The organism is Micromonospora sp. NPDC002296 (genome assembly GCF_040296145.1).
In the GTDB taxonomy this organism is placed as follows: domain Bacteria; phylum Actinomycetota; class Actinomycetes; order Mycobacteriales; family Micromonosporaceae; genus Micromonospora.
In genome coordinates, this window is record NZ_JBEOWQ010000008.1 from 82,991 (window position 1) to 134,009 (window position 51,019).

The 51,019-nt window shown below is 71.7% G+C and carries 48 protein-coding genes, 1 tRNA gene and 2 pseudogenes; 25 read left to right on the forward strand and 26 right to left on the reverse strand.

Going from position 1 to position 51,019, the window contains the following annotated elements; translation table 11 throughout:
• Positions 1–11: 11 nt before the first annotated feature.
• Positions 12–1,349, reverse strand: coding sequence for a glutamate-1-semialdehyde 2,1-aminomutase (gene hemL, locus ABT023_RS09485; protein WP_350883489.1), 1,338 nt, complete (start codon positions 1,347–1,349; stop codon positions 12–14).
• Positions 1,350–1,491: 142 nt separating this feature from the next.
• Between hemL and ABT023_RS09490 the strand changes: the two genes are divergently transcribed.
• On the forward strand, positions 1,492–1,827 hold the full coding sequence (locus tag ABT023_RS09490; protein ID WP_350883491.1) for an STAS domain-containing protein: 336 nt from the start codon (positions 1,492–1,494) through the stop codon (positions 1,825–1,827).
• Positions 1,828–1,851: 24 nt separating this feature from the next.
• Here ABT023_RS09490 and ABT023_RS09495 read toward each other — a convergent pair whose 3' ends face one another.
• Together ABT023_RS09495 and ABT023_RS09500 are read right to left on the reverse strand one after the other, a co-directional pair.
• Complete coding sequence (locus ABT023_RS09495; protein ID WP_350883493.1) at positions 1,852–3,435, reverse strand: ABC transporter permease; 1,584 nt, start codon at positions 3,433–3,435, stop codon at positions 1,852–1,854.
• Positions 3,432–4,349 (reverse strand): ABC transporter ATP-binding protein, encoded by a 918-nt coding sequence (locus tag ABT023_RS09500; protein ID WP_350883495.1) that lies wholly within the window; start codon positions 4,347–4,349, stop codon positions 3,432–3,434. Before ABT023_RS09500 ends, ABT023_RS09495 begins: the two co-directional genes overlap by 4 nt.
• Positions 4,350–4,439: 90 nt before the next feature.
• On the opposite strand from ABT023_RS09500, the gene ABT023_RS09505 reads away from it, so the two are divergent.
• Positions 4,440–4,949: a GbsR/MarR family transcriptional regulator gene (locus tag ABT023_RS09505; RefSeq protein WP_350883497.1), complete on the forward strand. Its 510-nt coding sequence runs from the start codon at positions 4,440–4,442 to the stop codon at positions 4,947–4,949.
• Between the two features lies 1 nt (position 4,950).
• Here the strand turns inward: ABT023_RS09505 and ABT023_RS09510 are convergent, their stop codons facing one another.
• Together ABT023_RS09510 and ABT023_RS09515 are read right to left on the reverse strand one after the other, a co-directional pair.
• Entirely contained in the window at positions 4,951–5,505 is a 555-nt protein-coding gene (locus ABT023_RS09510) for a response regulator (RefSeq protein ID WP_350883499.1), read from the reverse strand.
• Positions 5,502–9,872 (reverse strand): HAMP domain-containing protein, encoded by a 4,371-nt coding sequence (locus ABT023_RS09515; protein ID WP_502890626.1) that lies wholly within the window; start codon positions 9,870–9,872, stop codon positions 5,502–5,504. The genes ABT023_RS09510 and ABT023_RS09515 overlap by 4 nt, the downstream gene beginning before the upstream one ends.
• Before the next feature lie 264 nt (positions 9,873–10,136).
• Here ABT023_RS09515 and ABT023_RS09520 point away from each other — a divergent pair, with 264 nt between their 5' ends.
• On the forward strand, positions 10,137–12,227 hold the full coding sequence (locus tag ABT023_RS09520) for a SpoIIE family protein phosphatase (protein ID WP_350883502.1): 2,091 nt from the start codon (positions 10,137–10,139) through the stop codon (positions 12,225–12,227).
• Positions 12,228–12,569: 342 nt separating this feature from the next.
• Here the strand turns inward: ABT023_RS09520 and ABT023_RS09525 are convergent, their stop codons facing one another.
• A complete protein-coding gene (locus ABT023_RS09525) occupies positions 12,570–13,928 on the reverse strand; it encodes an FAD-binding oxidoreductase (protein ID WP_350883504.1) in 1,359 nt (452 codons plus the stop codon).
• Between the two features lie 201 nt (positions 13,929–14,129).
• Here ABT023_RS09525 and ABT023_RS09530 point away from each other — a divergent pair, with 201 nt between their 5' ends.
• The gene (locus ABT023_RS09530) at positions 14,130–16,223 is read left to right on the forward strand and encodes a S9 family peptidase (RefSeq protein WP_350883506.1); all 2,094 of its coding nucleotides are present in this window, start codon (positions 14,130–14,132) and stop codon (positions 16,221–16,223) included.
• A gap of 57 nt (positions 16,224–16,280) precedes the next feature.
• Here the strand turns inward: ABT023_RS09530 and ABT023_RS09535 are convergent, their stop codons facing one another.
• Together ABT023_RS09535 and ABT023_RS09540 are read right to left on the reverse strand one after the other, a co-directional pair.
• Positions 16,281–17,228 (reverse strand): threonine ammonia-lyase, encoded by a 948-nt coding sequence (locus tag ABT023_RS09535; protein WP_350883508.1) that lies wholly within the window; start codon positions 17,226–17,228, stop codon positions 16,281–16,283.
• Positions 17,229–17,347: 119 nt separating this feature from the next.
• Positions 17,348–17,914, reverse strand: a complete 567-nt coding sequence (locus tag ABT023_RS09540) for a TIGR03086 family metal-binding protein (RefSeq protein WP_350883510.1) — start codon at positions 17,912–17,914, stop codon at positions 17,348–17,350.
• 31 nt (positions 17,915–17,945) lie between these two features.
• Between ABT023_RS09540 and ABT023_RS09545 the strand changes: the two genes are divergently transcribed.
• Entirely contained in the window at positions 17,946–18,767 is an 822-nt protein-coding gene (locus ABT023_RS09545; protein ID WP_350883512.1) for a DUF6597 domain-containing transcriptional factor, read from the forward strand.
• Here the strand turns inward: ABT023_RS09545 and ABT023_RS09550 are convergent.
• The 7 genes from ABT023_RS09550 to ABT023_RS09580 all read right to left on the reverse strand — a co-directional run bounded on the left by ABT023_RS09550 (position 18,764) and on the right by ABT023_RS09580 (position 25,433).
• On the reverse strand, positions 18,764–19,708 hold the full coding sequence (locus ABT023_RS09550; RefSeq protein ID WP_350883513.1) for an acyltransferase domain-containing protein: 945 nt from the start codon (positions 19,706–19,708) through the stop codon (positions 18,764–18,766). The genes ABT023_RS09545 and ABT023_RS09550 overlap by 4 nt on opposite strands.
• Positions 19,709–19,843: 135 nt before the next feature.
• A complete protein-coding gene (locus ABT023_RS09555) occupies positions 19,844–21,385 on the reverse strand; it encodes a SpoIIE family protein phosphatase (RefSeq protein ID WP_350883515.1) in 1,542 nt (513 codons plus the stop codon).
• 2 nt (positions 21,386–21,387) lie between these two features.
• Positions 21,388–22,710 (reverse strand): sensor histidine kinase, encoded by a 1,323-nt coding sequence (locus ABT023_RS09560; protein ID WP_350883678.1) that lies wholly within the window; start codon positions 22,708–22,710, stop codon positions 21,388–21,390.
• Between the two features lie 20 nt (positions 22,711–22,730).
• The gene (locus ABT023_RS09565; RefSeq protein WP_350883680.1) at positions 22,731–23,747 is read right to left on the reverse strand and encodes a SpoIIE family protein phosphatase; all 1,017 of its coding nucleotides are present in this window, start codon (positions 23,745–23,747) and stop codon (positions 22,731–22,733) included.
• Positions 23,744–24,163 (reverse strand): ATP-binding protein, encoded by a 420-nt coding sequence (locus ABT023_RS09570; protein WP_350883517.1) that lies wholly within the window; start codon positions 24,161–24,163, stop codon positions 23,744–23,746. Before ABT023_RS09570 ends, ABT023_RS09565 begins: the two co-directional genes overlap by 4 nt.
• Positions 24,160–24,573 (reverse strand): STAS domain-containing protein, encoded by a 414-nt coding sequence (locus tag ABT023_RS09575; protein WP_350883519.1) that lies wholly within the window; start codon positions 24,571–24,573, stop codon positions 24,160–24,162. Before ABT023_RS09575 ends, ABT023_RS09570 begins: the two co-directional genes overlap by 4 nt.
• A complete protein-coding gene (locus ABT023_RS09580; RefSeq protein ID WP_350883521.1) occupies positions 24,573–25,433 on the reverse strand; it encodes an STAS domain-containing protein in 861 nt (286 codons plus the stop codon). Before ABT023_RS09580 ends, ABT023_RS09575 begins: the two co-directional genes overlap by 1 nt.
• A 159-nt stretch (positions 25,434–25,592) precedes the next feature.
• On the opposite strand from ABT023_RS09580, the gene ABT023_RS09585 reads away from it, so the two are divergent.
• On the forward strand, positions 25,593–25,949 hold the full coding sequence (locus ABT023_RS09585; protein ID WP_350883523.1) for an STAS domain-containing protein: 357 nt from the start codon (positions 25,593–25,595) through the stop codon (positions 25,947–25,949).
• 9 nt (positions 25,950–25,958) lie between these two features.
• Here the strand turns inward: ABT023_RS09585 and ABT023_RS09590 are convergent, their stop codons facing one another.
• The gene (locus ABT023_RS09590; protein ID WP_350883525.1) at positions 25,959–27,263 is read right to left on the reverse strand and encodes an MFS transporter; all 1,305 of its coding nucleotides are present in this window, start codon (positions 27,261–27,263) and stop codon (positions 25,959–25,961) included.
• Between the two features lie 50 nt (positions 27,264–27,313).
• On the opposite strand from ABT023_RS09590, the gene ABT023_RS09595 reads away from it, so the two are divergent.
• The 5 genes from ABT023_RS09595 to ABT023_RS09615 all read left to right on the forward strand — a co-directional run bounded on the left by ABT023_RS09595 (position 27,314) and on the right by ABT023_RS09615 (position 29,593).
• Entirely contained in the window at positions 27,314–27,997 is a 684-nt protein-coding gene (locus ABT023_RS09595) for a FadR/GntR family transcriptional regulator (RefSeq protein ID WP_350883526.1), read from the forward strand.
• A 39-nt stretch (positions 27,998–28,036) separates the two neighbouring features.
• The gene (mscL, locus tag ABT023_RS09600; protein ID WP_350883528.1) at positions 28,037–28,510 is read left to right on the forward strand and encodes a large conductance mechanosensitive channel protein MscL; all 474 of its coding nucleotides are present in this window, start codon (positions 28,037–28,039) and stop codon (positions 28,508–28,510) included.
• A 108-nt stretch (positions 28,511–28,618) separates the two neighbouring features.
• Positions 28,619–28,879, forward strand: coding sequence for a hypothetical protein (locus ABT023_RS09605; protein WP_350883530.1), 261 nt, complete (start codon positions 28,619–28,621; stop codon positions 28,877–28,879).
• 45 nt (positions 28,880–28,924) lie between these two features.
• Entirely contained in the window at positions 28,925–29,299 is a 375-nt protein-coding gene (locus ABT023_RS09610) for a hypothetical protein (protein ID WP_350883532.1), read from the forward strand.
• Between the two features lie 21 nt (positions 29,300–29,320).
• Complete coding sequence (locus ABT023_RS09615) at positions 29,321–29,593, forward strand: hypothetical protein (RefSeq protein ID WP_350883534.1); 273 nt, start codon at positions 29,321–29,323, stop codon at positions 29,591–29,593.
• A 30-nt stretch (positions 29,594–29,623) separates the two neighbouring features.
• On the opposite strand, the gene ABT023_RS09620 is transcribed toward ABT023_RS09615, so the two are convergent.
• Positions 29,624–30,871, reverse strand: a complete 1,248-nt coding sequence (locus ABT023_RS09620; protein WP_350883536.1) for a benzoate/H(+) symporter BenE family transporter — start codon at positions 30,869–30,871, stop codon at positions 29,624–29,626.
• A 55-nt stretch (positions 30,872–30,926) separates the two neighbouring features.
• Here ABT023_RS09620 and ABT023_RS09625 point away from each other — a divergent pair, with 55 nt between their 5' ends.
• Complete coding sequence (locus ABT023_RS09625; RefSeq protein ID WP_502890627.1) at positions 30,927–31,487, forward strand: helix-turn-helix domain-containing protein; 561 nt, start codon at positions 30,927–30,929, stop codon at positions 31,485–31,487.
• Positions 31,488–31,523: 36 nt separating this feature from the next.
• On the opposite strand, the gene ABT023_RS09630 is transcribed toward ABT023_RS09625, so the two are convergent.
• Positions 31,524–32,600: a response regulator transcription factor gene (locus tag ABT023_RS09630; RefSeq protein WP_350883538.1), complete on the reverse strand. Its 1,077-nt coding sequence runs from the start codon at positions 32,598–32,600 to the stop codon at positions 31,524–31,526.
• Between the two features lie 63 nt (positions 32,601–32,663).
• Here ABT023_RS09630 and ABT023_RS09635 point away from each other — a divergent pair, with 63 nt between their 5' ends.
• From ABT023_RS09635 to ABT023_RS09645, 3 genes are read left to right on the forward strand one after another with little or no spacing between them, the layout of a single operon-like run.
• Positions 32,664–33,383 carry a PP2C family protein-serine/threonine phosphatase gene (locus ABT023_RS09635; RefSeq protein WP_350883540.1) on the forward strand — a complete coding sequence of 240 codons (720 nt, stop codon included), beginning with the start codon at positions 32,664–32,666 and terminating at the stop codon, positions 33,381–33,383.
• A gap of 56 nt (positions 33,384–33,439) precedes the next feature.
• On the forward strand, positions 33,440–34,633 hold the full coding sequence (locus ABT023_RS09640) for a GNAT family N-acetyltransferase (RefSeq protein WP_350883542.1): 1,194 nt from the start codon (positions 33,440–33,442) through the stop codon (positions 34,631–34,633).
• A gap of 39 nt (positions 34,634–34,672) precedes the next feature.
• Positions 34,673–35,419: a ZIP family metal transporter gene (locus ABT023_RS09645; RefSeq protein ID WP_350883544.1), complete on the forward strand. Its 747-nt coding sequence runs from the start codon at positions 34,673–34,675 to the stop codon at positions 35,417–35,419.
• 39 nt (positions 35,420–35,458) lie between these two features.
• On the opposite strand, the gene ABT023_RS09650 is transcribed toward ABT023_RS09645, so the two are convergent.
• Positions 35,459–36,541 carry an NAD-dependent epimerase/dehydratase family protein gene (locus ABT023_RS09650; RefSeq protein ID WP_350883546.1) on the reverse strand — a complete coding sequence of 361 codons (1,083 nt, stop codon included), beginning with the start codon at positions 36,539–36,541 and terminating at the stop codon, positions 35,459–35,461.
• 247 nt (positions 36,542–36,788) lie between these two features.
• On the opposite strand from ABT023_RS09650, the gene ABT023_RS09655 reads away from it, so the two are divergent.
• Positions 36,789–36,935 carry a hypothetical protein gene (locus ABT023_RS09655; RefSeq protein ID WP_350883548.1) on the forward strand — a complete coding sequence of 49 codons (147 nt, stop codon included), beginning with the start codon at positions 36,789–36,791 and terminating at the stop codon, positions 36,933–36,935.
• Positions 36,936–37,066: 131 nt separating this feature from the next.
• Here ABT023_RS09655 and ABT023_RS09660 read toward each other — a convergent pair whose 3' ends face one another.
• Positions 37,067–37,354 carry a hypothetical protein gene (locus ABT023_RS09660; RefSeq protein ID WP_350883550.1) on the reverse strand — a complete coding sequence of 96 codons (288 nt, stop codon included), beginning with the start codon at positions 37,352–37,354 and terminating at the stop codon, positions 37,067–37,069.
• Positions 37,355–37,403: 49 nt separating this feature from the next.
• Here ABT023_RS09660 and ABT023_RS09665 point away from each other — a divergent pair, with 49 nt between their 5' ends.
• Positions 37,404–37,574: a hypothetical protein gene (locus ABT023_RS09665; RefSeq protein ID WP_350883552.1), complete on the forward strand. Its 171-nt coding sequence runs from the start codon at positions 37,404–37,406 to the stop codon at positions 37,572–37,574.
• 35 nt (positions 37,575–37,609) lie between these two features.
• Here ABT023_RS09665 and ABT023_RS09670 read toward each other — a convergent pair whose 3' ends face one another.
• From ABT023_RS09670 to ABT023_RS09685, 4 genes are all read right to left on the reverse strand, one after another.
• Entirely contained in the window at positions 37,610–37,762 is a 153-nt protein-coding gene (locus tag ABT023_RS09670) for a hypothetical protein (RefSeq protein WP_350883554.1), read from the reverse strand.
• Between the two features lie 336 nt (positions 37,763–38,098).
• Entirely contained in the window at positions 38,099–38,464 is a 366-nt protein-coding gene (locus ABT023_RS09675; RefSeq protein WP_350883556.1) for a hypothetical protein, read from the reverse strand.
• Between the two features lie 35 nt (positions 38,465–38,499).
• Positions 38,500–39,465, reverse strand: a complete 966-nt coding sequence (locus ABT023_RS09680; RefSeq protein ID WP_350883558.1) for a class I SAM-dependent methyltransferase — start codon at positions 39,463–39,465, stop codon at positions 38,500–38,502.
• Positions 39,465–39,758, reverse strand: a complete 294-nt coding sequence (locus ABT023_RS09685) for a hypothetical protein (protein ID WP_350883560.1) — start codon at positions 39,756–39,758, stop codon at positions 39,465–39,467. The genes ABT023_RS09680 and ABT023_RS09685 overlap by 1 nt, the downstream gene beginning before the upstream one ends.
• A gap of 56 nt (positions 39,759–39,814) precedes the next feature.
• Here ABT023_RS09685 and ABT023_RS09690 point away from each other — a divergent pair, with 56 nt between their 5' ends.
• The 4 genes from ABT023_RS09690 to ABT023_RS09705 all read left to right on the forward strand — a co-directional run bounded on the left by ABT023_RS09690 (position 39,815) and on the right by ABT023_RS09705 (position 41,281).
• Positions 39,815–40,459, forward strand: coding sequence for a TetR/AcrR family transcriptional regulator (locus tag ABT023_RS09690; RefSeq protein WP_350883562.1), 645 nt, complete (start codon positions 39,815–39,817; stop codon positions 40,457–40,459).
• A 115-nt stretch (positions 40,460–40,574) separates the two neighbouring features.
• Positions 40,575–40,646, forward strand: a tRNA-Lys gene (locus ABT023_RS09695).
• 34 nt (positions 40,647–40,680) lie between these two features.
• Complete coding sequence (locus ABT023_RS09700; protein ID WP_350883564.1) at positions 40,681–41,097, forward strand: Scr1 family TA system antitoxin-like transcriptional regulator; 417 nt, start codon at positions 40,681–40,683, stop codon at positions 41,095–41,097.
• Positions 41,090–41,281, forward strand: coding sequence for a DUF397 domain-containing protein (locus tag ABT023_RS09705; protein ID WP_350883566.1), 192 nt, complete (start codon positions 41,090–41,092; stop codon positions 41,279–41,281). Before ABT023_RS09700 ends, ABT023_RS09705 begins: the two co-directional genes overlap by 8 nt.
• A gap of 31 nt (positions 41,282–41,312) precedes the next feature.
• On the opposite strand, the gene ABT023_RS09710 is transcribed toward ABT023_RS09705, so the two are convergent.
• Positions 41,313–41,516, reverse strand: a complete 204-nt coding sequence (locus ABT023_RS09710; RefSeq protein ID WP_350883568.1) for a ParA family protein — start codon at positions 41,514–41,516, stop codon at positions 41,313–41,315.
• 440 nt (positions 41,517–41,956) lie between these two features.
• Between ABT023_RS09710 and ABT023_RS09715 the strand changes: the two are divergent.
• Positions 41,957–42,547, forward strand: a pseudogene (locus tag ABT023_RS09715) (IS630 family transposase); the annotation flags it as partial.
• 211 nt (positions 42,548–42,758) lie between these two features.
• Here the strand turns inward: ABT023_RS09715 and ABT023_RS09720 are convergent.
• Entirely contained in the window at positions 42,759–44,621 is a 1,863-nt protein-coding gene (locus ABT023_RS09720; protein WP_350883570.1) for a hypothetical protein, read from the reverse strand.
• A 741-nt stretch (positions 44,622–45,362) separates the two neighbouring features.
• Here ABT023_RS09720 and ABT023_RS29080 point away from each other — a divergent pair.
• The 3 genes and pseudogenes from ABT023_RS29080 to ABT023_RS09735 all read left to right on the forward strand — a co-directional run.
• Positions 45,363–45,629 (forward strand): annotated as a pseudogene (locus tag ABT023_RS29080) (transposase); the annotation flags it as partial.
• Positions 45,630–45,692: 63 nt separating this feature from the next.
• Positions 45,693–46,181 carry a transposase gene (locus ABT023_RS09730; protein WP_350883684.1) on the forward strand — a complete coding sequence of 163 codons (489 nt, stop codon included), beginning with the start codon at positions 45,693–45,695 and terminating at the stop codon, positions 46,179–46,181.
• Between the two features lie 797 nt (positions 46,182–46,978).
• Positions 46,979–50,440, forward strand: a complete 3,462-nt coding sequence (locus ABT023_RS09735) for a hypothetical protein (protein WP_350883572.1) — start codon at positions 46,979–46,981, stop codon at positions 50,438–50,440.
• The last annotated feature ends 579 nt before the right edge of the window (positions 50,441–51,019 follow it).

The following is a 51,019-nucleotide window of genomic DNA, read 5'->3' on the forward strand; positions in this document are numbered from 1 at the left end:
CGCGCTCACCACTACCCCCCGTTGCCCGCCGCTGCCGCCGCGTTCGCCGCCGCGGGCAGGGCCGCGGCGATCTGCTCACACGCGGCGTCGTCGATCGCCGCCGAGACGAACCATGCCTCGAACGCGCTCGGCGGCAGGTAGACCCCGTCGGCGAGCATCGAGTGGAAGAACGCCTTGAACGCCGGGACCTGCTGGGTCCGGGCGCTGTCGTAGTCGATCACGTCGGCGTCGGTGAAGAAGATCGAGAACATGCTGCCCGCGTACGACAGCCGGTGCGGGACCCCGGCGGCGGTCAACGCGTCGGCGGCGAGCTTGCCCACCACGGCGGCCGTCTCGTCGAGCCTGCGGTAGACGGCGTCGTCGGCCAGCCGCAGCGTGGCCAGGCCGGCGGCGCAGGCGAGCGGGTTACCGGAGAGGGTGCCGGCCTGGTAGACCGGGCCGGCCGGGGCGAGTCGCGCCATGATCTCCGCGCGCCCGCCGAAGGCCGCGGCCGGCAGGCCACCGCCCATGACCTTCCCGTACGTCCACAGGTCGGCGTCGGAGGGGTCGAGGCCGTGCCACCCGGAGCGGGAGACCCGGAAACCGGTCATCACCTCGTCGACGACCAGCAGCGCGCCGTGCGCGTGGGCGATCCGGGCGAGCTGGGAGTTGAACCCGTCGCGGGGGGCGATCACGCCCATGTTGCCGGCCGCTGCCTCGGTGATCACCGCGGCGATGTGCGGCCCCTCGGCGGCGAACGCCGCCTCGACGGCGGCGACGTCGTTGTACGGCAGCACGATGGTGTCGCCGGCCGCCGCGCCGGTCACGCCGGGCGAGTCGGGCAGGCCGAGGGTGGCCACGCCGGAGCCGGCGGCGGCGAGCAGGGCGTCGACGTGCCCGTGGTAGCAGCCGGCGAACTTGATGATCTTCGAGCGGCCGGTGAAGCCCCGGGCCAGCCGGATCGCCGACATGGTGGCCTCGGTGCCCGAGTTGACCAGCCGGACCTGCTCGACCGGGGTGCGGTCGACGATCTCGGCGGCCAGCTCGACCTCGCCGGGGGTCGGCGCGCCGAAGCTGGTGCCCCGGGCGGCGGCGGCCTGGACGGCCTCGACCACCTCCGGGTGGGCGTGCCCGAGGAGCAGCGGCCCCCACGAGCAGACCAGGTCGACGTAGCGCCGGCCGTCCGCGTCGTGGAGCCAGGGACCCTCCCCCCGGACCATGAAGCGCGGGGTGCCGCCGACGGCACGGAACGCGCGCACGGGGGAGTTCACCCCGCCCGGCACGATGGCGCGGGCGCGGGCGAACAGGGCCTCGGAGGCCGGCGCGTCGGCCGGGTAACGGCCGGATCCGGCGGAAAAGGTATCGGTCACGATGCCGCCATTGTGTCAGCGCCGGACGGCGAATCGGCAGCCACCCCTGGTCGGGGTTACCGGGCTCACGCGGAGCGGCTGGCCGGGCGGGCTGCGAGCGCCTCGGCGGGCCGGAGGACCCGGTTCGCGCTAGGCTGATCGGGTGGATCGTGCCGAACTGTCCATCACGCTACACCGGACGGGCGATGAAGTGGTGCTTCGCCTCGCCGGTGAGATCGACATGCTCACGGCCGCCCAACTCTCGACCGTCGTCAACGAGGTGCTCGCCGATCCGCCCCCGCGGATCGTCCTCGATCTGGGCGGGGTCACCTTCTGCGACTCCCAGGGTCTGGGCACCCTGGTCGTGCTCAGCCGCAAGACCAGCCACGCGCAGAGCCTGCTCATCCTGACCGGCGTCGGCGACTTCCTGCTCCGGGTCCTGGACATCACCGGACTCCGCTCGGCCCTGATGATCCGCAACGGCGCCCCCACCGACTGACCGCTCCGCCCGCCCCGGCGCCGCCTAGCCGGACAGGTCGCGGCGGCGGAAGGTGAGCAGGCCCGCCGTGGCCAACGCGGCTGCCGTGCCGGCCAGGGCCAGCAGCGGCGTGGCGGGAACCGAACCGCCCAGGACCTGCGGGGTGTGGGTGAACGGGGACAGGTCCAGCAGCCATTGGCTCAGCTCCAGCACCGCGCCGAGCTGGCCGAGGAGCAGGCAGCCGGCGAGCGCCGCCCAGGCCGCGCCGACGCTGATCCGGGGCAGCAGGCCGAACAACAGCACCGCCAGGCCGACCAGCACCCAGACCGCCGGCACGTGGGCCAGCGCCGCCCCGGCCAGCCGGGGCACCTTGCCGGTCACGTCGGAGCTGCTGAGGCCGTAGGCGAGCCCGGTGACCGCGCCGGTCACCGCCAGCATCACCGCCGGGCCGAGCAGGGCGAAGGCCAGGTGGCCGAGCAGCCAGCGGGACCGGCTCGTCCCGGTGGCGAGCACCGGCTCGGCGCGCTGGCCGGTCTCCTCCGTCCGCATCCGCAGCACGGCCTGGATGCCGTAACCGGCGGCGGCGAGCGCGACGATGCTCAGGGTCGTCCCGAGGTACGCCTCGGCGATCGACGTCGAGCCGCCGAGCCGCTCCATCAGCCGGGCGACGGTCTCGTTGCCGTCCACCGCGTCCCCGGCCGCCTCGGCCGCGCCGCCGAGCACCGCGCCGAGGGCCGCCGCGCCGACCGTCCAGCCGAGCAGCGCGACCCGGTTCAGCCGCCAGGCCAGCCCCCACGGGCCGGCGAGGGCGGGGCCCGCGGCGGCCGGGCCGAGCCGCGGCGGCAGCACGCCCGCGCCGAGGTCACGCCGCGCCGAGAGCCGGAACGCCACCGCGCCGACCAGCGCGGCCAGCCCGGCGAGCAGCGCCAGCGGCCACCAGCGCTCGCCGGCGTACGGGTGGGTGCGCTGGGCCCAGCCCAGCGGGGAGAGCCAGCTCAGCCACTCGGTTCCGCCCGCGTCCCCGGCGAGCCGGACCAGGTACGCCGCCCCGAGGGCCGCGACGCCCAGCCCCCGGGCGCCGCCCGCGCTCTCGGTGAGCTGCGCGGCGAGGGCGCCCACGGTGGCGAAGACCGCCCCGGCGAGGGTGAACGAGAGCCCGAACACCAGGGAGCCGGCGGCCGGCAGGCCGGCGGCGACCAGCCCGCCGGCCACGAGCAGCCCGAGCAGCAGGTCCGCCGCGTACGTGACGAGCAGCGCGGCGGCCAGCCCGGCGTACCGGCCGAGGACGGTCGCGCCGAGCAGCTCCCGCCGGCCCGCCTCCTCCTCGGTACGGGTGTGCCGGATGACGACGAGCAGGCTGATCAGGCCGACGATCAGGTGCAGCAGCCCGGACCGCTGGGCCGCGAGCGCGCCGACGCTGTCGCCGTACGCCGGGCCGAGCAGGGCCTCGATCGACGGGTTGCCGGCGGTGCCGGCCGCGTACTCGGCGCGCTGGGCGGCGGTCGGGTAGAGCCCGGCGTACGTTTCGGCGTAGCTGGCCGGCAGCACCGCGATCAGCAGCACCCAGATCGGCAGCAGCACCCGGTCCCGGCGCAGGATCAGCCGGACCAGGTGCCGGGTGCCGGTCACCGGGCCACCCCGGCGGGTGCGCCGGCGGCCCCGGCCGCCCCGTAGTGCCGCAGGAACAGTTCCTCAAGCGTGGGCGGCCGGCTGACCAGGCTCCGTACGCCGATCTCGGTGAGCCGGCGCAGCGCGGCGTCGAGGGCCGGGGTGTCCACGTCGAAGCGGACCCGGTCGCCGTCCACCCGCAGGTCGTGCACGCCGGCCAGCTCGGCCAGCCCGTGCGGCGGCCCGGCCAGCTCGGCGTCGACGGCCGTGCGCTGGAGGTGACGCAGCTCGGCCAGGGTGCCGGTCTCCACGGCGCGGCCGTTGCGGATGATCGTCACCCGGTCGCAGAGCGCCTCGACCTCGCCGAGGATGTGGCTGGAGAGCAGGACGGTGCGGCCGTCGGCGCGGGCCCGGTCCACCCAGTGCTGGAAGACCTCCTCCATCAGCGGGTCGAGGCCGGAGGTCGGCTCGTCGAGGATCAGCAGCTCCGCGTCGGAGGCGAGGGCGGCGACCAGTCCGACCTTCTGCCGGTTGCCCTTCGAGTACGCCCGGCCCTTCTTCCGCGGGTCCAGCTCGAACGCGGCGAGCAGCTCGTCGCGGCGGGCGCGGTCGATCCCGCCGCGCATCCGGCCGAGCAGGTCGATCACCTCGCCCCCGGTGAGGTTGGGCCAGAGGGTCACGTCGCCCGGCACGTACGCCAGGCGGCGGTGCAGGGCGACGGCGTCCCGCCACGGGTCGCCGCCGAGCAGGCGGGCGGCCCCCGCGTCCGCCCGCAGCAGGCCGAGCAGCACCCGGATGGCGGTGGACTTGCCGGCGCCGTTGGGCCCCAGGAAGCCGTGCACCTCACCGGCACGGACGGTCAGGTCCAGCCCGTCGAGCGCCCGGGTCCGGCCGAAGGTCTTCACCAGGCCGGACACCGCTATCGGAGTTTCCATGCTTCAGAAGCTACAGTCGTTTCACAAAGTTGTGAAGCCCGTGGAGGCTGGGGCACGATCAGATACCCGACCTACGCCGAGGAGAGCCGGATGACCGCCGCCGACCCGCCCAGCCGCAACGACGAGGCGGTCCACCTCTTCGTCGAGCGGATGGCGATGGCCTTCGCGGAGGTGGGCTTCCCCCGGATGGCCGCCCGGGTGCTGTTCACGGTGATGAGCGCGGACGAGACGCTGACCGCCGCCGAGATCGGCGAGCGGCTCGACGTCAGCGCGGCGGCGGTCTCCGGCGCGGTCCGCTACCTGACCCAGTTCGGGATGCTGGTCCGCGAACCGGTGAAGGGATCCCGCCGGGACCGCTACGGGCTCCCGGACAACCCCTGGTACGAGGGGACGATCACGAAGACCGGCCTCTACAAGAACTTCATCGACATCGCGGACGGCGGGGTCGACGCCCTCGTCGGCCGGAGCACCCCGGCCGGCGAGCGGGTCGCCGAGATGCGCGACTTCTTCGTCTTCATTCAGGAGGAGATCGACTCGCTCGGCGAGCGCTGGCGAGCCCGCCGCGCCGCCACGGGCCACGGCGGGTCGTCACCCGGCTAGGTCAGCGGGTGTTGCCCCAGCGGGCCTGTTCCAGCAGGTCGACGGCCCGGGTCCGGGCCTGCGGGCCGTCCGCCCGGAGCAGTGCGGTGGCCTCGTCGACGGCGTCGGTGAGCGTGCGCCACTGCGTCTCGCGCTCCCGGACCAGGTCCGACTGGGCGGCGAGCTGCCGGGTCTTGACCCACAGCTCGACGAAGACCGACACCTTGGCCCGCAGCACCCACGGGTCGAAAGGCTTGGTCAGGTAGTCGACCGCGCCGACCGCGTACCCGCGCAGGGCGAGCTGGGCGTCCTTGTCGGCCGCGGTGAGAAAGATGATCGGCACGTGCCGGGTGCGTTCCCGCCGCTTGATGTGGCTGGCGGTCTCGAAACCGTCCATGTCGGGCATCTGCGCGTCCAGCAGGATCACCGCGAAGTCGTCCACCAACAACTGCTTGAGCGCCGCCTCGCCGCTCTCCACAGCGACCGACTGCACCGGCAGCCCCTGGAGAATCGCCTCCAGGGCCATCAGATTCTCCCGCCGGTCGTCGACCAACAGCGCCTTGGCCGTCTGGGTCACGCTCTCTCCTCGCCTCGGCTGCCGCCCACCCAGGACGCCATCAGCTCGATCAGGTCGTCCAGGTCAACAGGTTTGGTGATGTAGTCGCTGCCGCCCGCCGCGAGCGCGGACTCGCGGTCGCCCGGCATCGCCTTCGCGGTCAGGAAGACGATAGGCAGGTCGGCGAAGCGGTGGTTACGGCGGATCTGCCGAGTGGTCTCGTAGCCGTCCTGGTCGGGCATCATCGCGTCCATCAGCACGATGTCCACCTCCGGATGCTCGGCCAGCCGGCGGACGCCGTCCGCCCCGTTGTCCGAGTACAACACGGTCATACCGTGCAACTCCAATGCGCTGGTCAGCGCGAAGACGTTCCGCACGTCGTCGTCGATGATCAACACAGTCACGCCCTCCAGCCGGCGGGTGGCCGGCGTCTCGGCCACCCCCGACAGCTCCGGCGGGGGCATCAGCAGCGACGCGGGCAGGCCCGCGCGGGCCGGCGACGGTGGCGCCGGCGCGACCACCGCGTCCGGGGCCAGCACGTCCGGTACGTACAAGGTGAAGGTGGAGCCCTCCCCGGGCACCGAGGCCACGACGATCGAGCCGCCGAGCAGGCGAGCCAAATCCCGGCTGATCGACAGCCCCAGCCCGGTGCCGCCGTACCGCCGGCTGGTCGTGCCGTCCGCCTGCTGGAACGCCTCGAAGATCAGCGACAGCTTGTCGTCCGAGATGCCGATCCCGGTGTCGATCACCGTGAAGGCGATCACCTGTCGGGCGTTGGTCAGCGCCGGCACGTCGAAGACGACGTTCTCGGACGCCGGGGCGATCAGCAGCGTCACCGTGCCGTTGTCGGTGAACTTCACCGCGTTGGAGAGCAGGTTGCGCAGGATCTGCTGCAACCGCCCGGTGTCGGTGACCAGCGCCGGGGGCAGATCCTCGGCCACCCGGACCTGGAAGTCGAGGCCCTTGTCCTCGGCCTGCGGGGTGAACGCCTGCTCCACGAACCCGCGGAGCTCGGCGAAACGGACCTCGGTCGGCTCGACGTCCATCCGGCCCGCCTCGATCTTGGACAGGTCGAGGATGTCGTCGATCAGCCGCAGCAGGTCCGAGCCGGAGCCGTGGATGGTCCGGGCGAACTCGATCTGCTTCGGAGTGAGGTTCTGCTCCGAGTTCTCCACCAGCAGCCGGGCCAGCAGCAGCAGCGAGTTCAGCGGCGTACGCAGCTCGTGGCTCATGTTGGCCAGGAACTCCGACTTGTACGCCGAGGCCCGGGTGAGCTGCTGGGCCTTGTCCTCCAGGCCGAGGCGGGCCAGTTCGATCTCCCGGTTCTGGGTCTCGATGTTCGCCTTCTGCTCGGACAGCAGCTGGGCCTTGTCCTCCAACTCGGCGTTGGTGCGCTGCAACTCGGCCGACTGCTCCTGGAGCTCGTGGGCCAGCCGCTGCGACTGGGCCAGCAGCTCCTCCGTGCGCCGGTTGGCCTGGATCGTGTTGACCGCGACACCGATGGTCAGTACCAGCCGCTCCAGGAACGACAGGTGCAGTTCGGAGAAGGCGGCCACGCTGGCGAACTCGATCACGCCGAGCAGCTCGCCCTCGAACAGCACGGGCAGCACCACCAGATCGGCCGGCGGGGTGTCCGCCAACCCCGAGCGCAGGGTGAGCCGGCCGTCCGGGGAGGCACTCACCCGGATGGTCCGGCGGGACAGCGCGGCCTGTCCGACCAGTCCCTCGCCGGGGCCGAACGTGACGTCGTGCCCCCGGGCCACGTAGCCGTACGAGGCGGTCAGCCGCAGCCGCATGCTGCCGTCGAAGGTGTCCACCAGGAAGAACGCGCCGAGCTGCGCGTCGACCAGCGGGGTCACCTCCATCATGATCATCCGGCAGACCTCGCCGAGGTCCCGCTGCCCCTGGAGCAGGCCGCCGATGCGGGCCAGGTTGGAGTCCAGCCAGCCCTGCTCGGCGTTCTTCTTCGTCGTCTCCCGGAGGGTGACGATCATCTGGTTGATGTTGTCCTTCAGCTCGGCGACCTCGCCCTGGGCCTCGACCGCGATCCGCTGGGTCAGGTCGCCCCGGGTCACCGAGGTCGACACCTGGGCGATGGCCCGGAGCTGGGTGGTGAGCGTGGAGGCGAGCTGGTTGACGTTCTCGGTGAGGTCCCGCCAGGTGCCGGAGACGCCCTTCACCTGCGCCTGGCCGCCCAGCTTGCCCTCGATGCCGACCTCGCGGCCCACCCGGGTCACCTCGTCGGCGAACGAGGACAACTGGTCCACCATCGTGTTGACCGTGTTCTTCAGCTCCAGGATCTCGCCCTGCGCGTCCACGGTGATCTTCTGGCCCAGGTCGCCCTTCGCGACGGCCGTGGTCACCGACGCGATGTTCCGCACCTGCGACGTCAGGTTCGACGCCATCGAGTTCACGTTGTCCGTCAGGTCCCGCCACGTGCCCGACACGCCCTTCACCTGCGCCTGACCGCCCAGCTTGCCCTCCGTGCCCACCTCGCGGGCCACCCGGGTCACCTCGTCCGCGAACGACGACAACTGATCCACCATCGTGTTCACCGTCGACTTCAGCTCCAGGATCTCGCCCCGGGCGTCCACGGTGATCTTCTGCGACAGGTCACCCTTCGCCACCGCCGTGGACACCTGGGCGATGTTGCGGACCTGGGCGGTCAGGTTCGACGCCATCGAGTTCACGTTGTCGGTCAGGTCCCGCCAGGTGCCGGCGACGCCACGCACCTGCGCCTGACCGCCCAGCTTGCCCTCCGTGCCCACCTCACGGGCCACCCGGGTCACCTCGTCCGCGAACGACGACAACTGATCCACCATCGTGTTCACCGTCGACTTCAGCTCCAGGATCTCGCCCCGGGCGTCCACGGTGATCTTCTGCGACAGGTCACCCTTCGCGACGGCCGTGGTCACCGACGCGATGTTCCGCACCTGCGACGTCAGGTTCGACGCCATCGAGTTCACGTTGTCCGTCAGGTCCCGCCACGTGCCCGACACGCCCTTGACCTGCGCCTGACCGCCCAGCTTGCCCTCCGTGCCCACCTCACGGGCCACCCGGGTCACCTCGTCCGCGAACGACGACAACTGATCCACCATCGTGTTGACCGTGTTCTTCAGCTCCAGGATCTCGCCCTGCGCGTCCACGGTGATCTTCTGGCTCAGGTCGCCCTTGGCGACGGCCGTGGAGACCTGGGAGATGTTGCGGACCTGGCTGGTCAGGTTGCCGGCGAGCTGGTTGACGTTCTCGGTGAGGTCCCGCCAGGTGCCGGAGACCCCACGCACCTGGGCCTGGCCGCCGAGCTTGCCCTCGATGCCGACCTCGCGGGCCACCCGGGTCACCTCGTCGGCGAACGACGACAACTGGTCCACCATCGTGTTGACGGTGTCCTTCAGCTCCAGGATCTCGCCCTGCGCGGCGACGGTGATCTTCTGCGACAGGTCGCCCCGGGCGACGGCCGTGGACACCTGGGCGATGTTGCGCACCTGGGCCGTCAGGTTCGACGCCATCGAGTTGACGCTGTCGGTGAGGTCCTTCCAGGTGCCCGCGACGTTCGGCACCTCCGCCTGGCCGCCGAGCTTGCCCTCGGTTCCCACCTCCCGGGCCACCCGGGTCACCTGCTCGGCGAAGAGTCGCAGCGTGTCGGTGAGGTAGTTCATCGTGTCGGCCAGCTCGGCGACCTCGCCACGCGCCCCGACCGTGATCTTCTGCGACAGGTCGCCCTTGGCCACCGCCGTCGCCACCTGCGAGATCGACCGCACCTGGCCGGTCAGGTTCGACGCCATGGTGTTCACCGAGTCGGTGAGGTCCTTCCAGGTGCCGGCCACCCCGCGCACGTCGGCCTGGCCGCCGAGCTTGCCCTCGGTGCCCACCTCGCGGGCCACCCGGGTCACCTCGTTGGAGAAGGACGAGAGCTGGTCGACCATCGTGTTGACCGTCCGGCCGATCCGCAGGTACTCGCCGCGCAGCGGCCGGCCGTCGATCTCCAGCGCCATGTGCTGGGAGAGGTCGCCGTCGGCCACGGCCACGATCACCCGGGCGATCTCGGTGGTCGGGCGGCCGAGGTCGTCGATCAGCGAGTTGACCGCGCGCTGCCCCTCCGCCCAGGAGCCCTCCAGCCCCTCCTCGTCGAGACGCTCGGTGAGCCGGCCGTCCCGGCCGACGATCCGGCTGATCCGGCGCAGGTCCAGGTGTTGCCGCTCCTGGAGGGCCACCACGTCGTTGAACGCGTCCGCCACCTCGCCGGCCGCGCCCGCCCGCCGGGGCAGGCGGACCTTCAGGTCACCGCCGCGCACCCGGCGCAGCGCCTCCACCAGCTCGCTGAGCAGGGCGGCCTGGTCCGGCGCGGACGCGTCCGCGGCTACCGAGTGTTTCGCCGTGGTCATCATTCCTCGCTCAGTTCGGGACCGCCGGGGCCTGCCGGCACACCGGCCATCCCATCATTGTGCCCGGCCGAGCGTCGATGCCGCGCCGCGCCGCCCGCCGGGCCGCCCTCGCGTCGAAGCAGCTCACGGCTCGGGGGAACGCGGCCGGCCGGGACGACGGCCGCCGGAGCCCGCGCCGCCCGGGCGGTCCCCCGGGCGGGGTACGCCCCTCGTGGCGGCATCCGGGTCGGCTTGGCTTACGGCCGGGCGGCGGTGGAGGATACGAAGGTGTCAGCGGAGGCGGGACCGACGACCTCAGGCGGTCCGGACGAGCGCGTCCGCCGGGTACGGCTGCCCGCCGACCGGCGGACGCCGGCCGCCGCGCGCGCCCTGGTCCGCTCCGTGCTGGCCGCCGCGAGCCTCGACGACCTGCTCAACGAGGCCCTGCTGTTGACCACCGAGCTGACCACGAACGCCGTCGAGCACGCCCGCACGGAACTGGACATCGAGGTCGTCGCCGACGACGTCGGGCTGACCGTCACCGTCTCCGACTTCGCCGCCAGAACGGTCGACGAGCTGACCGTGGGCGTCCGCAACGACAGCTCCGAGATCAACGAGGTCTCCGAGCGGGGCCGCGGGTTGCTGCTGGTCGACCACTTCGCCAGCCGGTGGGGCACCACGTACCTGCCCACGGGCAAGGGGGTGTGGTTCCGGCTCGACCGGCGCGACGCAGCCGGGCGGCCGGTCGCCCCCGGCCCGCCGCCCGCTGGCGGGTGGGGCCTGGCGACCATCCGCTCCGTCGACGGACCGGCCACCGAGCACCCTGGGCCGAGCGCCGGGGCGATGAGCGAGCTGATGCAGACCGCTCCCGACCAGAACGCCGAGGATCCGCTGCCCGAGTTCACCACCGACCTGCTCACCCGGCTGGCCGAGATGGTCGGCGCGGCCGGCGGCGTGGTACGGCTGGACCGGGGTGACGGGCAGGGCACGCAGGTGCTGGCCCGCTACGGCCGCGCCCCGCGGGCCGGCAACGAGCTGCTCGGGGTGCCACTTGCGGTGCACCGGCCGTACGCCGGGGAGCTGGAACTGGACGCCGCCCCCTCGACGTACGCCCGGCCGCTGGCGGTGCTGACCGCCGAGCGGCTCTCGCTGCACCTGGAGAACGACCGGCTGCGCCGGGCCAACGTCCGCCGGCAGGCCTGGCTGACGTTCCTGGCCGAGGCGAGCGAGCTGCTGGCCCAGTCCCTGGACGTCGAGCTGACCATGGCACTGATCCCGCAGCTCGTGGTCCCCCGCCTCGGCCAGTGGTGCGCGGTGCACACCGCCGACGAGTGGGGGCAGCTGCGACTCGCGGCGGCCACCCACGCCGACGAGTCGGTGCTGCCGCAGCTGCACAAGGTGCTCCGGGAGACGGGGACGGACTCGGTGCAGGCCCGGCTGCGCGAGGCGTCCCGGACCGGGTCGCAGGTGCCACTGGGCGGGCCGATGGAGGGCTTCGCCGTCCCGCTGGTGGCGCGCGGCCAGCGGCTGGGCACCCTGGCGGTCGGCCGGCACCAGCGCCACCGGCACGACCCGGACGAGGTCGCCGTGCTGGAGGACGTGGCTCGGCGGGCCGCGCTGGCCATCGAGAACGCCCGCATCCACGCCGAACGGCGCAGGGTGGCGCAGACCCTCCAACAGTCGCTGTTGCCGCCGGCCCTGCCGGTCGTCGAGGGCATCGGCTTCGCCGCCGAGTACGTGCCGACCGGGGACGACGCGGAGGTCGGCGGCGACTTCTACGACGTGCTCCCGCTGCCCGACAGGCGCTGGCTGGTGGTGGTCGGCGACGTGTCCGGCAAGGGGGTCGAGGCGGCTGCGGTCACCGGGCTGGTCCGGGACGTCATCCGGGTGCTGGTCGGCGACGGCAAGCCGCTGCCGGAGGTCCTGGGCCGGCTCAACGAGACGCTGGTCGAGCGGGGCGGCGGGCGCTACTGCACGCTGGCGCTGGCGGCGGTCGGGCCGGGCGACGGCGACCGGCTGGACGTGGCCCTGCACCTGGCCGGACACGACCGGCCGGTGCTGCTGAGGGCCGGCGACGGGGCCGACTTCGTCGGGGCCACCGGCACCGCGCTCGGCCTGCTCGACGCGATCAGCTCGCCGACGGCGCAGGTCACGCTCGCCCCCGGCGACTCGCTGATCTTCTACACCGACGGGGTGACCGAGCGCAGGCGGGGCCGGGAACTGTTCGGCACCGATCGGCTGCGGGAGTCCGCCGCCCCACTGGCCGGGTACTCGGCCGACGTGGTGGCCGCCCGGCTGCGCTCGACCGCCATCGGGTTCTCGGTCGAGGCCCCCCGCGACGACATCGCCATCCTGGTGCTGCGCAACGACCGGCTCTGAGCCCCGAGCGGAGCGCCCGGCAGGGAGAACCACGGACCCGGCTACCCCAGGGTCATTGCGTTGTCGCGGGTGTGGTCCCCGGTTGGCCCGGGGAGCGTGGCCGGGGCGGGCTGTGGGCGAGGCGGTCGATGCTGTGGGGCGGCTCCTACGGAGCTGAGTCGTCCACGTCATCACCGCCGGTCGGGCCCGGGCGCTGTTGCTGGCGGGGATCGTCAGCGCGGCTGCCCTACCCGTGCTACGTCTCCTCCCCGCCGTCGGCGACATGCACCGGTGGTGGCTGGACTGAGCGCCTCCGCATGACCGGAACGGCTGCCATGTCCCCTGGCGCGGAGGATGCAGCCGTCACAGGCCGCCGGGGAGGCGGCCGGGGGCCAGGCGCTGGTGCGGGTCGAGGTATTCCTTCGCCGCCCGCAGCCGGGGCAGTGAGGCCAGCTCGCCCCAGAGGTCGACCGCCTGGCGCACCGGTGGCGGCGCCGCCACCACGACGCACCGGCCACGCCGGGCGAGCAGCACCCGCCGCACCCCGGTGACGATCGACGCCACCCGCTCGGCGGGCAGGGAACCGGGCAGGGCCGCGTGCACCACGCCCTGCCCGGCGGAGCCTCGGATCGGGACCGGGCCGCCGGCCGCGTCGCGCAGCGCGTAGACGGCCGCGTGGAGGTCGGTGGTCGGCACCTCTATGCGCAACGCCGTCTCGCCGGGGCCGAACGGATAGCTCCGCCACCACGTCGGCGCCGAGTGGCCGGCGGTTGCCCCGTCGCCCAGCAGGGCGAGCAGGCCCTCCACCCGTTCGGAGACATCGGCGGGGCCGCCCTCCAGCAGCACCGCCAGGGTGCCCACCCCGGCCGGCGGCGCCGCCCGGCGGAACATCGAGGGGTGCCGGGCACGGGCAGCCGCCGCCGGTTCGTCGGGATGCGGCGCCGGGCGCACCCGGTTCGCCCGGGCCGGCAGGTCCAGCTCGACGGCCGCCGGGTCGAGCCGGGCGGCGAGCACCGCCCGGACCAGATCGGGCAGCTCCAACGGGCTCCCCACCGGGTGGGTGACCCAGACCTGACCGGCCGGCACCGGCTGCACCCGCAGGGTGGCCGAGACCAGCACCCCGAGGCCGCCCTGCGAGCCGCAGAGCAGCCGGGCCAGCTCCAGGCCGGGCGTGCCGCCGCCCGCGCTCGTCAGCTCGCCGTCGGCCGCCAGGTAGCGCACCCCGACCAGTTGGTCGCAGGGGCCGCCGTGGCGATGCCGCAGCGGGCCGGACTCGTCGGCGGCCAGCACCCCGCCGACCGTCGCACCGGGCGACGGCGCGTCGAGGGCGAGGCGCTGCGCGGTGCGTTCCAGGACCGCCTGGGCCGCGCGCAGCGGGGTGCCCGCGCCGATCTCGGCCACCCGGACACCCGTCGGCTGGTGGCCGATGCCGGCCAGCCGACCGGTGTCGAGCATGATGTCGACCTGCTCCGGGGCGGCACCCCAGTCGATCTTCGTGCCGGCGCCCCGGGGCACCACCGTCAGGTCGTGGGCGGCGGCCAGCCGGAGCACCTCGGCCGCGGCGGACGGATCGCCGGGCACGGCCACCCACCGGGCCGGCCGCCCGGCGACCTCGTCGGCCGCCCCGGCGAAGCGGGCGAAGGAGGGACCGCAGATATCGGTGAGTCGACGAGTGATGCCCATTGCCCCGGACCGGTCGGTCGACCGCGCTGCTGTCGCCATGCCGGTTATCGTACAGGTGTTCGAACGATTCGGCGGGGTGCCGCGCGCGGCGTCGGGCGACACGCCGGCATCGCCGCAGCCCGCAGCGGTGCCGGCGGCCGGTCGGTCCGCCCGGTCAGCCGGCGGCCCGGGGTCGACGCCAGGGCGCCGGGCCGCCTCAGCGCCCCGACGGCAACCCGGCCGGCCGGTAACCTGACCGGCGTGAACACCGAGATCCCGCCCGTCGCCAAGCAGGTTCCCACCGAGCGCATCCACCACGGCGACACGGTCGTCGACGAGTACGCCTGGCTGGCCGCCAAGGACGACCCGGAGATGATCGCCCACCTGAGGGCGGAGAACGCGTACACCGAGGCGCGCACCGCGCACCTGGAGGAGTTGCGCGGAACGCTGTTCGAGGAGACCCGGCGCCGCACCCAGGAGACCGACCTGTCGGTGCCGACCCGCAAGGGCGGCCACTGGTACTACACCCGCACGGTCGAGGGCCAGCAGTACGGCGTGCACTGCCGCCGGGCCGTCCACCCCGGCGAGACCGAGCCGCCGGTGAGCGCCGACGGCGCCCCGCTCGACGGCGAGGAGGTGCTGCTCGACGGCAACCTGCTGGCCGAGGGGCACGACTTCTTCTCGCTCGGCGCGTTCGACGTCAGCCCCGACGGCCGGTGGCTGGCGTACTCGACGGACTTCTCCGGCGACGAGCGGTTCACCCTGCGGGTGAAGGACCTCAGCACCGGCGAGGTGCTGCCCGACGAGGTGCCCGACACCTCCTACGGCGCCGCCTGGTCGGCGGACGCCTCGGTGCTGTTCTACGTCACGGTGGACGACGCCTGGCGGCCCAACCGGGTCTGGCGGCACCTGATCGGCACCCGGGCCGCCGAGGACGTCGTGGTCCACCAGGAGGACGACGAGCGCTTCTGGGTCGGCGTCGAGCTGACCCGGTCGGAGAAGTTCATCCTGATCGACAGCCACAGCAAGATCACCAGTGAGGTGCGGGTCATCCCGGCCGGCAACCCCACCGGCGAGCCGGCCCTCGTCACCCCCCGCCGGCAGGGCGTCGAGTACAGCGTCGAGCACCACGGGCACCGCTTCCTGATCCTGCACAACCACGACGCCGAGGACTTCGCGCTGGCGTTCACCTCGGCGGACGCGCCGGGCGACTGGGTGCCGCTGATCCCGCACACCCCCGGCACCCGGCTGGAGGCGGTCGACGCCTTCGCCGACCACCTGGTCGTCTCGCTGCGCAGCAACGGGCTGACCGGGCTGCGGGTGCTGCCGGTCGGCGGCGGCGACGGCCACGACATCGACTTCCCGGAGCCGATCTACAGCGTCGGGCTGGACAGCAACCCGGAGTACCGCACCCGGCAGGTCCGGCTGCGCTACGCCTCGCTGGTCAGCCCCGACTCCGTGTACGACTACGACCTGGTCACCCGGGAGCTGACGCTGCGCCGGCGCAAGCCGGTCCGGCCCGGTCCGGACGGCCGGGAGTACGACCCCGCCGACTACGAGCAGCACCGGGACTGGGCGCTCGCCGACGACGGCACCCGGGTGCCGATCTCGCTGGTCTGCCGGGCCGGCACCCCGCGCGACGGCTCCGCCCCCTGCGTGATCTACGGGTACGGCTCGTACGAGGCGAGCATGGACCCGTGGTTCTCCATCGCCCGGCTCTCCCTGCTGGACCGGGGCGTCATCTTCGCGGTCGCCCACATCCGGGGTGGCGGCGAACTGGGCCGCCGCTGGTACGACGAGGGCAAGATGCTGGCCAAGAAGAACACCTTCACCGACTTCGTCGCCTGCGCCCGGCACCTGGCCGGCTCGGGCTGGACGTCGCCGGACCGGCTGGTGGCCCGGGGCGCCTCGGCCGGCGGCCTGCTGATGGGCGCCGTGGCCAACCTGGCCCCGGACGCGTTCACCGGCATCGTCGCGCAGGTGCCGTTCGTGGACGCGCTCACCTCGATCCTCGACCCGTCGCTGCCGTTGACCGTCACCGAGTGGGAGGAGTGGGGCAACCCCCTCGACGACCCGGAGGTGTACGCATACATGAAGTCGTACACCCCGTACGAGAACGTGGCCGCGGTGGACTACCCGGCCGTCCTCGCGGTGACCAGCCTCAACGACACCCGGGTGCTGTACCACGAGCCGGCGAAGTGGATCGCCCGGCTGCGGGCGGTCGCCCCCCGGGGCGACTACCTGCTCAAGACCGAGATGGGGGCCGGCCACGGCGGCCCCAGCGGCCGGTACGACTCCTGGCGCGAGGAGGCGTTCATCAACGCCTGGGTCCTCGACCGGCTGAAGGTGGCGTAGGGGAAAGCCCTCCCCACCGGCCTCCGTCCACCCGGCGGAGGCCGGTGGGGCGCGTCGTCAGGGGACGGTGACCAGGTCGGCGAGCAGGGCCGGGTCGACGTTGCCGCCGGTCACCACCGCGACGGTACGGCCCGCCGGCAGCTCGCCGGAGCGGAACAGCCGGGCGGCCGTCGCCACCGCCCCGCTCGGCTCGACCACCAGCCGGGCCCCGTTGATCAGCCGGCCCGCCGCCGCCCGGATCTCCTCCTCGGTCACGGTGACGATGCCGTCGAGGCGGTCCCGCAGGTGGGCCAGGGTCAGCTCGGACAGGTTGGTGCGCAGCCCGTCCGCGCAGGTGCGGTAGGTCAGCTCGACGTCCCAGGGCACCACCCGGCCGGCGGCGAGGGACTCCCGGGCGTCGGCGGCGAGCTCCGGCTCGACGCCGATCACGGCGGTCGACGGGCGCAGCGCCCGCAGCGCCGTGGCGACCCCGGAGGCGAGGCCGCCCCCGCCGACCGGCACCAGCACCACGTCCACGTCGGGCAGGTCGTCGACGATCTCCGTGCCGACGGTGCCCTGACCGGCGATGATCCGCCGGTCGTCGAAGGGTGGCACCAGCACCGCCCCGGACTCGGCGACGATCCGTTGTGCCACGGCCAGCCGCTGCGCGGGCGGGACGAGCAGCACCGTCGCCCCGAACGCCCGCATCCGGGCGATCTTCACCTCCGGGGCGCCCTCCGGCACCACCACCGTGCACGGCACGCCGGCCGCCCGCGCCGCGTACGCGAGGGCCTGTCCGTGGTTGCCGGACGAGTGGGTGACCACGCCCCGGCCCCGCCCGGCCTCGTCGAGGCGGGCGACCGCGTGGGTTGCGCCGCGCAGCTTGAACGAGCCGACCGGTTGCAGGCTCTCGGGCTTCAGCCACAGCCCGTCGTCCCACGGGGCGCGCAGCAGCGGCGTGCGGAGGACGGTCGGGGCGAGGTCGGCGGCGGCGGCCCGGATGTCGTCGAGCGTCACGAGGTCCATCCCGCCATCCTGCCGCCGCCGCCAGGATCGCGCTCATTCCCGGAAAGAGTGGCATCCCCCGTCGCTGAGGCCACTGATTCTCTGAATTTGCGCGATCGCGAGGACAGGCGCAGCCGAGGTCAGCGCGGGGACCAGGCGGGGTGGCGGCCCATCCGGGCCAGGGCGAGGTCGAGCGGGGCGGCGTCCGGCGGGGCGGCGACCGGGGCGGCGAAGGCCCCCATCCGCTGACCCGTCTCCCCCATCCGATCCATGAACGCGTGCAGGACGGCGGTCGCGTCCGGCGCGGCGTCGAACGGCTGGCCGGTGGCCCGGGCCAGGTCCCAGGCGTGCACGGTGAGGTCGATCAGCCCCATCTCCCCGACGGTCTCCGGGGGCAGCCCCATCCCGGGCGAGACGCCCTCCAGCGCGGCCGGGTCCGCCCACGCCTCGATCAACCGCTCGGTCTCGGCGGCGAACCGGTCCTGCCAGCCGTCGGTCAGGTAGTCGGTCTTGTCCCAGTTCGCCGGTCGCTTGGCGGCCAACTCCTGGAAGTTGACCACCACCTGGTACAGGTGGTTCATCAGGTCCCGGACGGAGTAGTCCGCGCACGGGGTCGGCAGGTCGAGCTGGTCGTCACGGATCGCCCGGGCCACCGCGACGGCGCGCGGCGCGGCTTCCGACAGCAGTTCACTAGTCTTCGTGGCCATAGGAGCAGCGTACGAGGGTGGTCTTGAAGAAATGCGACACCAGCCGCGCGGCGACAGCCGCGGCATCCTCGACCCGCGCCGGCTGCTGCGCGACGTCCGCTTCCGCCGCCGGCTGCCCGCCGCCGCACTGCGCCCGTACGTCGAGCACTACTGGCTGATCGACTGGGAGCTGGCGGAGCCGTTCGAGCAGCGGGTGCTCCCGCACCCGGCGGTCAACCTGGTGTTCCAGCGCGACGGCGACGGTCGGGAGACCGCCGAGGTGGCCGGCGTCGGGCGGGAACTGTTCCGGATCAGCCTGACCGGCACCGGCCGGGTCAGCGGGGTGCAGTTCCGCCCGGGTGGGTTCCGGCCGTTCTGGCGGCGGCCGGTCGCCGGGCTGACCGGCGAGCGCCGCCCGCTCGCCGCCGGCCTCGTCGCGGGCCGGTGGCCCTGCGCCGGTACGGACGACGAGCGCTGCGCTGCCCTGGACGACCTGCTGACCGGCTGGAACCCGCGCCCCGACCCGTCGACGGCGGAGGCGATGACGCTGGCCGAGGAGATTCGCGTCGACCGGGGCATGCTGCGGGTCGACGACCTGGCCCGGCGGCACGGGACCAGCACCCGGCGGCTGCAACGGCTCTTCCTCGACCAGGTGGGCGTCGGCCCGAAGTGGGTGATCCGTCGGTACCGGGTCCAGGAGGCGATCGAGCAGGCCGCCGGTGGGCCGGTGGCCTGGGCGGCCCTCGCCGCCGACCTCGGCTACGCCGACCAGGCCCACCTGGTCCGCGAGTTCACCGCCGCCACCGGGATCTCCCCGACCGTGTACGCCCGGTCGCTCAGCCGGCCGGCGTCCGCCACCGGGCAGGGTGGCTAGATCGGGAAGCGGCCGCGGCGGACGTGCCAGTGGCGGCCGGCCTTCAGGTGATCGACGATCGCGCGCTGGAGCACGGTGCGGCGCGGCAGTTGGTCGAGCGGCGTGGTCAGGGTGCGGAACACGAACCGCAGCACCTCGACGTCGGCGTCCGACCCTTCCGACTCCTCGTAGGGCTCCAGCTCGAACCTGCGCTGGAACCGGGCGATGTTGGAGTCCTCGGGCAGGTACTCCAGCAGCTGCGGGTCGAGCAGCCACGAGCCGCAGGAGAACGCCGTGCAACGCTCGTCGGGGAAGTGGCGCGGGAAGAAGGCGCGGGCCTCGTCGAGCGACGCCGCGACCGCCTCCGGGGTCATCGGCCCCGACTCGGGGATGTGCAGGTCGATGGCGGTGCCGCCGCGTTGGTGCTGCAGCCGGCCCAGCTCGTAGATGCCGCCGCGCGCGTGCAGCGTCAGCCAGTTCTGCATGACCGACCAGCCCTCGCGGTGCATCCGCCGGTCGATCGCGAGGTTGCGGCCCAGGTCCGCGAGGGTCGCCCACGACACGACGTCGGCGATGCCGTGGTCGCGGTGGTACCCGGTGACGACGTCGACCAGGGCCAGGTACGCGTACACGTAGAGATGCCGCCAGGCGGGGCCCCGTTCGCGCGGGAGCGCCGGACCTGGCGACAGCCAGCCGTGGCCCCCGAGATCGGCGCGGACCAGGGCGATCGAGCGGTCGAGCAGCCAGCGCAGCTCCGGGGTCCACAGCGCAGACCCGGGGTCGGGCCAGCCCGCCATGATCTCGGCGGCGTCGTCCGGCCGTACCGCGAGCCGGTCGAGGATCGTGGGCGCGTCGGCCTTGGCCGGCAGCGGAGCCGACGGCAGGTCGCCGGCGAGGCGGTGCACGCGGTCGACGTCCTCGACGGGTACTCCGAGCCGGGCGGCGGTGTCGTCCAGATCCACGCGGACGACCATACCGGCCGGTCGGCGTCCTCCACGGCCCGTACCGCTCGGGGCAGATCCCGCCACGGCGGCCGATCCTCCGACGGCCGGGGGATCCGCCGCCGCATGGACGGTGGCCCTGGGTGGCTCGCTCGCCTACCGGCGGCGGCGGAGGGCGACCACGGCGACGTCGTCGTTGATCTCGGTGGGGGCCAGCTCGACCAGCAGCCGCCGGCAGAACGCGTCCAGGTCGGCGTCCACCACCTCGGCGCAACTGGCCAGGGCGGCCAGCCCCTCGTCGATGGTGGTGTCCCGCCGCTCGATCAGCCCGTCGGTGTAGAGCACCAGCGTCGCCCCGGCCGGCAGCACGAACTCAAGGTCTTCGGGGCGGGCCGCGCGGACGCCGAGCAGCGGGGCCGAGTGCTGGACGTACTCCACCGTGCCGTCCTGGCTGATCAGCGCCGGCAGGTGACCAGCGCTGGCCAGCCGGACGTGGCCGGAGTTCGGCTCCAGCAGCAGCAGGCAGATGGTGGCCAACTCGTCGCGCAGCAGCGTCAGCATCAGCTCGTTGACCCGGTGCAGGATCGCGCCCGGCTGGTGCCCCTCGACGGCGTACGCGCGGACCGCGTGCCGCAGCTCCGCCATCACCGTCGCGGCGTGCAGGGAGTGCCCGGCGACGTCGCCGATCGCCATCAGCAGGTGGCCGTCCAGCATCACCAGTTCGTAGAAGTCGCCGCCCACCTCGGTCTGCGCGCTGGCCGGCTCGTACCGGACGGCGAGGTCGAGCCCGGCGATCTCCGGGATCCGGCGGGGCAGCAGGCTGCGTTGCAGGGTGACCGCGATGCGGTGCTCCTCGTCGAAGGAGCGCTGCGCCTCCACGGCCGCCGCGACGGCCTGGGCGACCTGCACCAGCACCGGCGTCCCGGCGGTCTGGGTGTGCGTCGGCACCACCACGTAGAGCGGCGCCCGGTCCTCGCGCAGCTTCGCCGCGGCCACGGTCACCCGGTCTCCGTCGGGCCAGTCGACCAGCCCCCAGTTGCCGGGCTCGTCGACCCACACCGTGGAGCCGGTCGGCACCCCGGAGTCGTCGACGACCCACGGCACGATCCGGGGTTCGTCCCCCGGGCCGGCGCAGACCCCGGCGATGCAGTCACCGTCGAAGGTCTCCGCCACCACCGCCGCCGGGCCCTTGAAGATCCGGGCGGCACCGGCCGCCGCCGCCGTCAGCAGCCGGGGGAAGTTCGGCGCGGCGTGCACCGCCACGGTCGTCTCGGCCAGCCCGGTGAGCCGCTCGGCGAGCAGCTCGGCGCGCTGCCGGGCCCGGTAGTAGCGCAGCACCGCGTGGGTGGTGGCGACCAGCTCCTCCGGCTCGATCGGCTCGGCCAGGTAGGCGTCCGCGCCCCGGGTCAGGCCCTGGGCCCGGTCCGCCACGTCGATGGCGTGCGCCGAAACGTGGATCACCGGCATCGCCGGCTGGGCCTTCTTGATCCGTTCGCAGACCTCGAACCCGGTCAGGTCGGGCAGCCGGACGTCGAGCACGACCAGGTCGATCTGGTCCACCCCGATCCGGGCCAGCGCCTCGCCGCCGGTCTCCGCCTCCAGCGTCGTGAAGCCGGCCCGGCTGAGCCAGCTCACCAGCAGGTACCGCTTCGTGCGGCTGTCGTCGACCACCAGCACGGTCGCCGGACCGGCCGCCACAGTCACCCTCCGCCGATCGGCAGGGTGACCGTGAAGGTGCTGCCCCGGCCCGGCTCGCTGGCCAGTTCCAGGGTGCCGCCGAGCAGGCGCACCACCCGCCGGGCGTACGGCAGGCCGAGGCCGGTGCCGCCGATCCGGGTGCTCCCCGGCACCTGGTAGAACTCCTCGAAGATCCGATCGTGCTGCTCCGGGGCGATGCCCGCGCCGGTGTCGGCGACCGACAGCCACCACCGCTCGTCGCGAATCTCCGCCCGCAGCCGGACCTCGCCCCGCTCGGTGAACTTCAGCCCGTTGTGCAGCAGGTTGCGCAGCACCTGGGCGAGCAGCACCTCGTCGGAGCGGAGCGTCCCCGGCGGGGGCGGGTCCTCCACCACCAGCTCGACATCCGTCTTGGACAGCGCGCGCAGGGTGCCGCGCAACTGGCCGAAGACCGCCCGCAGGTCCACCTCGGCCCAGTTCGGCTCCAGCCGCCCGGACTCGGCCTTGGCCAGGTCGAGCAGCTCGTTGACCAGGCCAAGCAGGTCGGTGGCCGAGGAGCGGATCAACCCGACCTGCTGGACCTGTTCCTCGGTCAGCGGGTCGGACGCGGAGTCGGCCAGCAGCCGGCTCAGCCCGATGACCGCGGTCACCGGGGCGCGCAGCTCGTGGCTGACGTTGGCCAGGAACCGGCTCTTCGACTCGCTGGCCGAACGGAGCTGGACGGACTTCTCGTCCAGCTCGGCGTAGAGCGCGACCACGCCCCGGTTGGTCTCCTCCAGCTCCTCGGTGAGCTGGTTGTACAGGGCCATCACGCCATGGTTGGTCTCCTGGAGTTCCTCGTTGAGCACGGCCAGCTCGTCGCGCTGGCTGCGCACCTCGTCCAGGGCGGCGATGAGCTGCTCGTTCTGCGAGGCGAGCTCGTCCAGGGCGCTGCCGGGAGCGCTGCTGCCGAGCTCGGCACGCAGCTCGGCAACTCGCTCCGGGGTCAGCGCCTGTGCGCTTGCGGGGACACGTCGGGACATCCTCACGACCGTATCGCCCTCCCTGTCCACCACGCCCAACATGTCCACCAGTCGCGCCACCGCGCCGGAGTGCGGCTCGTACCGGCCATTCGGCAGCGGGCGCACCGGGGCCAGGTCCACCCGCAGCCGCAGTGGGCCCTGCCCGTCGAGGTCGACGGCGAAGGTGACGTCCGCACCGCCGGCGGCGTGCAGCAGGTCCCGGGCCACCTCACTGAGGGCGGTGGCGAGCCGGATCTGGTCCTGGTGCTCCAGGCCGACCGCCGCGGCCACCTCCCGGCCGCGCTGCCGGACCACGAAGATGTCGTGCTCGACCCGCAGCGCCATCTGGAGCAGCGGCAACCCGGTCACCACGCCGCCCTGGCGACCAGGACGCAGGCGTCGTCCCGGCGCAGCCCCGCGTCGCGCAGCAGCGTCGCGGCCATCACGAGCGGACTGCTGCCGAGCAGCCCGGGATAGTCGTCGAGCTGCCAGCGGTCCACCACCCCGTCGCTGTGCATCACCAGCGACGCTCCGGCCGGGAAGGGATAGTCGTACTCACGGACGACGGGTCGCTGGTGGCCGGCGATCCCGGGCAGGGAGACCAGCCCTCGCCGCCGTTCACCCTCGGCCACCACGGAGGCGGAGATGTTTCCCAGCCCGGCGAACCGCAGCAGCCCGGCGTCCGCGTCCAGCTCGGCGACGGCCAGCGCCGCGCCACGGGTGTGCGACATCGACCGGTGCAGGTGCTGTACCACCGCCGCCGGCGGCCCGGCCGGGGCGGCCCGGAACGCGGCCAGCGCCGTGTCGGTGGCCGCCGCCGCCAGCGGCCCGTGGCCGAGACCGTCGCAGGTCAGTACCTGGTGCCGCCCTTCGGCGATCCGGACGGCGTACCCGTCGCCGCTGACCGACTCGCCGGTGATCGGCCGGGTGAGCGCGTCGACCCAGGACAGCTCCGGGATGGGCCCCCGCGGCCAGACCTGCACGGCCAGGACGGTGCCTCTGCCGGGCCGGGAGTAGCCGTCGAACCAGTCGGTCTGACGTGTGATGGCGCCGAGACCGATGCCGAGGGTCCCGGCGGTGGAGTGCCCGTCCCGGGAGGACACGGTCAGGTCGGCCATGCCCGGCCCGGAGTCGATGGCGACCAGTTCGACGCCGGCCTGCCCGCCCCGGCGCACCGGGCGCACCAGCAGCACCCCGTCCTCGGCGTGCTTGACCAGGTTGCTGGTCAGCTCGGCAGCGACGATCGCCAGGTCGGCCGTGCGGGCCTCACCGATCTCGAGCTGCCGGCCCAACCGCTCGGCGGCCCGCCGCACCGCGCTGGCCGCGCTGCCGCTCTCCACCCGGAACCACAGGCCGTGGTCGGACAGGTCCTCGGCGATCATCGGGACCACTTGGTGACCGTGATCCGGGTCCCCTGACCCGGCCCGGTGACGATGTCGAACTCGTCGACCAGCCGGCGGGCGCCGCTCAGGCCGAGGCCGAGGCCCCCTCCGGTGGTGTAGCCGTCGGTGAGGGCGAGGCCCAGGTCGACGATGCCGGGGCCGTCGTCGGCGAAGACGATTCGTATGCCGCGCCGCAGGCCGTTGTCCACCGTGGTCACCTCGGCCTCGCCGCCCCCGCCGTAGACCAGGGTGTTGCGCGCCAGCTCGCTGGCCGCGGTGACCAGCTTCGTCTGGTCGACCAGGGAGAGCCGGGCCGCCACCGCCACCGTCCGTACCAGTTGGCGGACCCGCACCACGTCCTCGTCGCTCTGGATCGCCTGCGCCTGCGGGTGGCCCAGGTCGATACCGGCGGTCATGTCGTGGCCGTCGTCTCGTCGTCCGTCTCGTCCTCGACGGCGAAGTCGTAGTCGTCGTGCCCGGCCGCCGCGATCAGCTCCATGCCGCGCTCGACGTTCAGGGCGGTACGGATGCCGTTGAGCGACAGACCCAGCTCGACCAGGGTGATGGCGACGGCGGGACGCATCCCGACCACCACCGTCTCGGCGTCGAGCACCTTGGAGATCGAGGCGATGGCGGACAGCATCCGGCCGACGAACGAGTCGACGATGTCCAGCGCCGTGATATCGATGATCACGCCGTGGCAGCCGGTGGCGACGATCCGCTCGGCCAGGTCCTCCTGGAGCTGGACGGCGGTCTGGTCGGACATGTCGACCTGGATCGACACGAGCAGGATGTCGCCGATCTTCAGGACCGGAACCCGCTCCATCAGAACTCCCGTCGCGGATGCCGGCGGGCGTTCGCCACCCCGCTCAGCCGCAGCACGTGCCGCAGCGCGTCGGCCAGGCTGGCCTTGGTGGCGATGTCGCCGAACTCGATGCCGAGCGCGACGATGGTCTGGGCGATCTGCGGGCGGATGCCGGAGATGATGCAGTCGGCACCCATCAGGCGGGCGGCCACCACCGTCTTGAGGATGTGCTGGGCGACCTGGGTGTCCACCGCCGGCACGCCGGTGATGTCGATGATCGCGTACGGCGAGCTGGTGTCGATCAGGGTCTGGAGCAGCCGCTCCATCACCACCTGGGCCCGGGCCGAGTCGAGCGTGCCGACCAGCGGCACGGCCACCACGCCCTCCCAGATCTTGACGACCGGGGTGGAGAGTTCGAGGAGCTGCTCGGCCTGGTCCGCGATCAGGCCCTCCCGGGTGCGGACGAAGCTCTCGAAGGTGAACAGCCCCATCTGGTCGACCAGCGAGGAGAAGGCCACGTAGTCGCGCAGGGTGGCGGCGCCCTCGCCGGCCTCCATCAGCTCCAGCAGGACGTCCTTGAGGGCGTACACGCTGACCGCCGTCTCGGTGGCGGTGAACCCCTGCCGGGCCCGGCCCCTGGACAGCTCGGCGAGCACGGCGCGCAGCTCACCGGCCGACTCGGACTCAAGATCGAACGCGCCGCCCTGCCCCGCTTCCACGATGGCACGGTGCAGTTCCTGTACCTGTCGGCGCAGCTCGGCCTGACTGAGTCGGCCGCGCAGCGACGCGGTGGCGATCTCCGTCCAGCGCTGTGTGACCCGCTCAGCATGCTCACTCAGCAGACCGGTCAGCCGACCGCTTTCATCCGCGTTCAATGCCACGGCATCCTCCCTCTGACCTGGACCGGCCGGACTCTACCACCGGGTACCCAGCAACTAATTGTCACAAGGCAAAGAAATGATCGTGGACACGGCTGCCGCTTCCGCTCAGCGGCGAACCCCGAACGTGGGATACCGTTCCCCCGATCACAGGAGGTCCGAATGTCCTTGACGGTACACACGGAACAGCGCGGCGACGTCGTCGTCGTGTCAGTCGCGGGCGAACTGGACATGGCGACGGCACCGCAGCTCCAGGACCAGATCACGGATCTGCTCGACAAGGGCCGCAGCCGCCTCGTCTTCGACCTGGCCGACGTCTCGTTCTGCGACTCGACCGGGCTGTCCGTGTTCGTGCGCGCCAAGAACGGCTGCGACGAGGCCGGCGGCGTGGTCCGGCTGGCCGCCCCGCAGCGCGGCGTGCTGCGCATCCTGGAGGTCAGCGGGCTGGTCGAGGTGCTGCACACCTACCCGACGGTCGAGCAGGCCGTCGCGGGCGACCCCACGCCGGCCTCCTCCTGACCCGTCCCCTCAGCGCTCGTCCTCGATGAACCGGGGACGAGCGATCGCCAGGCCCGCGACGGTCTGCACGGCCAGGGCGGCGAGCAGGAAGCCGATCGGCGCGGTCCACCCGCCGGTCGCCTCGTAGAGGATGCCGACCAGCAGCGGGCCGAGCGCGGCGATCACGTACCCGGTGCTCTGCGCGAAGGCGGACAGCGCCACCGTCCCCTCGGCCGTGCGGGCGCGCAGCCCGATGGTGGTCAGGATCAGCGGGAACGCGCCCTGGCCGAGGGCGAGCAGGGCCACCCAGAGCAGCGCGGCATCGTGCGGCGCGAGCGCCAGCCCCAGGTAGGCCGCCGTGGAGAACACGGTCAGCCCGAGCACCAGCGGGCGCAGCGTCCGCAGCCGGCCGGCCAGCGCCGGCATCAGCAGCGCGACCGGCACGCCGAGCGCGGTCACCCCGGCCAGCAGCAGCCCGGCCGTCTCCGGCGCGAAGTCGGCGTCCCGGAAGAGCTGGGCCAGCCAGCCCATGATCGCGTACCCGCTCAGCGACTGCGCCCCGAAGTAGATTGCCATCGCCCAGCCGAGCCGGGTCCGCGCGGGCCGGACCCGGGCCGGCGCGGCGGCGGCCACTGTCGGGGTCCCGGCCCGGCGCGCGGCGCGGGCCCGCAGCGCCAGGGGCACCCACGGGAGTACGGCCACCGCGGCCAGCGCGGCCCAGACACCGAGCCCGGCCCGCCAGGAGCCGAAGGCGTGCGCGACCGGCACGGCCGACGCGGCGGCCACCGTCGTGCCCACCGTCAGCGTCATCGTGTACGCCCCGGTGACCAGCCCGGTGCGGTGCGGGAAGTGCTGCTTGACCAGCATCGGCAGCAGGATGTTCGCCACCGCGATGCCAGCCAGCGCGAGCGCGCTGGTGGCCACGAAGACCAGCGCCGAGTCGGTGACCACCCGCAGCACCTGCCCGACGGCCAGGGACACCATGGCGACCACCAGCACCCGGGCCGGGGCGAACCGGCGGACCAACCACGGGGTCAGCGCGCCGAGCCCGGCGAACGCGATCGTCGGCAGGGTGGTGACGAACCCGGCCATCGCCCCGGAGAGCCCGAGGCCGGTGCGGACCTCGCCGAGCAGGGCGCCGAGGCTGGTCACGGCGGCACGCAGGTTGAGCGCGACCAGCAGCATGCCGACCAGTACCAGCAGCCCGCCGGTGGCCGGCCGCCCCGTGGGGACCGGGGCGGGTGCGACGCCGATGGCCGGGGGCACGGCGACGGTCGGGCTGGGCCGGTCGGGCACGGTGACGGGGTCCTCGGTGGCGGTCGGTGGCGGGGTCATGGCCTTCAACCTACAATCATGGGATGAATTGCGGACGGGTGATGTAACCAGTGACACCGCCGGTGAATTCCGTGCCCGTGCCGCCCCGGGGTCACCGGGTCCGGCAGACGATCGAGCAGCTCCGGTCCCGCATCCTCGGCGGAGAGTGGCCGGTGGGCGGGCGCATCCCGACCGAACCACAGCTCGTCGCCGCGCTCGGGGTGGGGCGCAACACAGTCCGCGAGGCGGTCCGCGCCCTGGTGCACGGCGGGGTGCTGGAGTGCCGTCAGGGCTCCGGCACGTACGTGGTGTCGACCGACGAGCTGGCCCCGGTGGTGGCCCGCCGGCTCACCGACGACCGAATGGCCGAGGTGGTCGAGGTGCGCCGCGCCTTCGAGGTGGAGGCCGCCCGGCTCGCCGCGCTGCGGCGTACCCCGGAGGACCTGGCCGCCCTCGACGACGCGCTCGCCGCCCGGGAGGCCGCCTGGCGCGGGGGCCGGGTCGGCGAGTTCGTCGAGGCTGACGCGGCGCTGCACACGGCGGTGGTGGCCGCCGCGCACAACGCCATGCTCGCCGAGCTGTACGCCTCGGTCGGCGCGGCGCTGCGCAGCACGATCACCCAGGCGATGGGCGACGCGCTGGAACCCGAGCGGTACGTGGACCACGCCCGGCTGGTCGCCGCGATCCGCGATGGCGACCCGGGTTCGGCGGCCCGCGAGGCCGGTGCTTTTCTGGAGCCCTCCCCGGGGGAATAGGTTGCCCCGGACGGTAAACCGGACACCACGGGAGTACGGATGCTCAAGGGCTTCAAAGACTTCATCATGCGCGGAAACGTCGTCGACCTCGCGGTCGGCATCGTCATCGGCGCCGCGTTCACGGGCGTGGTCACCCAGCTCACCAAGTCGTTCCTGGAACCACTGGTCAGGGTCCTGATCGTGCTGATCACCGGCAACCCGAAGGGACTTGAGGGATCGATCCCCAAGTTCCGGGACATTCCGTTCGACTGGGTGGCGTTCGTCAACGCGGCGATCACCTTCGTGCTCACCGCGGCGGCGCTGTACTTCCTGGTCGTCTATCCGATGAACAGGCTCGCCGAGCGGCGCAAGCGCGGCGAGGAGCCTCCGCCGTCGGCCCCCAGCGAGGAGGTCAAGCTGCTCACCGAGATCCGGGACGCGCTGGTCGCCGCCGGCCACGCCACCCCGGGCCAGCAGCGGGGCGCCCTGGACGACGTGCTCGGCCGCCGCCCGGAGCCCCCGGCCCCGCGCTGAGCCCTCGGGACGCCGGCCCCGCGCCGGCCCACCCGGCAGCACACCGGCCCCCACGGGAATCCCGTGGGGGCCGACCCGAGTAGTACACATGTTCGATAGAGTCCCGCCATGGAGCAGCGGAAGCACTGGTGGAACGGCAAGTGGGGGCGGCTGGCGCGGCGGGACGTCTTCCTCCGGGTGAACGGCGACCGGTGGCACGTCGAGCAGCGGGCCGGCGGCGCCGAGGGCGCCTCCCAGTTCTACGAGTACCCGAGCGTCGAGGAAGCGGAGGAGACCGTCCGCGCGCTGCTCGCCGGGGCCGACGGCTGGCGCGAGCTGTCCCCCCGCCCGCCGGACGCGTGGCAGCCGACACCCGACGCACGCCCCTGACCGGGGCGGCGTTTAGCCGGCGGCCGGCCCGGGAACCGCGCCAGGATGGAGCAGCAGGGCACCGATCAGCAGGCGACCATCTCCCGCGTCACCACCGGGATGCCGGTGGTCGACGTGACCGGGGCGGAGGTCGGCACCGTGGACCTCGTCCAGCGGGGCGACCCGAACGCGGTGACCGTGCAGGCGCCGGCCGCGGACCCCGGCGGCAGCCTGGACGAGTTGATCGAGTCGGCGGCGGTCGAGGAGCCGGACGTGCCTGCCGACCTGGCCGCCCGCCTGCTGCGCACCGGCTACCTGAAGGTCTCCACCGACCTCGCCCCGACCGGCGCCGTCTACGTGCTGGCCGACCAGATCGCCGGCGTCGCCGACGGCCGGGTACGCCTCGACGTCCCCGCCACGAGCCTCCCCCCGGAGGAATAGGCCAGCCCCTATGGTGGACCGATGTACATCCTGATCGGGGAGCAGCAGGCCGAGGCGGTCGACGCGGACGAGCAACGGGCCCGGTTCGCGCACATGGCGGACGTGGTGCGGCGCAGCCCCGGGTTCGTGCGCGGCTGGTGGGGGCTGGACGACGCCGACCGGGAGGCCGCCCACGTGCTGATCGCCCTCGACACCCTCGACCACGCCCGCGCGCTGCGCCGCATGGTCGAGGAGAACGTGTCAGGAGTCCGGCTACGGATCATGGAGGTCGGCGTGTCCGCCGAGGCGGACTGATCCCCACCGTCTCTCCGACGTGAGGTCGGCCTACTCGGGCGCCCGGACGGCCGGGGCCGGGACAGCCCGGGCCGGGGCGTCCGGGGTCAGGGTCGGGGCGTCCGGGGCCGGGGTCGGGGCGTCCGGGGCCGGGCGGCGGCGGAAGAGGAGCAGCATCAGCCAGCCGGCGAGCAGCCCCCAGAACGCGCCGCCGACGCCGAGCAGGCTCACCCCGGAGGCGGTCACCACGAAGGTCACCACTGCGGCCTCCCGCGCCTGCGGGTCCGCGACCGCCGCCGACACCGCGCCGGCCAGCGCGGCGAGCAGCGCGAGCCCGGCCACCGCCTCGATCAGCACCGGCGGGGAGAGCAGCACCAGAGCGGTGGCGACGCCCGCGCCGAGGCCCAGCAGGGCCATCCCCACCCCGGCGGTGACCGAGGCGACCCAGCGACGCTCCGGGTCCGGATGGGCGTCCGGTCCGGCGGCCAGCGCGGCGGTGATCGCGGCCAGGTTGACCGCGTGCCCGCCGACCGGGGCGCCGAGGGCGCTGGCCAAACCGGTGACGCGCAGCGCGGCGCCGAGCGGCGGCCGGTACCCGTAGCCGCGCAGCACCGCCATCCCGGGAACGTTCTGCGCGGCCATGGTGACCAGGAAGAGCGGGAGCGCCAGCCCGACCACCGCAGGGACCGTCCACTCGGGCGCGGTGAGGGTGAACACCGGCTTCAGGCCGTGCGCGCCGGTCCCGCCCGGCGTGGTCAGCGCGATGGCGACCGCGGCCACCACCAGCGCGGCGGGCACCGCCCAGCGGCGGGCGAACCGGTGCAGGACAAGCCAGGTGACGACCACCGGCGCGGCCAGCGCCGGCACCTCGACCAGGGCGCGGACCGGCGCGGTGCACAGCGGCAGGAGCACGCCGGCCAGCATCGCGCTGGCGATCGGGCCGGGGATGGCGGCCACCGCCCGGCCCAACGCCGGGAAGAGCCCGGCGGCGACGATCAGCACCCCGCACACGACGAACGCGCCGACCGCCGCCGGCCAGCCGCCGGGGACCGGACCGGTGGCCGCCAGCAGCGCCGCGCCCGGGGTGGACCAGGCGATCGCCATCGGCAGCCGGTGCCGCAGCCCCAGCCACACCGCGCAGACACCGGACGCGACGCTGACCGCGAGCAGCCCCGAGGCGGCCTGGCTCTCGTCGGCGCCGACGGCGCGCAGCCCGGCGAGTACGACGGTGAACGAGCTGGCGAAGCCCACGAGCGCGGTCACCAGCCCGGCGAGCACGGGTTGCAGCAGGCCGGCCACGTCTCCCCCTCCACTGTTCCGTTTACGGAACGGAAGCGTGTAGCACCATAGCGGGGTGGAACCGCCAGCACCAGCCCGGGGAAGGGGCGTCGACACCGGCGCCGAGACGGTGGGCCGCCGGGTGCGCGCCCTGCGCGAGGAGCGGGGGATGTCGCTGTCCACCCTGGCCCGGCTGGCCGGGGTCGGGAAGGCCACCCTCTCCGGCCTGGAGAACAACACCCGCAACCCCACGCTGGAGACGCTCTACGCGATCACCGCCCAGCTCGGGGTGCCGCTGACCGCCGTACTCGCCGGGCCGGCCGCGACGCCGACGGTCCGGGGCGCGGCGGTGAGCGCCACCCTGCTGGAGGTCTTCACCGACACGGACGCGACGTACGAGCTGTACCGGATGCGCGTCGCCCCCGGGCCCGGCCAGCTCTCGCCCGCGCACCAGCCGGGGGTCACCGAGCACGTCACGGTCTTCGCCGGGGTGCTCCGCGCCGGGCCGGTGGACGCCCCGCTGACCGCCGGCGTCGGCGGCCACCTGCGCTGGACCTCGGACGTGCCCCACAGCTACGCGGCGGTCGGCGACGAGGAGGTGTGGGCGAGCCTCCTGCTGCGCTACCCCCGCCACTGACCGTCCGCCGCTCCGGGCCCCTGCCCGGGGCCGGGGTCAGGCCTGCCGGGCCGGGAGTCGGTGCTGGACGGCCCAGAGCGCCGCCTCGGTGCGCGACGCCGACCCGGTCTTGCGCAGCAGATTGGACACGTGCACGGTCACCGTCCGCACCGAGATCCCCAGCGCCCGGGCGGCCTGCTTGTTGGACATCCCCGCGACCAGGCAGGCGAGCACCTCGACCTCCCGGCCGGTCAGCTCGGCATCGGGCGGGAGCAGGTCGGCCGGAGGCAGGGCAGCGGGCGGGTACGCCGCGTCGGGCGGGCCCGCGGCGCGCGGCGCGGGGGTGCCCGGATGCTCCGACAGCGGCCGGCGCAGCAGGGCGTCCGGTCCCTGGCCGGAGTGCGCGGCGAGCAACTCGGTCAGCACGTACGGATTGCCGCCGGTCCGCCGCCATACAGAGGTCGCCAGCCGGCGGGACGGGCGCGTCCCCTCGTACACCTGGTTCAGCACCTCGGCGACCTCGGCCGGGCCGAGCGGGCCGAGGTGCTGGCGGACGGCGCCGCGTACCCCGCAGAACCGGGCCAGGGCGCGGGCGGCGAGGTCCGGCGCGACGGCGTCCACCGCGGGCCGGCTCGCCACCAGCAGCAGCGCCGGCAGGTCGGGCGCGGTGGCCAGCTCGCCGACCAGGTTCAGGCTGGCCGGGTCGAGGGCGTGCAGGTCCTCCACCACCAGCAAGGCCGGGCCGGCGCCGACCAGCAGCCGGACCGTACGCACGGCCAGCCGCAGCAGCGTGCCCGGGGCGTACCGTTCGCGGGGCGCGGTGGGCTGCTGGGCGAGCCAGGCGAGCGCGTCGGGCGGCAGGTCGAGGCCGCTCGTGTCCCGCCCGCTGAGCACGGCGGCGAGCCAGTCGTACGGGGCCGGGCTGTGCACCCGCGCGGCCCCGCTGAGCACCACCGCCGGGCGTGGCGCGAAGCCGTCCAGGGCCGCCGCCACCAGCAGGCTCTTGCCGACGCCCGCCGCGCCGGTGAGCACCGCGACCGCAGGGCCGGGCCGACCGCCGAGCGCCAGCGTGGACCACGCCCGGTCGAGCTCGGCAAGCTCGCCGGCACGCCCGACCATGGGGACCGGCATCATTCTTTTCACCCTACGCAGTAGTGCGTAGAGACGGCGGCAGGGTCTTCTTGGCAAGCTTGTCGCATGAAACTGATCCTCCGCTCGGCAATCCTCAACGACGTCGGCCTGGTCCGGACCAACAACGAGGACTCCGCCCTCGCCGGTGACCGTCTGGTCGCGGTCGCCGACGGCATGGGTGGCCTGCCGGCCGGCGAGGTGGCGAGCGAGATCGTCATCCGGATCCTCGACGAGCTGAACCCGCCGACCACCACCGAGGGTGCCACCGACGCGCTACGGTCCGTCGTGAGCACCGCCAACCGGCGCATCCGGGCCGCCATCTCCGTCGACCCGGCCCGCGAGGGCATGGGCACCACCCTCACGGCCGGCCTGCTCGCCGGGGACGTGCTGGTCCTCGCCCAGGTCGGGGACTCCCGCTGCTACCTGCTGCGGAACGACGAGATGACCCAGCTCACCCGGGACGACACCTTCGTCCAGACGCTGGTCGACCAGGGCGCGCTCTCCCCGGCCCAGGCCCGGCACCACCCGCAGCGCTCGCTGGTGACCCGGGCCGTGCAGGGCGCGGACGCGCCCCCGGCGGTCGGCGCGCTCACCGTCTTCGCCGGCGACCGGCTGCTGCTGTGCAGCGACGGCCTGTCGGACTACGTGGACGACGGGTCGATCGCCGCCGCCCTGGCCATGTACGGCGACCGTCGGCACTGCGGCGAGCAGCTCGTGAAGCTCGCCCACCAGGCCGGCGCCCCGGACAACGTCACCGTCGTCGTCTCCGACGTCACCGCGGCCTGACCGCTCACCCCCGCGAATGTGGTTGCGGCGGCCCGGCGGGCGGGTTGGGATGGGGGATGAATATCCGGCGGGTGACCAACACCGAGCGCTTCAGCACCTCCTTCCCGCTCCAGGCGTACGCCTTCGAGGCGTCACCGAAGCGGCCCGAGCGGGCCGAGGAGTTCGGCCGTTACCTGCCGTACGGCGAGGCCAACCGCACCCTCGTCGCCGAGGAGGGCGGCGAGACCCTCGCCGTGGTCTCCGCCATCCCGATGCGGCAGAACCTGCGCGGCGCGGTGCTGCCGATGGCCGGCGTCGCCGGGGTGGCCACCCATCCGCTGGCCCGCCGGCGCGGGCACGTCCGGGCCCTGCTGCACCGGCTGCTCGACGAGATGCGCGACGAGGGGCACCTGGTGAGCGCGTTGTACCCGTTCCGCGCCTCGTTCTACGAGCGGTTCGGCTACGTCGGGCTGCCCCGGGCCCGCACGGTCACCTTCACGCCGGCCGACCTGGCCCCGCTGCTGCGCGCCGACCTGCCCGGCGAGCTGAGCTGGGAACGGACCGGCACCGGGTACGCCACCCACCGCGCCTTCACCGAGCGCTGCCTGGCCGAGCGGCACGGCTTCGCGCTCTTCCCCGAGACCCGGGCGGTGTGGCTGCGCGACGACGACGACCGGTGGCTGGTCACCGCCCGCGTCGACGGCGCGACGGTCGGCGTGCTGACGTACCGGATCGACGACCACGGCGGAGAGCTGGCCGGCGACGACCTGCTGGTCGCCGACCCGTACGCCCGGGCGCTGATCCTTCAGTTCCTGGCCCGGCACGTCGACCAGGTCGGCCGGGTGCGGCTGCGGGTGGTTGCCGACGAGCTGCCCGAGCTGTGGCTCACCGACCTGGCCGTGCACGTGGAGGCCCGGGTCGCCCGGCCCGGGTCGGCGGCGCCGATGGCCCGGCTGCTCTCGCTGGACGCGCTGTCCGGCCTCCCCGCCGGGCCCGGCCGGGCCCGGATCGCGCTGACCGGGGACCGCTGGCTGGGCGGCAGCCACCTGCTCGACGGCACCACCGGCCGGCTGGAACTGGTGGCCGACGACGCCACCGGCACCGCGCCGACCGCGACGCTCACCGCGGCCGGGCTCTCCGCCCTGGCGTACGGGGTGCTGGACCCGGCGGAGGTGGACGTCCGCGGCCTCGGCCAAGTGCCGGCCGAGGCCGCCGTCGAACTGCGCCGCCTCTTCCCCCGCCGACTCCCCTACCTGTACTCGGACTTCTGACCCGTTTCCGCCGCCCGGCGTTCGGGTAGCGTTCCGCGAATGCCGGAGTGGTTGCAGGCGGGCGGCTGGGGTCTGCTGGCCGGGTCGGCCCTGCTGGTCGGGGCGGCGCTGGGCTGGTTCGTGCCGGTCCCGCGACGGGTCGTCGCGTCCGTCATGGCCTTCGGCGCGGGGGTGCTGCTCTCCGCGGTCTCCTTCGAACTGGTCGCCGAGGCGCACGAGCAGGGCGGGCTGCTGCCGACGGCGATCGGGGCGGCGGGCGGCGCGGTGGCGTACACCGGGGCGAACGTGCTGCTGGCCCGGCGCGGCGCGCGGCACCGCAAGCGCTCCGGCGACCAGCCCTCGGAGGGGCAGGAGCCCGGGTCCGGGTCGGCGATGGCGGTGGGGGCGCTGCTCGACGGCATCCCCGAGTCCGTGGTGATCGGCGCGAGCCTGCTCACCGGCGGCGCGGTCAGCGCGGTCACGGTGATCGCGGTGTTCCTCAGCAACGTGCCGGAGGGGCTGTCCAGCGCGGCGGGGATGCGTCGGGCCGGCCGCACCCGCCGGTACGTCTTCCTCCTGTGGACCGGGATCGCCCTGGTGAGCGGCCTCGCGGCGCTGGCCGGAAACACCCTGTTGGGCGGCGCGCCGCCGGAGGTGCTCGCCTCGATCACCGCGCTGGCGGCCGGCGCGATCCTCGCCATGATCACCGACACCATGGTCCCCGAGGCCTTCGAGGACGCCCACCTGCTGGTCGGCCTGATCACGGTGCTGGGCTTCCTGGTGGCCTTCGCCCTGTCCCACGCCTGAACCCCCGCACCAGGCCCCCCGGGTGCGCCCCGGCGGCGGTCAGTACGGGTTGCCGTGCCCGGCGGGGCGGGCCTTCAGCAGGCCGGCCGGGCGGCCCGGAAGATCCGGGTCGGCGGACATCGGCGGGCTGGCGGTGTGGCCGCCGTGGGCCATGCCGGCGAAGAGGTCGCGCAGGGCGGTCAGCCCGTCCACCCTCGGCTGCCAGCCCAGCTCGGCCTCGGCCCGCGCGCTGGACATCAGCGGCGCGTTCAGGCCCAGCTCCACCCAGCCGGCGTCGACCGGTTGCAGCCGGGCCAGCCAGGTCAACGCCGCCGCGCCGCGCAGCAGCGGGGCGGCCACCGGCACCGTCCAGCCGTGGAAGTGCCGGGCCACCAGCTCCGGTGTGAGCACCGGATCGGCCGCCAGGTTGAACGCGCCGCGCGCGTCGCCGAGCAGCGCCCGGGCGTACGCGTCGGCCACGTCGTCGGCGTGCACCGCCTGCATCCGTAGCCGACGGTGGCTGGGCACCAGCGGGATGCGGCCGTACCGGAGCAGGCGCACCGGGGCCAGCGGCCCGAGGAAGTAGCGGGTGATCTCCGTGCCGGCGTCCCGTTGGAAGATCAGCCCCGGCCGCATCCGCACCACCCGCAGCTCCGGATGCTCCCGCTCGACCCGGTCGAGCAGCGCCTCCACCTCCGCCTTGTCCCGGCTGTACGACGAGCCGGGCACCCCGGTCACCGGCCAGCGCTCGCTGATCGGGTGGTCCTTCGGTCCGGAGGCGTACGCGCCCACGGAGGAGGCGTACACGAGGGCGGGCACCTTCGCGCGGAGCACCCCGTCGACCACGGCCCGGCTGCCGCCGACGTTGGTCCGGTGCAGCGCCCGCTGGTCGTGGCTCGGCTGGATCTGCCAGGCCAGGTGCACCACCGCGTCCGCCCCGGCGAAGACCGCCGCCAGTTGGTCGGCCGCGCCCGCCGCCCCGATGTCGCAGGAGTGCCACTCCAGCCCGTCGTACGGCTCGCCGGCGTTCGGGCCGGGGAGCCGGCGGGCCACCCCGACCAGCTCCACGTTCCGCTCCCGGCGCAGCCGGCGCAACAGCGCGGTCCCGGCGTTCCCGCTCGCACCCACCACCACGATCCGCATGCCTGGCCCGGTACCCGTTGCGCCGGTCGTGAATCCCCCGGGCCTCCTGCTCGCTGCGACCGTCAGGGGCGGGGAGAGGTGCGGCCCAGCTCTGCCGCTGACGCCGGTCCCGGCTGCCGCCGCTGGCGCCAGGCAACGCGGGCAGACGTACCCCACCGAGTCGGCCTCGGTGAGCACGTCCGTGGAGGAGTAGTCGGACCGGACGTGCGGATAGCGGCGCGTCGACGGGCCCGTCGACGCTCAGGACGTGCGCGACCACCCAGGCGCCGAGCCGGCCGTAGGTGACGTCGATGGCGTCGTGCGGCCTGTCGTGGACGGCGACATCGACGGCGACCGCCGGGAGTTCGACGACCTCGATCCGGCCGCACCCGGCTGGTGCCCGGACTGCCGGTGACCGCAAGCGTCGACGCGGGCGGCGGACAGTACCTCGTCGCCCTGGCCATCGGCCGCCGCTGACCGGTGGCCCTGGTCGGCGGGCCACCGCCGGCCAGGGCCGCGAGCGGCTCGATCGTTATCAGCGGCAGGTCAGAAGGGGGGTGCGTCCTCGCCCATCAACGCCAGCACGACGCCTCCCTTCCCGCTCTTGAGGCTCTGGACCACGACCTTGCCGGTGCTGCCGTCGGGCAGCTCCAACGTGAAGGTCTTCCCGACCGCGTTCTTGGGGCCGTTGCCGGAGCTGTTGGCGGGTCGGAAGTCGCCTGCCCACGGTGGGGTCCCACCCTTGCGGGCGGGCTCGGCGAAGAGGGCGGCGGTGCCGGGGGTCCTGGTGCCGTCCGAGGAGAGGAGCACTGAGGCGCTGCGAAAAGTAGCCATATGCGCGAAGGATATCCCGGACTGCGCTCGTTCGCGCCACGCCGCCGCGGTGCTGCTCCCCGCCAGCCCGGCTCGTCCCTACCCGGCCTACGACTGGTCCTCGGCAACGACGGTGGCTCACTCGTTCCGGGCGGTCTCCGGGCCGGTGATCCGGCGCGGCAGCGGCAGCGTCGAGGCGATGATTCCCAGCGACGACGAGTACCACCTGCCGGCCACGTGACCTGCGCAGCGTCGGCCCGCCCGACGGAAACTGGGTCAGGCGTGCTGCTCCGGGTCGTGGCCCGCCGGCGGCTGGGTCTGCTCCACCGCGAACGGATGGCGCAGTCGCCGCATCGCCTCCTCGCTGCCGTCGAAGGTCACGCCCGGACCGTCGAGCCCGTCGGTGCTCGCCGGGGCGAAGAACAACACCGGTTGATCGTTACCATTCGATGCCATGCGGTAGTCCTGTCTTCGAAAGAGAGGCACGTCAGGTTTTCGGCATCTCGTGCCGACAACCTCGTGACAGACCCGGCGCTCGCCCTGGGCCCGATCAGTGTCTCGCTTACTGGCGAAAGCCCGGCGACACCGACACACCGCACCATACCCGGATTCACCGTCCGTCATGTGCCGCCGCCGTTGACCGCCCGCTCGCGCGCATGCCCCGCCCCCCTCACCACGCGCACATTCCCACCGGTCGGGGCAGGTCCCGACGACGTCCCAGGTCCGGCGACCGGACGCCGGTCGGGCGTCGCCGGCTCGTGGCGGCTACAAGCGTTCGAAGCTCTCCATACCGGCGAGTTCGAGCACCTCGGTCCGGGTCGCCGGGCATTCCTGCCGGGTCTGATCGTCGATCTGACGGCCGGTCGGCACGGCACCCTGCTTCTCGTACCAGGAATAGAGGTTCACGGTGAGGTTGGCCATCGCGCCCGTCTCGGACCCGATCCCTCGCAGCGTCGGCAACTGGCCGTCCAGGTAGGCACACAACTCGTTCGCCGACACCGGCGTCGAGCCACCGGCCGGAGCGGATCCGGCCGCGCCGGACGCGGCGTCGGCCGCGGCGGGGGTGCCCGGTGCTGCGGCCCCGGGGGGCTCGGGCGCGTCGCCGTCGGCACACGCCGTCAGGGCGAGCACGAGACAGAGGGTCGGCGCGACCATTCGGATCGTTCTCATCGGTTCTCGTCCTGACGTGGTTGTCGGTGGTGGGTGACCGGCGGTCGGGCCGCAGCGGATGGCTCGTCAGCGGACTGCGGAACGCGTGACCCACCGTCAACGCCGGCGGCGATCGCGGTGACGAGCCACAGGCCGGCGGGCAGTCGGTAGCCGACGCCAGGTTCACGAAACCGGTCGAGCAGCCGGATCGCCCCCGCCCGGGCCGAAGCCTGCCCAGCCGGCGGAGCCGCCCGGTACGCGGCACCGGCGGGGCCGATCTCGACAAGCCATTCCGCCACGGCATCGGCGTCGTCCGGAGCGTCCATCGCGACGTCACACGACGTGATCGTGACGGCGGTGAAGCCGGCGACGGTGAGGACCCGGGCGAGCCGCGCCGGGTCGGCGAAGGAGAACGGACCGGGCTCGTCGCCCACCGGTAGCGGTGGCAACGGCCCGAGGTGCGGCGCTGCGCCGAGCATCGCCGCGGACATCCACGGGTTGACGCTGCCGTCGCGGAAGACGGTCGCGGCGAGGCGCCCTCCCGGGCGCAGTGACCGCCGGATCGTGGTGCAGCCGGCGACCGGATCCGCCAACAGCATCAGGGCCGTTCGCGAGTACGCCGCGTCGAACGGTGCCCCCGGCACGACGTCGAGGGTCTCGATGTCGGCCGCGCGGAAGCGGATACCCGGGTACCGGTTCGTGGGGAACCGTAGCCGGGCGGCGGTCACCATCGCCTCGGCGATGTCGATGCCGACCGCCGCGCCGCTCTCGCCGACCGCAGCGGCGAGTTCGGCCGTGGTGCCACCACATCCGCAGCCCACATCAAGGATCCGTTCGGCGGGCCGCGGGGCCATTCGATCCATGGCGGGCGCACCCAGCGGTCGGCCGATCTCGTCCTGCCGATCGGCGTGGCGGATCCAGCCGGCTGCCGCTCCCGTCCAGAAAGCGGCGTTGCGGGACCGCAGGGTGGCGGCGTCGGCCATCAGAACGGCATCTCGGTGCCGTCGACGCTCATCGATCGAAAGCCGGCCGCCTTTGCGGGGTCGAAGCCGTCCTCCTGCGCCGCCAGGCCTGCGGCCCGGACCAGCCGTTCGGACTGGAACCGACGGAACGCGGCCTCGTCCTGCCAGATGTTGATGATCCGCCAGCCGTCCTCGGTCGGGCCGGCGACGTGGGCGACGAGTCCCGGCGGCCGGTCCGGCCCGAGGTGTCGCTCCACCTGCCGGTACTCCGCCTCGCTGACGCCGGGCATCTCCTGCAACACACCGAACGGCATGGCCACACCCTTTCAATAGAGTAAGAACCTATCCAATAGAGCACTACACTCGAACCGTGGTTGTCAAGAGACGCTATGACTCCTCCCGGCGGCAGGAGCAGTCCCGACAGACCCGGCGAGCCATCCTCGAAGCGGCCGGCCGGCTCTTCGTCGACCCCGGCTACGCGGCCACGCCGCTGACCGCCGTCGCCGCCGAAGCCGGCGTCGCGGTCCAGACGCTGTACGCGGTGTTCGGCAGCAAGCGCCAACTGCTCTCCCAGCTGGTTGACGTCACCCTGGCCGGCGACGACGAACCGGTGGCCCTGCCGGACCGGCCCTTCGTCGCCGAGATCCGCGCGCTCGCCGACCCCCGCGCCAAGCTCGCCCGCTACGCCCGCCACCTGGTCGAGGTCCACACCCGGCAGGCCCAGGTGATGCTCGCGCTGGCCGGAGCGGCCACGGCCGATCCGGACGCCGCCGAGATCTGGCGCAAGAACGTCGACGAGCGCCGCCGCGGCATGGCCATGTTCGCCGCGGAACTCGTCGGCACGGGAGCCCTCCGCCCTGACCTGGACGTCGAACAGGTGGCCGACATCCTCTGGCTGGCCCAGGACGTCCGCAACTTCGACTGGCTCGTCCGGCAACGCGGATGGCCGCTGGAGCAGTACCAGCGGTGGTATGTGGACACCGTCAGCGGCGCCACCATCGCCCAGCCCCGGTGAGGCCGGTGTGATGGCCTGCCGCATCGCGGTACCCGCCTTCGGCAACGGGCCCGACTCAGCAGGGGAAACACTCCCGGCCGTCCCCGGGTGCAGGGTTCCGGTAGCCTGGTGCAGCGGGCCGTTAGCTCAATGGCAGAGCTGAGGACTTTTAATCCTTAGGTTCTGGGTTCGAGTCCCAGGCGGCCCACCGACCGCACCATTGTGCGAACCGGTGGTTCATCGTGAGTGCCCCCGTCCGGGTCGGGCGGGGGCATCGTCGTGTCGGTGGGGATCTTGAACACGGGGACGATGCCCTGGTCGGTGAGTCGGACCTCGGCGATGAGGGTTTCGATGGCTGCCTTGCGTTCGGTGGGGGTGCCACTGGTCATGATCGTGGTGAGGTGGTCGCGGATCTGGGTGATGGTGCCGGGTGGTGGCGGTGTGGGTTGGGTGGCGAGGTCGGCGTCGAGTTCGGCGTGCCGGGTGTGGAGTTGCCGACCACCGTCTACAACGAAGGACTCTCCGGAGCCCTCTACATCGACCGCCTAGAAGAGGTACAAGCGTACGCCGAGGTGTGGAACACCCTTATGCATCAAGCCCTGGGTGTTGAGGAGTCCCGCAAACTCATGCAAGAAATCAAGGAGAAGGATCATGACTGACCTGACCGGCGCAACTTGGCGGAAGAGCAGCCGCAGCAGCTCCCAGGGCAACTGCGTGGAAGTCGCAGCCAACATCCCAGGACTCGTCGCCGTTCGAGATAGCAAAGACCAGCACGGGCCGGCGCTGGTCTTCACTCCTGCTCGATGGGCCGCTTTTCTCGGCTTCGCCAGGGCTCCAAGGTGACCGTTTCGCTACTACGCCAACAGCGGAGCAGTCAATCTCGGCAGCAACGCATGGTCGTGCTTTGACCCTTGGGCGCCAACGCGAGCAGCGCCCCGAGGTTGGCGACCAGACTCGTCTTGCCGACCCCGCCCTTGCCGTTGAACACCGCGAGGACCCGGCGTAGGTGCGCCCGCAGTGCCCGCGATCTCTCCTGGGCCGCGAGCAACTCGCCGTCGACGGCTGTCCGCCCGAACATGTGATGGCTCTCCTCGTTGCTGGTGCGGTCGCGACAAAGCCACGCCTACCACCCTCGTCAACCGCACGCCAGAGGGCGCACGCGCGTGATCTTACGCAGGTCCGCGCACCGGGGATGACCAGCAAGAAGGCACGCCAGCGAGCGAGAGGAAGCGCAAACTCACCCGCTCACGATCGAGCACGCGATAGCGCGCACTATAAAGATCACCATTATGCACATTACTTGATAAGCGATGTTGTCACAGGGATGCTTCCTGAGTCGACATAGCATGTTGTCGACAGAATAGGAGACACGATGGGGGATAGGATCGCGTCTGGTGACGCAACACCCAGTGTCAACGACATTGATACTGAGGTTGCGATAAGGTTGGTGAGCGACCTGGCTGACGAGCTTTTCCGGTCGATCAGTGCTGATGGGCGGGCCAGCCGCCTTGACGGCGGCCCGAGAACGCTGTCGTTGTCTGCGTTGACGAGAAGTCGCAGATCCAGGCCCTGGATCGGACCGTGCCGCTGCTGCCGATGCGGTTCGACCGGGCCGAGCGCCGCACACACGACTACCGCCGGCACGGCACCACCACCCTGTTCGCCGCGTTGGAGGTGGCGACCGGGAGGATCACCGCGGATGCCTGCTACGACCGGCACCGCAACAATGAGTTCCTGGCCTTCCTCAAACAGGTCGCCAAGGCCCACCCACGGGTGAAGCTGCACGTCGTGGCGGACAACTACGCGACCCACAACCACCCGAACGTCAAGGCGTGGCTGGCGAAGAACCCCCGCATCACCATGCATTTCACCCCGACCAGCGCCTCCTGGATGAACATGGTCGAGATCTTCTTCGGGATCATCACCCGTCACGCCATCCGACGCGGAACCTTCACCAGCGTGCCGAACCTGATCGGGGCCATCCGTGCGTTCATCGACGCATACAACGAACGCTGCCGACCCTTCCGCTGGACCAAGACCGCGGATCAGATCCTCGCCAAAGCCGACGGCAACCCCGCTGCCTACCCCGCCACCACGGACACGGCATGAGCCGACGGCGATACGTGGCACGCGGAGTCCCCGGCGGATACCGAATCTGGGACAACAAAGCCCGCCGATGGTGGGGCGACCTCTACCAACTCTGCCCCGACGACCTCCTCACCGAACTCAACGGCGAAGCTCACCCACACAAGATCACAGCACTACTCAAGAGGTATCGAGCACTGAAACGCTAACGTCCAAACACTTCGGACACGCGACACTAGTCGCGAGTCCGAAAAGTCGGATGGCCTGGATCCTGCTCTGGTCGCTCCCCGAGTATTGCAGCCACAGTCGGACCGCCGGTGATCACCTCATCGCCGCCGAATGTCAGCGGCTTGCCATTCAGCATCCACACGGGACGTGTAGAGAGTAGCTGTTCTTTGGTCAGAACATAGCGCGGCGCGCCCTCGCTTCGTTCGGCGCTTCGCCAAATCTCAGTGCAGTCCTCTGCAGAGTCCAAGGTAGCAACGAATGACCAAGGGGAACCAAGCCAGCTAGTCAGCTTTTCAAGCTTTCGCAGGTCTGAATCCTTGAGTCCAGCCGACGTCCGCTTGCACTCGCCTGGAATCAGCGAGCCATCTGCGAGAAGAAGCAACACATCGGCGTCGGCTTCCTCTCCGTCTTTTCGGATCAGAACACCTGGATATGCCCCGTAAACGGTGTTGGCCTCACGCGTGGAGCCAAGGATCTCTAGAAGAAACCGTGCTGCATACAGATGCGGTAGGCTGTCGTGCTCCACGAGACTAATCATCTGTTCCGACAATCGGTATCTGAACTCGATGCGGTCGGGCGGGTAAGGGCGTTGCACGCTCGCACCGCATCGTCGGCAGATGACCGGCGGAGCCACCTGCGCCAAGGGCATCCACGCCGACTTCCGGCACTCTGGGCAGAGCATGGAGATACCGCGATGCACAAGCCGTCGATCTTCCGCCCAGCGGATCCACTCCTTGGCGGCTCGCGCAGATCCAGCCATCGCCGCCTTAATATGGTGAAAGGTTATCTCGTTCAGTTCTTCATCGGCCTGGGCAACGATACTGAGATCTGAGATTCGCCTCTCCAACTCAGCTCCTCGTCCGCCTTCATCTTCCTTGAAGACTGCGCGAGCGATCTGCGTTGCACGATTCCTGAACCAGGACATGCCGCTTTTCTGTGATTTCTCGTAAAGCAATTCGATGATCTTTGTATCCAAGACTGGCAACATCTCATCCCATCCCCCGATCTGGTGGAGGAACTCAGCAGCTAGATGCCCTGGGATGCTCTGTGTAGCGGTCATCCCTAGGCCACGGACAGCCTCGGTCAGCACGGTCCAGCCGCTTGGCCATACCACATCGAGGAACTGCTTATCGGTGGTCCGCCTCGCATAGACCCCACCATGCGAGACACGGTCTGCAAAGAGTTCCCCTACGTTGAGCGACGGAACGATGGGAAGATTCCGGCCTCGGAGCACGAAGCGACTCTCAAACTGGCCCTTCCCGAACGTTGAGGTGAGGTCTGCGATCTCCGTTTTGTCTTGATAGGTCAGAGCGGGTAGGCGGGTGTAGCCCTTATCGAATACTGCGATCTCCGCGCTGTTCCGGGTTAACGGGTATCCCACACGCAGTACGGACGACATTGGAGTTGCGCGGCATCGTTCATCTGTTGCCTCCGCGATCTCACGTAGCTTCTCTTCGGAGACACTCACACTCACGAGTGCAACTGTGAGGCGCCGGAAGCCATGATTGTAGAAGTTGCCTGGACGCAACAGCCGCTTTATGTCTTCAGAGATGCTGGCCGTCAGTGGAAGTGCCGCTGGAACAGATCCGAGGTGACCGTAGGCCGCCCGAAGATTCCATAGAAGACAGAGGTCACTTGCGTCTTGAGGCGTGTATACAACGATCACGTTCTCGTTGAAATTGCGACTTTCAATGTTTGACATTGGAACCAAAGGCTCGCCACTGAAATTTCCGCCACGAGATGGCTGCTGAACACCCCAGCCAAGAGCCGCCAGATGCGTTGGGTTGGTAGTCGAAGACACACCCTGCGTCCGGGAGATTAAGTCGTCCGGCCCAGTATTTTCAGGAACGGCCGTGTCGATGTCATACACGTCCGCAAAAGTGGTACCAGGCACGAGGCTGCTGAGCTGCAGATCTTGTGGACTAGGACTGCTCGGCAATAGACCCAAGCAACCTACATATGCCAGGTGCCAGGGATTATCCTCAGAAACGATCGACGGATCAAAGCATGGAATACTTCTGTTCACCCCCTCGGGCCTCCTGGCGAGCATGGATATGACCAGTTCGCCAAGGTGTCTTTCGCCATCCCTAATATTCGCCAGCGGAACGGACGGTTCAAAACGTTCTACTACGTCACGAGTGAGGACGGCGTCCACCTGGCTGATGCTTAAGAACTTCTCCCAGTCTGCGGTTAATTGGCCAGACTGCTGGATGGGAATCAGGATGTCCGTCGTGCCGCCCCACCGCGAGCATGTCTGTCGAACGGCCGTGACGGCGTCCGAATAACTGCCACCATCGACCAGTCGCGCGAAGCGCGGAGGGCTGAAATAACGGTCGATAGCATGAGTGCCGCTAATGACCGACTTATCGAGGAGACTCGGGATGTATCGCGGGTGCATAACAGGGGACACACAGCCTCCATCGTCCGTTTCGTCGAGGTCACCCGCGAGCATGGCGGGAACAGCGCGGGGAGGTCAACAAAGCCGTGCATGAAGACCCGAACGCGGCGCCGTAGGCGGCCGGGCCGGCGGCTCCATAGGGGCCGGCTGCCGCGCCGGACCGGGCCATCGTTTTATATCTATTTTGGGTAGTTTGTTGGTGTGGCGTTGGGTATGGCTTCACAGCAGTTGGACCTGCTGGATCCGGTGAGCCGGTTCTGCGATGAGGCGTTACCAGCTAACTCGATCTTCGCGTTCCTGCACGGGCATCGGGAGACGCTGTTCCCGGACGGGTTGATCATCGACCTGTTCGCGGCGGTGGGTCGCCGGTCGGTGCCGCCGTCGGTGGTGGCCACCGTGATGGTGCTGCAACGCCTTGAGGGGCTGTCGGACCGGGAGGCGGTGGACCGGTTCACGTTCGACGCCCGCTGGCGTCACGCCGCCGGAGTCGGCGGCTGGGACGGCGCGGGCCGGGTGGGGTTCGCCCACACCGTGCTGGTCGACATGCGGGAACGCACGCAAGTACGCCCACGCCACCACCGCCGAGGCGTTGATCGGCCCGAACGCCAGCAGCCGACCCAGCGTCCTCACCCCGTTCCACTCCTCCTGCGGATCAGTGCCTGGATCATGCGACCCGGCCACAAACACACCGACGACGACCGCGCTGATCTCGCCGACGCCCGCCGCCGCTGTCCGGACCTCGACACCGTCGCCGGCCTCGCCCGCGGGCTCGCCGCGCTGGTCCGCCACCAGGGCACCGGGCAACACCTCGACGCCTGGATCGACCGCGCCCGCCACGCCGGATACCCCGAAATCCGCGGCTTCGCCGCCGGCCTGGCGAGCGACCGTGACGCCGTCGTCGCCGGCCTCACCCAGCCCTGGAGCTCAGGCCCCGTCGAAGGCCAGGTCAGCCGCATCAAGACGATCAATCGACAGATGTATGGCCGCGCGAACCTCGACCTCCTCCGCAAACGCGTCCTGACTACCCCGTGAGCCATCAACAAGATCAATCACAGAATGTGTGCCAGAGCCAGTTTTCAGGCGGAGCCGACAGCGAGGAGGCACCGATGACGGAGACAGCGGCAACGGAACTGAGTTGGGTCTTCCGCCCGCACCCGTCACGGCCGGCCGACATTTTGATCCTTGCGGGCGTGCCCATACACGCAGTCGACCCGGCCGACGCCGGCGGGAGCCGTTTGATCGTGTTGCAAGACGGCAGCCGTGTGCGAGCCGAAAGAGCTGAGATCGTCCCGAGTAGGCGCACCGACCTCACCCCGGCGGGATACACGTGGGCTGCCGACTTGGACTCCATCTGAAGCCGCCGGACGACGGTCCCCGACCGAGATCACCCGAAGGGTATGGCGCTGGCATCCAGCTGGCGCTCGTTGGTAAGGTCCGCGGCCGGGGCAGCAAGGTTGAAGATTCGTGACGGGGACGTGATGGCGGATCGCAGGCGAAATGGAGCGGCAGGCCGAGTGCCGTTCCGTCGGCGGGTGGGAGCCCGTAGCCGAGGCAGCCTTCTACGGTTGCTGACCGCAGCGGGGGCGAGCCCTGCTCTTCGTCACCGGTGGCCGTCGGTTGGGCATCTGTTGTCGCTCGCCCTGCACGGCTCGGACGGTGGGCGGCCAGTCGATGCGGCGGACCTGTCTGGACTTCTCGAGGAGTGCCTGGCCGACGACCCGCGTGTTGGGCAGTACGAGGACTTCCTTCCCGTAGATCCCCGGCTTGTTGTGCTTGGACGCGTTGGCCACGATGCGGTGCGTCTCTTTCCAGGCGCGGTGGAGCGCCCTGTGGCGGACGTCGCGCGGTGGGCCTTGATCGCCGAGGCCGTGGATCCGTATCTCGTTGGTGAACTCGGCTTCGGTGTCAGCCATTTCACCGAGATTGCTCTTCGCTACATCGATCATGCAGTGTCGATGCTGGCGCCAGCGTGGCCGACCGACCCTCGGGCGGGTGAAAACCTGTTGCCGTTGACCGCGGAGGAACTGGAGGCGGCGGGCAGGCTGCTCGACTCGGCAGTCCCGCAGGGGCTGCTGGTCTCGCCGGAATACCGGGCGGCGTTGGACTGGGCGACGGCGCCACCGGGCACCCTGAAGTTCGACGTCACCGATCCTGAGAGCTCGTTCGATCGCTTCTTGGCGGTGACCCTGCCCACCTCGGGAAGCCGTGATTACCGCTTCTGGCTGCCGTTAGCCTTTCTGCCAGAAGCCACCGCGAAGGGCGTCGTCACGCTCGCCGGCCGCGCAGCTGAGGACCCCGGCAGCGTCCGGCGATTCGCCCAGCTGGCTGCCGATCGCTTGCGCCGAGCGCTTTTCCGGTTCGCCGACGAAGTGATCGGAGCGCCTGACGGCGAGGACGGGCCGCAAGTCACTCCCAACGGCAACATCGTCCAGTGGGTCGCGATGATCGGAGACGGTCGAGCGTTGGCGGTCCAGCTCGTCACCCAGCTTGAGCCCGGACCGTCCAGCTTCAACGGGATGCCCGAGGCGGTTCGCGTGGCGCAAAACGCCCGCGAGCATCCCGGCCAGGCGGTGCGTGTCCGAGTGTCCGGCGGTCATCTCGACCTCGGGACAAACATCGAGGTCGTACCCCTGCTGGTCGTCGCCTCGTCGGGGCACGTGGCTCCGCCACATCAGCCGCCCGGCTTGCCGATCATGTCGCTGGATGACGTGATCTGGGCATCCACTACAGCAGACGAAAAGACAGACCTGTACCTGTTCTGCCGCGAACTCGCCAGCGGCCGGAAGTTGTTCGCGTTTGAATCGATCAACATCTGGGAGTGGTGGCGGGCCAACGGCAAGGTGCTGTTCGGTGGCGCTCAGGCCCCTGCCCTGATCTCGATCGAACCCCACTGGGGCCGCGCGGAGTGGCAACGCAGCGCGAACCGCGCCGAACTCGAACGGGCGCTTGCGGCGCTCGACATGTCGCCGATCCGGGACTGGGTCGACGTCGATGACCTTGCCGCGGGACCGCCCACGGTCTACGGGTGGTCGTCCTGGTGCGCCCGGCTCCGCGGCGAGGCGGCATACGATCCTGCGCTGGACGAGACCCTCATGCCGCCGCTCGTCGGCTGGCAGATCCACCTCAGCAGCGTCCCGGTGGCCATCCGCAGCGCCGACGAAACTTGGGCGCCCGACGACAGAGAACGGCTGTCCACCCTGGCCGGATCGATCGCCTATGGCATCGACCAAGTCGCCACGCCGTGGCAGTACGCCCATCAGGGCGTTGACGTCGCCGGATACGTCATCGGTCTTTCCGTAGCTCAGCCTAATTCCGTTTCCGGCGCATTGGTGCCTCACTCGATCCAGGTCGGGAGTGTGCAGGTTGAGGCCGGCCCGACCGGCAACATCGTCCGCGTAGTTTTGCTCGTCGACGGTGACCGGCTCGTCGAGGACGCGGTCGCGGACAAGGCCTCGGCCGGCCGTGCCATGGCCACCGCGTGCCAAGAGGTGATGGCGCGGGCGGGCGTTGCAGAAGGTCCCGCAACGACAGTTCGGACAGCCTGGGAAGCTGCCACCCCCACGTACGCGGCGGAGATCACGACCTCGCGAACGGCCCGGTCGACGTTGCCGCAGCCCTGGAAGCTCGACGACGCCCTCGTCGCCAGTGCTCACTTGGATGTCGCCAAGGCGGTTCAGCGCGCCGGGGTCGAGCCGGGAACCTACACCGGGGACGAGGCAAAACGACTGGACGGCGACCACTTGGGGCCGGCCGCGTTGGAGCAGCTGACCCGGCTCCTAAACCGGCATGCGTTGAGCGACATCGTCGCGACGGGAATGCGTCAACTCGACCGGGCAGTCGCCGCACGAGAACGAGCTCTCAGCGACATCCGCCGAGCCCGGACGATGCAGCTCGCGTGGGATCCCGATGAGCGTGCCGCCGAGGTCAAGGACGACCATCTGCGTCTCCGGCGCTGCAACGAGACGGCGATCGAAGCGGCTCTACGAGCTGAACCCACGGGATCCGAGCCCGTGGACCAAATCGCCTGGGTGCAGATCCTCGCCGCGGCCTGGTCATACCTCGAGGCGACCAGCCGCAGCGAAGCCATCCACCACCAGCTCAACCCGACCGCGCTAACCATCACGACCAGCTACGAAATCAAGACCACGCCTGACACCTCCGGCACGGCTGCCACCGATACCGCTGGCCAAGGCCGCGTCTACGCTCTGGATCTCGCCGCGTACCGCCGCGCTCGAATGCCCGATCGCCCTAACCTGCCCGACGCGGGCGAGCCTGACCCGACGGATACCCCGGATGCCGCCGCCGTAGCAGGACTAGTCCCAGAACAGCTGGACACGGCAATGCTGCAAGCCTATGGCGCGTCGGCGGCGGACATCGTGACCGCCCTCGCTGCCCTCGCCCTGTGGCCCGTTCCTGCGGACGGCGACCATCTCGTTCGTGTCGAACGCGACGCCGCAGTCGGGCTCCTTCTCGATACCACAGACCTCGGCGAAATCCCGGGTGGGCCGGACCGGGCGGAGGCGGTTCTCACCATCCTGACCAGCACTGCCTCAGGCCTTCAATCGGCTGACTGGCGGCCATGGCACGCGCGAAGCCGGCAACGTCGCCTTCTTACTCAGCCGCTCGTCGAGCTGCCAACCGGAATCATTCACATCGCTCCCCACTTCTGCTATGCCGCGATTTCCGTCTATCTGAACTACCTCCGGCAAGGCATGCTCCCGTGGAGCAAACCGGAGCCCCCACAGCTCGTCAAACGAGCACTGGATGACATCCGCGATGAACGGAACAAAGACCTCGAAAAAGAGGTCGACGAGCTCCTCTCCAATTCCGAACCTAGATACATCACCCGCTCGCGCGTTAAACCGACCGACCCGCAACGACTCGGCGTCCCATCGTTGTCCGGAGAGATCGACACACTCGCCGGGCGACCCGGCTCGCGCATCCTCTGGCTAGTGGAAGTAAAAGACCCGGCCGACGTCTTCGTGACACCCGAGATCCGCCGACACCTCGACACCTTCTTCGTCGGCAGCCGGAAGAAGCACGCCTACTTGACGCAGCTGCAACGGAAACTTGCTGACCTCGCGCCGCATACCGCCCAGGTCGCGGCCGCGCTCGGTCTGCCGCCGCTACCTGATGAGGCCGGCTACAAGGTGCGGCCACTGTTCGTCACTCGCCATCCCGTGCCTGCCGCATTCGTCGGCGAGCCGACGCCCTTTACTTCAATTGACAAACTTCTCGAGTTCATCACGGACCAGGAACTACGCATGTCGGCCCGGAGGCTGAGGCAATGAATGCTCACCCATCAGAGGAACCTCTAGGTCGCAGCCCTGCGCCATGATTGAAGAGTTCTTATGCCGTAACCTCAGCTCCACCAGCCAAAACACCGCCATTTGATCTAGCGACTCGCGGCTTTGGGGCGCCGCATAGAACAACGGCCTCCGCCGGGCGTATCGCAGACGTACAGTAGCCCGAGCAGAACGAGGCTGCCCCGGGCCTCCGTGGGGTGCGCCGATCAGCTCCGGTGGCCGAGAAGCCCTGCGCCGAGGTTGGGGGCGGTTTTGGGTCTGTTCGCACCGCTCGCTGGCGACGACAGGGAATGGTTTCTTGAATATCATCCGCGTCGGCATTTCTTGGCTGCCAGCACGGTCTTCTGCTGGTCCCTGGTCGCAGGCGGTGCTGCTGGTTGCCAAGGCCGGAGACTGGAGGCGGTGGTACGAGTAGGCGAATCCCGATCGCCGAGGTCGCCTACGAGGGTTGCCTTGCCATCGAGAGGGGTGCTGCTGGTTGCCAAGGCCGGAGACTGGAGGCGGTGGTACGAGTAGGCGAATCCCGATCGCCGAGGTCGCCTACGAGGGTTGCCTTGCCATCGA

Coding starts and splice junctions, on each gene's coding strand:
- ABT023_RS09640 (WP_350883542.1), top strand. CDS start 33,440: ATGAATATCCGGCGGGTGACCAACACCGAGCGCTTCAGCACCTCCTTC.
- ABT023_RS09615 (WP_350883534.1), top strand. CDS start 29,321: ATGTACATCCTGATCGGGGAGCAGCAGGCCGAGGCGGTCGACGCGGAC.
- ABT023_RS09575 (WP_350883519.1), bottom strand. CDS start 24,573: ATGGAGCGGGTTCCGGTCCTGAAGATCGGCGACATCCTGCTCGTGTCG.
- ABT023_RS09605 (WP_350883530.1), top strand. CDS start 28,619: ATGGAGCAGCGGAAGCACTGGTGGAACGGCAAGTGGGGGCGGCTGGCG.
- ABT023_RS09515 (WP_502890626.1), bottom strand. CDS start 9,872: ATGATGACCACGGCGAAACACTCGGTAGCCGCGGACGCGTCCGCGCCG.
- ABT023_RS09630 (WP_350883538.1), bottom strand. CDS start 32,600: ATGATGCCGGTCCCCATGGTCGGGCGTGCCGGCGAGCTTGCCGAGCTC.
- ABT023_RS09680 (WP_350883558.1), bottom strand. CDS start 39,465: ATGGCCGACGCCGCCACCCTGCGGTCCCGCAACGCCGCTTTCTGGACG.
- ABT023_RS09645 (WP_350883544.1), top strand. CDS start 34,673: ATGCCGGAGTGGTTGCAGGCGGGCGGCTGGGGTCTGCTGGCCGGGTCG.
- ABT023_RS09705 (WP_350883566.1), top strand. CDS start 41,090: ATGACTGACCTGACCGGCGCAACTTGGCGGAAGAGCAGCCGCAGCAGC.
- ABT023_RS09585 (WP_350883523.1), top strand. CDS start 25,593: ATGTCCTTGACGGTACACACGGAACAGCGCGGCGACGTCGTCGTCGTG.
- ABT023_RS09560 (WP_350883678.1), bottom strand. CDS start 22,710: ATGGCGCTGCGGGTCGAGCACGACATCTTCGTGGTCCGGCAGCGCGGC.
- ABT023_RS09650 (WP_350883546.1), bottom strand. CDS start 36,541: ATGCGGATCGTGGTGGTGGGTGCGAGCGGGAACGCCGGGACCGCGCTG.
- ABT023_RS09505 (WP_350883497.1), top strand. CDS start 4,440: ATGACCGCCGCCGACCCGCCCAGCCGCAACGACGAGGCGGTCCACCTC.
- ABT023_RS09710 (WP_350883568.1), bottom strand. CDS start 41,516: ATGTTCGGGCGGACAGCCGTCGACGGCGAGTTGCTCGCGGCCCAGGAG.
- ABT023_RS09730 (WP_350883684.1), top strand. CDS start 45,693: ATGCGGGAACGCACGCAAGTACGCCCACGCCACCACCGCCGAGGCGTT.
- ABT023_RS09540 (WP_350883510.1), bottom strand. CDS start 17,914: ATGGCCACGAAGACTAGTGAACTGCTGTCGGAAGCCGCGCCGCGCGCC.
- ABT023_RS09635 (WP_350883540.1), top strand. CDS start 32,664: ATGAAACTGATCCTCCGCTCGGCAATCCTCAACGACGTCGGCCTGGTC.
- ABT023_RS09610 (WP_350883532.1), top strand. CDS start 28,925: ATGGAGCAGCAGGGCACCGATCAGCAGGCGACCATCTCCCGCGTCACC.
- ABT023_RS09545 (WP_350883512.1), top strand. CDS start 17,946: ATGCGACACCAGCCGCGCGGCGACAGCCGCGGCATCCTCGACCCGCGC.
- ABT023_RS09565 (WP_350883680.1), bottom strand. CDS start 23,747: ATGATCGCCGAGGACCTGTCCGACCACGGCCTGTGGTTCCGGGTGGAG.
- ABT023_RS09525 (WP_350883504.1), bottom strand. CDS start 13,928: ATGGCGACAGCAGCGCGGTCGACCGACCGGTCCGGGGCAATGGGCATC.
- ABT023_RS09660 (WP_350883550.1), bottom strand. CDS start 37,354: ATGGCTACTTTTCGCAGCGCCTCAGTGCTCCTCTCCTCGGACGGCACC.
- ABT023_RS09535 (WP_350883508.1), bottom strand. CDS start 17,228: ATGGACCTCGTGACGCTCGACGACATCCGGGCCGCCGCCGCCGACCTC.
- ABT023_RS09500 (WP_350883495.1), bottom strand. CDS start 4,349: ATGGAAACTCCGATAGCGGTGTCCGGCCTGGTGAAGACCTTCGGCCGG.
- ABT023_RS09570 (WP_350883517.1), bottom strand. CDS start 24,163: ATGACCGCCGGTATCGACCTGGGCCACCCGCAGGCGCAGGCGATCCAG.
- ABT023_RS09590 (WP_350883525.1), bottom strand. CDS start 27,263: ATGACCCCGCCACCGACCGCCACCGAGGACCCCGTCACCGTGCCCGAC.
- ABT023_RS09685 (WP_350883560.1), bottom strand. CDS start 39,758: ATGCCGTTCGGTGTGTTGCAGGAGATGCCCGGCGTCAGCGAGGCGGAG.
- mscL (WP_350883528.1), top strand. CDS start 28,037: ATGCTCAAGGGCTTCAAAGACTTCATCATGCGCGGAAACGTCGTCGAC.